Annotated in this window: 62 protein-coding genes and 1 tRNA gene (2 of these 63 cut by a window edge); 59 read left to right on the top strand and 4 right to left on the bottom strand. The window is 63.6% G+C overall.

Going from position 1 to position 55,482, the window contains the following annotated elements; genetic code table 11:
• The 46 genes from tuf (Q3A80_RS25625) to dsbD all read left to right on the top strand — a co-directional run.
• Nucleotides 1–586: the end of an elongation factor Tu gene (gene tuf, locus Q3A80_RS25625; RefSeq protein WP_006482910.1), read on the top strand. 605 nt of this gene lie to the left of the window's left edge; only the last 586 of its 1,191 coding nucleotides appear in the window; its start codon lies off the left edge, out of view; it ends in the stop codon at nt 584–586.
• Between the two features lie 59 nt (nt 587–645).
• Nucleotides 646–721 (top strand) — tRNA-Trp (locus tag Q3A80_RS25620).
• 42 nt (nt 722–763) lie between these two features.
• Complete coding sequence (secE, locus tag Q3A80_RS25615) at nt 764–1,144, top strand: preprotein translocase subunit SecE (protein WP_006482892.1); 381 nt, start codon at nt 764–766, stop codon at nt 1,142–1,144.
• Between the two features lies 1 nt (nt 1,145).
• Nucleotides 1,146–1,703, top strand: a complete 558-nt coding sequence (gene nusG / locus Q3A80_RS25610; RefSeq protein ID WP_006400672.1) for a transcription termination/antitermination protein NusG — start codon at nt 1,146–1,148, stop codon at nt 1,701–1,703.
• A gap of 140 nt (nt 1,704–1,843) precedes the next feature.
• Nucleotides 1,844–2,275, top strand: coding sequence for a 50S ribosomal protein L11 (gene rplK, locus Q3A80_RS25605; RefSeq protein ID WP_006400671.1), 432 nt, complete (start codon nt 1,844–1,846; stop codon nt 2,273–2,275).
• Nucleotides 2,276–2,974: a 50S ribosomal protein L1 gene (gene rplA / locus Q3A80_RS25600; protein ID WP_151065333.1), complete on the top strand. Its 699-nt coding sequence runs from the start codon at nt 2,276–2,278 to the stop codon at nt 2,972–2,974.
• A gap of 309 nt (nt 2,975–3,283) precedes the next feature.
• Nucleotides 3,284–3,781 (top strand): 50S ribosomal protein L10, encoded by a 498-nt coding sequence (gene rplJ, locus Q3A80_RS25595; protein ID WP_040143029.1) that lies wholly within the window; start codon nt 3,284–3,286, stop codon nt 3,779–3,781.
• A 63-nt stretch (nt 3,782–3,844) separates the two neighbouring features.
• Entirely contained in the window at nt 3,845–4,219 is a 375-nt protein-coding gene (gene rplL / locus Q3A80_RS25590) for a 50S ribosomal protein L7/L12 (protein WP_040143030.1), read from the top strand.
• 377 nt (nt 4,220–4,596) lie between these two features.
• Nucleotides 4,597–8,703 (top strand): DNA-directed RNA polymerase subunit beta, encoded by a 4,107-nt coding sequence (gene rpoB, locus Q3A80_RS25585; RefSeq protein WP_446331611.1) that lies wholly within the window; start codon nt 4,597–4,599, stop codon nt 8,701–8,703.
• Nucleotides 8,704–8,724: 21 nt separating this feature from the next.
• On the top strand, nt 8,725–12,966 hold the full coding sequence (gene rpoC / locus Q3A80_RS25580) for a DNA-directed RNA polymerase subunit beta' (protein WP_446331610.1): 4,242 nt from the start codon (nt 8,725–8,727) through the stop codon (nt 12,964–12,966).
• Nucleotides 12,967–13,213: 247 nt separating this feature from the next.
• Nucleotides 13,214–15,061 carry a DNA helicase RecQ gene (gene recQ, locus Q3A80_RS25575; protein WP_446331609.1) on the top strand — a complete coding sequence of 616 codons (1,848 nt, stop codon included), beginning with the start codon at nt 13,214–13,216 and terminating at the stop codon, nt 15,059–15,061.
• A 237-nt stretch (nt 15,062–15,298) separates the two neighbouring features.
• On the top strand, nt 15,299–15,679 hold the full coding sequence (gene rpsL / locus Q3A80_RS25570) for a 30S ribosomal protein S12 (protein WP_006400662.1): 381 nt from the start codon (nt 15,299–15,301) through the stop codon (nt 15,677–15,679).
• A 172-nt stretch (nt 15,680–15,851) separates the two neighbouring features.
• Entirely contained in the window at nt 15,852–16,322 is a 471-nt protein-coding gene (rpsG, locus tag Q3A80_RS25565) for a 30S ribosomal protein S7 (RefSeq protein WP_034209730.1), read from the top strand.
• Between the two features lie 123 nt (nt 16,323–16,445).
• On the top strand, nt 16,446–18,548 hold the full coding sequence (fusA, locus tag Q3A80_RS25560; protein ID WP_151065327.1) for an elongation factor G: 2,103 nt from the start codon (nt 16,446–16,448) through the stop codon (nt 18,546–18,548).
• A gap of 40 nt (nt 18,549–18,588) precedes the next feature.
• Nucleotides 18,589–19,779 carry an elongation factor Tu gene (gene tuf / locus Q3A80_RS25555; RefSeq protein ID WP_006482910.1) on the top strand — a complete coding sequence of 397 codons (1,191 nt, stop codon included), beginning with the start codon at nt 18,589–18,591 and terminating at the stop codon, nt 19,777–19,779.
• Between the two features lie 284 nt (nt 19,780–20,063).
• On the top strand, nt 20,064–20,375 hold the full coding sequence (gene rpsJ / locus Q3A80_RS25550) for a 30S ribosomal protein S10 (protein ID WP_004199280.1): 312 nt from the start codon (nt 20,064–20,066) through the stop codon (nt 20,373–20,375).
• A 178-nt stretch (nt 20,376–20,553) separates the two neighbouring features.
• On the top strand, nt 20,554–21,204 hold the full coding sequence (gene rplC, locus Q3A80_RS25545; protein ID WP_446331608.1) for a 50S ribosomal protein L3: 651 nt from the start codon (nt 20,554–20,556) through the stop codon (nt 21,202–21,204).
• Complete coding sequence (gene rplD / locus Q3A80_RS25540) at nt 21,204–21,824, top strand: 50S ribosomal protein L4 (protein WP_040143046.1); 621 nt, start codon at nt 21,204–21,206, stop codon at nt 21,822–21,824. Before rplC ends, rplD begins: the two co-directional genes overlap by 1 nt.
• Nucleotides 21,821–22,135, top strand: a complete 315-nt coding sequence (gene rplW / locus Q3A80_RS25535) for a 50S ribosomal protein L23 (RefSeq protein WP_004199275.1) — start codon at nt 21,821–21,823, stop codon at nt 22,133–22,135. Before rplD ends, rplW begins: the two co-directional genes overlap by 4 nt.
• Before the next feature lie 2 nt (nt 22,136–22,137).
• The gene (gene rplB / locus Q3A80_RS25530) at nt 22,138–22,965 is read left to right on the top strand and encodes a 50S ribosomal protein L2 (protein ID WP_034209733.1); all 828 of its coding nucleotides are present in this window, start codon (nt 22,138–22,140) and stop codon (nt 22,963–22,965) included.
• Nucleotides 22,966–22,975: 10 nt separating this feature from the next.
• The gene (rpsS, locus tag Q3A80_RS25525) at nt 22,976–23,251 is read left to right on the top strand and encodes a 30S ribosomal protein S19 (RefSeq protein ID WP_004199273.1); all 276 of its coding nucleotides are present in this window, start codon (nt 22,976–22,978) and stop codon (nt 23,249–23,251) included.
• Between the two features lie 12 nt (nt 23,252–23,263).
• Nucleotides 23,264–23,593, top strand: a complete 330-nt coding sequence (rplV, locus tag Q3A80_RS25520) for a 50S ribosomal protein L22 (protein WP_004199272.1) — start codon at nt 23,264–23,266, stop codon at nt 23,591–23,593.
• Nucleotides 23,594–23,604: 11 nt separating this feature from the next.
• Entirely contained in the window at nt 23,605–24,405 is an 801-nt protein-coding gene (rpsC, locus tag Q3A80_RS25515; RefSeq protein WP_006482899.1) for a 30S ribosomal protein S3, read from the top strand.
• 2 nt (nt 24,406–24,407) lie between these two features.
• A complete protein-coding gene (rplP, locus tag Q3A80_RS25510; RefSeq protein ID WP_006482873.1) occupies nt 24,408–24,824 on the top strand; it encodes a 50S ribosomal protein L16 in 417 nt (138 codons plus the stop codon).
• A gap of 9 nt (nt 24,825–24,833) precedes the next feature.
• Nucleotides 24,834–25,028 (top strand): 50S ribosomal protein L29, encoded by a 195-nt coding sequence (gene rpmC, locus Q3A80_RS25505; protein ID WP_006400652.1) that lies wholly within the window; start codon nt 24,834–24,836, stop codon nt 25,026–25,028.
• Entirely contained in the window at nt 25,025–25,297 is a 273-nt protein-coding gene (gene rpsQ, locus Q3A80_RS25500; RefSeq protein WP_006752928.1) for a 30S ribosomal protein S17, read from the top strand. Before rpmC ends, rpsQ begins: the two co-directional genes overlap by 4 nt.
• 309 nt (nt 25,298–25,606) lie before the next feature.
• Nucleotides 25,607–25,975 (top strand): 50S ribosomal protein L14, encoded by a 369-nt coding sequence (gene rplN / locus Q3A80_RS25495; protein ID WP_006752929.1) that lies wholly within the window; start codon nt 25,607–25,609, stop codon nt 25,973–25,975.
• Between the two features lie 9 nt (nt 25,976–25,984).
• The gene (gene rplX, locus Q3A80_RS25490; protein WP_006477187.1) at nt 25,985–26,293 is read left to right on the top strand and encodes a 50S ribosomal protein L24; all 309 of its coding nucleotides are present in this window, start codon (nt 25,985–25,987) and stop codon (nt 26,291–26,293) included.
• Nucleotides 26,294–26,309: 16 nt separating this feature from the next.
• Nucleotides 26,310–26,849, top strand: coding sequence for a 50S ribosomal protein L5 (gene rplE / locus Q3A80_RS25485; protein ID WP_006482882.1), 540 nt, complete (start codon nt 26,310–26,312; stop codon nt 26,847–26,849).
• Between the two features lie 7 nt (nt 26,850–26,856).
• Entirely contained in the window at nt 26,857–27,162 is a 306-nt protein-coding gene (gene rpsN, locus Q3A80_RS25480) for a 30S ribosomal protein S14 (protein WP_006482884.1), read from the top strand.
• A 14-nt stretch (nt 27,163–27,176) separates the two neighbouring features.
• A complete protein-coding gene (gene rpsH / locus Q3A80_RS25475; RefSeq protein ID WP_006477185.1) occupies nt 27,177–27,572 on the top strand; it encodes a 30S ribosomal protein S8 in 396 nt (131 codons plus the stop codon).
• Nucleotides 27,573–27,590: 18 nt separating this feature from the next.
• On the top strand, nt 27,591–28,121 hold the full coding sequence (rplF, locus tag Q3A80_RS25470; RefSeq protein WP_006758786.1) for a 50S ribosomal protein L6: 531 nt from the start codon (nt 27,591–27,593) through the stop codon (nt 28,119–28,121).
• Between the two features lie 12 nt (nt 28,122–28,133).
• Nucleotides 28,134–28,499 carry a 50S ribosomal protein L18 gene (gene rplR / locus Q3A80_RS25465; RefSeq protein ID WP_006477183.1) on the top strand — a complete coding sequence of 122 codons (366 nt, stop codon included), beginning with the start codon at nt 28,134–28,136 and terminating at the stop codon, nt 28,497–28,499.
• 14 nt (nt 28,500–28,513) lie between these two features.
• Nucleotides 28,514–29,032 (top strand): 30S ribosomal protein S5, encoded by a 519-nt coding sequence (gene rpsE, locus Q3A80_RS25460; RefSeq protein WP_006752931.1) that lies wholly within the window; start codon nt 28,514–28,516, stop codon nt 29,030–29,032.
• 15 nt (nt 29,033–29,047) lie between these two features.
• Entirely contained in the window at nt 29,048–29,230 is a 183-nt protein-coding gene (gene rpmD, locus Q3A80_RS25455; RefSeq protein WP_006400644.1) for a 50S ribosomal protein L30, read from the top strand.
• A gap of 26 nt (nt 29,231–29,256) precedes the next feature.
• A complete protein-coding gene (gene rplO / locus Q3A80_RS25450; protein ID WP_006482880.1) occupies nt 29,257–29,691 on the top strand; it encodes a 50S ribosomal protein L15 in 435 nt (144 codons plus the stop codon).
• 42 nt (nt 29,692–29,733) lie between these two features.
• Complete coding sequence (secY, locus tag Q3A80_RS25445) at nt 29,734–31,083, top strand: preprotein translocase subunit SecY (RefSeq protein WP_006400642.1); 1,350 nt, start codon at nt 29,734–29,736, stop codon at nt 31,081–31,083.
• 9 nt (nt 31,084–31,092) lie between these two features.
• Nucleotides 31,093–31,311, top strand: coding sequence for a translation initiation factor IF-1 (gene infA, locus Q3A80_RS25440; RefSeq protein WP_004521905.1), 219 nt, complete (start codon nt 31,093–31,095; stop codon nt 31,309–31,311).
• A gap of 20 nt (nt 31,312–31,331) precedes the next feature.
• Nucleotides 31,332–31,448, top strand: coding sequence for a 50S ribosomal protein L36 (gene rpmJ / locus Q3A80_RS25435; RefSeq protein WP_004199844.1), 117 nt, complete (start codon nt 31,332–31,334; stop codon nt 31,446–31,448).
• Nucleotides 31,449–31,486: 38 nt separating this feature from the next.
• On the top strand, nt 31,487–31,852 hold the full coding sequence (gene rpsM / locus Q3A80_RS25430; protein WP_039323572.1) for a 30S ribosomal protein S13: 366 nt from the start codon (nt 31,487–31,489) through the stop codon (nt 31,850–31,852).
• 28 nt (nt 31,853–31,880) lie between these two features.
• Entirely contained in the window at nt 31,881–32,282 is a 402-nt protein-coding gene (rpsK, locus tag Q3A80_RS25425; protein WP_004197937.1) for a 30S ribosomal protein S11, read from the top strand.
• A 155-nt stretch (nt 32,283–32,437) separates the two neighbouring features.
• Entirely contained in the window at nt 32,438–33,061 is a 624-nt protein-coding gene (gene rpsD, locus Q3A80_RS25420; protein WP_012362893.1) for a 30S ribosomal protein S4, read from the top strand.
• Nucleotides 33,062–33,185: 124 nt separating this feature from the next.
• The gene (locus tag Q3A80_RS25415) at nt 33,186–34,163 is read left to right on the top strand and encodes a DNA-directed RNA polymerase subunit alpha (protein WP_006477176.1); all 978 of its coding nucleotides are present in this window, start codon (nt 33,186–33,188) and stop codon (nt 34,161–34,163) included.
• 148 nt (nt 34,164–34,311) lie between these two features.
• A complete protein-coding gene (rplQ, locus tag Q3A80_RS25410) occupies nt 34,312–34,707 on the top strand; it encodes a 50S ribosomal protein L17 (protein ID WP_006477175.1) in 396 nt (131 codons plus the stop codon).
• A 205-nt stretch (nt 34,708–34,912) separates the two neighbouring features.
• Nucleotides 34,913–35,239 (top strand): divalent-cation tolerance protein CutA, encoded by a 327-nt coding sequence (cutA, locus tag Q3A80_RS25405; protein ID WP_446331614.1) that lies wholly within the window; start codon nt 34,913–34,915, stop codon nt 35,237–35,239.
• Nucleotides 35,232–37,079 (top strand): protein-disulfide reductase DsbD, encoded by a 1,848-nt coding sequence (dsbD, locus tag Q3A80_RS25400; RefSeq protein WP_446331607.1) that lies wholly within the window; start codon nt 35,232–35,234, stop codon nt 37,077–37,079. The genes cutA and dsbD overlap by 8 nt, the downstream gene beginning before the upstream one ends.
• Nucleotides 37,080–37,186: 107 nt before the next feature.
• Here dsbD and hemB read toward each other — a convergent pair whose 3' ends face one another.
• Together hemB and yihA are read right to left on the bottom strand one after the other, a co-directional pair.
• Nucleotides 37,187–38,185, bottom strand: coding sequence for a porphobilinogen synthase (gene hemB / locus Q3A80_RS25395; protein WP_121860787.1), 999 nt, complete (start codon nt 38,183–38,185; stop codon nt 37,187–37,189).
• A 253-nt stretch (nt 38,186–38,438) separates the two neighbouring features.
• Nucleotides 38,439–39,098, bottom strand: a complete 660-nt coding sequence (yihA, locus tag Q3A80_RS25390) for a ribosome biogenesis GTP-binding protein YihA/YsxC (RefSeq protein ID WP_044848923.1) — start codon at nt 39,096–39,098, stop codon at nt 38,439–38,441.
• A gap of 217 nt (nt 39,099–39,315) precedes the next feature.
• On the opposite strand from yihA, the gene Q3A80_RS25385 reads away from it, so the two are divergent.
• From Q3A80_RS25385 to msrQ, 5 genes are all read left to right on the top strand, one after another.
• Nucleotides 39,316–39,972, top strand: a complete 657-nt coding sequence (locus Q3A80_RS25385; protein ID WP_446331613.1) for a c-type cytochrome — start codon at nt 39,316–39,318, stop codon at nt 39,970–39,972.
• 121 nt (nt 39,973–40,093) lie between these two features.
• Nucleotides 40,094–42,310, top strand: a complete 2,217-nt coding sequence (locus Q3A80_RS25380; protein WP_446331606.1) for a cytochrome c biogenesis protein ResB — start codon at nt 40,094–40,096, stop codon at nt 42,308–42,310.
• Between the two features lie 4 nt (nt 42,311–42,314).
• On the top strand, nt 42,315–43,505 hold the full coding sequence (gene ccsB / locus Q3A80_RS25375; protein WP_446331605.1) for a c-type cytochrome biogenesis protein CcsB: 1,191 nt from the start codon (nt 42,315–42,317) through the stop codon (nt 43,503–43,505).
• Nucleotides 43,506–43,663: 158 nt separating this feature from the next.
• The gene (msrP, locus tag Q3A80_RS25370; protein ID WP_446331604.1) at nt 43,664–44,659 is read left to right on the top strand and encodes a protein-methionine-sulfoxide reductase catalytic subunit MsrP; all 996 of its coding nucleotides are present in this window, start codon (nt 43,664–43,666) and stop codon (nt 44,657–44,659) included.
• A gap of 20 nt (nt 44,660–44,679) precedes the next feature.
• Nucleotides 44,680–45,375: a protein-methionine-sulfoxide reductase heme-binding subunit MsrQ gene (gene msrQ / locus Q3A80_RS25365; RefSeq protein ID WP_446331603.1), complete on the top strand. Its 696-nt coding sequence runs from the start codon at nt 44,680–44,682 to the stop codon at nt 45,373–45,375.
• Between the two features lie 93 nt (nt 45,376–45,468).
• Here the strand turns inward: msrQ and lptM are convergent, their stop codons facing one another.
• Complete coding sequence (gene lptM / locus Q3A80_RS25360; protein WP_446331602.1) at nt 45,469–45,750, bottom strand: LPS translocon maturation chaperone LptM; 282 nt, start codon at nt 45,748–45,750, stop codon at nt 45,469–45,471.
• Between the two features lie 36 nt (nt 45,751–45,786).
• Here lptM and cyaY point away from each other — a divergent pair, with 36 nt between their 5' ends.
• Nucleotides 45,787–46,113 carry an iron donor protein CyaY gene (gene cyaY / locus Q3A80_RS25355; protein WP_446331601.1) on the top strand — a complete coding sequence of 109 codons (327 nt, stop codon included), beginning with the start codon at nt 45,787–45,789 and terminating at the stop codon, nt 46,111–46,113.
• 125 nt (nt 46,114–46,238) lie between these two features.
• Here cyaY and Q3A80_RS25350 read toward each other — a convergent pair whose 3' ends face one another.
• Nucleotides 46,239–48,626, bottom strand: a complete 2,388-nt coding sequence (locus Q3A80_RS25350; protein WP_446331600.1) for a penicillin-binding protein 1A — start codon at nt 48,624–48,626, stop codon at nt 46,239–46,241.
• Between the two features lie 227 nt (nt 48,627–48,853).
• Here Q3A80_RS25350 and Q3A80_RS25345 point away from each other — a divergent pair, with 227 nt between their 5' ends.
• The 7 genes in view from Q3A80_RS25345 to Q3A80_RS25315 are tightly spaced (at most 41 nt apart) and all read left to right on the top strand, a layout consistent with a single transcriptional unit that may run on beyond the window.
• Nucleotides 48,854–49,777 (top strand): competence protein ComA, encoded by a 924-nt coding sequence (locus Q3A80_RS25345; RefSeq protein WP_446331599.1) that lies wholly within the window; start codon nt 48,854–48,856, stop codon nt 49,775–49,777.
• The gene (locus Q3A80_RS25340; protein ID WP_446331598.1) at nt 49,774–50,409 is read left to right on the top strand and encodes a fimbrial protein; all 636 of its coding nucleotides are present in this window, start codon (nt 49,774–49,776) and stop codon (nt 50,407–50,409) included. Before Q3A80_RS25345 ends, Q3A80_RS25340 begins: the two co-directional genes overlap by 4 nt.
• A complete protein-coding gene (locus Q3A80_RS25335) occupies nt 50,406–51,275 on the top strand; it encodes a pilus assembly protein (protein ID WP_446331597.1) in 870 nt (289 codons plus the stop codon). Before Q3A80_RS25340 ends, Q3A80_RS25335 begins: the two co-directional genes overlap by 4 nt.
• Nucleotides 51,272–52,945 (top strand): type IV pilus secretin PilQ, encoded by a 1,674-nt coding sequence (locus Q3A80_RS25330; protein ID WP_446331596.1) that lies wholly within the window; start codon nt 51,272–51,274, stop codon nt 52,943–52,945. Before Q3A80_RS25335 ends, Q3A80_RS25330 begins: the two co-directional genes overlap by 4 nt.
• Nucleotides 52,946–52,985: 40 nt before the next feature.
• Nucleotides 52,986–53,540: a shikimate kinase gene (locus tag Q3A80_RS25325; RefSeq protein ID WP_446331612.1), complete on the top strand. Its 555-nt coding sequence runs from the start codon at nt 52,986–52,988 to the stop codon at nt 53,538–53,540.
• On the top strand, nt 53,537–54,616 hold the full coding sequence (gene aroB, locus Q3A80_RS25320) for a 3-dehydroquinate synthase (RefSeq protein WP_446331595.1): 1,080 nt from the start codon (nt 53,537–53,539) through the stop codon (nt 54,614–54,616). Before Q3A80_RS25325 ends, aroB begins: the two co-directional genes overlap by 4 nt.
• Nucleotides 54,617–54,657: 41 nt before the next feature.
• Nucleotides 54,658–55,482, top strand: partial view of a deoxyguanosinetriphosphate triphosphohydrolase gene (locus Q3A80_RS25315; RefSeq protein ID WP_446331594.1) — the 5' portion only. 384 nt of this gene lie beyond the right edge of the window; only the first 825 of its 1,209 coding nucleotides appear in the window; its start codon is at nt 54,658–54,660; its stop codon lies beyond the right edge, outside the window.

The raw sequence follows: 55,482 nt of genomic DNA, 5'->3' as shown, positions 1-55,482 counted from the left end.
CCCGACGCCGGAGCGTGCAGTTGACGGCGCGTTCCTGATGCCGGTGGAAGACGTGTTCTCGATCTCGGGCCGCGGTACGGTGGTGACGGGTCGTGTCGAGCGCGGCATCGTGAAGGTCGGCGAGGAAATCGAAATCGTCGGTATCAAGCCGACGGTGAAGACGACCTGCACGGGCGTTGAAATGTTCCGCAAGCTGCTGGACCAAGGTCAGGCAGGCGACAACGTCGGTATCCTGCTGCGCGGCACGAAGCGTGAAGACGTGGAGCGCGGCCAGGTTCTGGCGAAGCCGGGTTCGATCACGCCGCACACGCACTTCACGGCTGAAGTGTACGTGCTGAGCAAGGATGAAGGCGGCCGTCACACGCCGTTCTTCAACAACTACCGTCCGCAGTTCTACTTCCGTACGACGGACGTGACGGGCTCGATCGAGCTGCCGAAGGACAAGGAAATGGTGATGCCGGGCGACAACGTGTCGATCACGGTGAAGCTGATCGCTCCGATCGCGATGGAAGAAGGTCTGCGCTTCGCAATCCGCGAAGGCGGCCGTACCGTCGGCGCCGGCGTCGTCGCCAAGATCATCGAGTAAGCCAGTTATTCGTTGATCGACAGTTTTGGGGCTGGCAGCAGCCGGCCCCAACATGGTTTAGGGGTATAGCTCAACTGGCAGAGCGTCGGTCTCCAAAACCGAAGGTTGGGGGTTCGATTCCCTCTGCCCCTGCCAAAAATCGCCACGTGTCCCACGTGGCATTTGTTTTAAGGTGTTATGGCGAATCCATCCGTCGAAACTGTAAATACCTCCGGCGATAAGCTGATGCTGGCCCTGGGCGTATTGCTGGTCTTGGCCGGATTCGTGGGCTTCTTCTGGCTGGCCAACCAGCAGTGGTATGTCCGCGGTGCCGCGTTGGCGGTAGGTATCATCGCCGGCGTGGCCGTCGGTCTGATGTCCGCACCTGGCAAGAGCCTCATCGCGTTTGCCAAGGATTCGTACAAGGAAGTCCGCAAGGTCGTTTGGCCCACCCGCAAGGAAGCAACGCAAACCACACTCGTCGTGTTCGGTTTCGTGCTCGTGATGGCGATTTTCCTCTGGTTGAGTGACAAATCGATCGAATGGGTGATTTTCTCGGCGATTCTGGGTTGGAAATGATATGAGCGATACTCCGGCATCCCCGAGCGGAAAGCGTTGGTACGTCGTGCACGCCTACTCCGGTATGGAGAAGAGCGTGCAACGTGCGCTTCAAGAGCGCATCGAACGTGCTGGCATGCAGGACAAATTCGGTCAGATCCTGGTCCCGACCGAAGAAGTGGTCGAAGTCAAAGGCGGCCACAAGGCAGTAACCGAGCGTCGTTTCTTCCCCGGCTACGTGCTGGTTGAAATGGAAATGACGGACGAGACGTGGCACCTCGTGAAGAACACCGCGAAGGTCACGGGCTTCGTCGGCGGTGCACGCAACCGCCCGACCCCGATTTCCCCGAAGGAAGTCGAGAAGATCATGTCGCAGATGCAGGAAGGTGTGGAGAAGCCGCGCCCGAAGACCCTGTTCGAAGTTGGCGAGATGGTGCGTGTCAAGGAAGGCCCGTTCACGGACTTCAACGGCACGGTCGAAGAAGTCAACTACGAAAAATCGCGCGTGCGCGTGTCGGTCACGATCTTTGGCCGATCCACCCCGGTCGAACTCGAGTTCGGCCAGGTCGAAAAAGTTTGATCCCGATTCGGTGGGCAGCCTCGGCTGCCCACCTTCGCGCTTACGGTCCGCGTCATGGCCGTTGAGGAGCGTCAGTAGCCAGCGGCGAACGCGCGTTATCACTCACCGAACGCCGCCTGGCGTTCCAACGAGGTTTACAAATGGCAAAGAAGATTGTCGGCTTTATCAAGCTGCAGATTCCTGCAGGTAAAGCCAACCCGTCGCCGCCGGTCGGTCCGGCACTGGGCCAGCGCGGCCTGAACATCATGGAGTTCTGCAAGGCGTTCAACGCGCAGACTCAAGGCATGGAGCCGGGTCTGCCGGTGCCGGTGGTCATCACGGCATACGCTGACAAGAGCTTCACGTTCGTGATGAAGACGCCGCCGGCGACCGTCCTGATCAAGAAGGCGGCGAAGGTGGACAAGGGCTCGAGCAAGCCGCACACCGACAAGGTCGGTTCGATCACGCGCGCTCAAGCCGAAGAAATCGCGAAGACCAAGATGCCGGACCTTACGGCAGCTGATCTGGACGCAGCCGTTCGCACCATCGCTGGTAGCGCACGCTCGATGGGCATCACTGTGGAGGGCGTGTAAATGGCTAAGATCTCCAAGCGCCGTCAGGCATTTGCCGCCAAGGTCGACCGTCAGAAGCTGTACGCGATCGAAGACGCACTGGCACTCGTGAAGGAATGCGCGAGCGCGAAGTTCAACGAATCGATCGACGTCGCAGTTCAGCTCGGCATCGATGCGAAGAAGTCGGACCAGGTCGTTCGTGGTTCGGTCGTCCTGCCGGCAGGTACGGGCAAGTCGGTTCGCGTTGCCGTGTTTGCACAAGGCGACAAGGCCGAGCAGGCTCGTGCAGCAGGCGCGGAAATCGTCGGTATGGAAGACCTGGCCGAGCAGATCAAGGCTGGCCAGATGGACTTCGACATCGTGATCGCTTCGCCGGACACGATGCGTATCGTCGGTACGCTCGGTCAGATCCTCGGCCCGCGCGGCCTGATGCCGAACCCGAAGGTTGGCACGGTCACGCCGGACGTCGCGACTGCAGTCAAGAACGCGAAGGCTGGTCAGGTGCAATTCCGTGTCGACAAGGCCGGTATCATCCACGCGACCATCGGCCGTGCATCGTTCGAAGCAGCAGCACTGCGCTCGAACCTGTCGGCACTGATCGAAGCGCTGCAGAAGGCCAAGCCGGCAACGAGCAAGGGCGTCTACCTGCGCAAGATCGCACTGTCGAGCACGATGGGCGTCGGCGTGCGTGTCGACCAGGCTACGCTGGCAGCGCAGTAAGCAAGTATTCGGGCCGCTTCGTTCGCGAAGCGGCCTACATGGGCTTTGGGCGGTTGTTCGTGCAACAGTGGCGGGCAACCGGTTATCAAAGACCGTTGGTGGGGCGCAGCAGGCAGGCGATCCCTTAATTCAAGCCAACGCAGATGGCGAACCCGAAAAAGTTTTGCAGTGGTGAAGCCGCAGGTCGTGAAGCGATTCACGGCGTGAGGTGGAAATACTCCTAACGAGGTCGGACGCCGTTGTTGAACGAGGTACGTGAGGTTTCGGCCATGCCGGCCGCGCCGAGCGTATCGTTTCTGGAGGCTAACCGTGCCGCTTAATAGAGAAGACAAGCAAGCCGTCGTCGCTGAGGTTTCCGCGCAAGTCGCGAAGGCCCAGACCGTTGTGCTGGCTGAGTATCGTGGAATTGCGGTTGGCGATCTGACCAAGCTGCGCGCGAAAGCGCGTGAGCAACAGGTTTACCTGCGCGTGTTGAAGAACACGCTGGCGCGTCGCGCTGTCGAAGGTACGCCTTTTGCTCCGCTGGCAGAGCAGATGACTGGTCCCCTGATCTACGGCATCTCGGAAGATGCAATTGCTGCTGCCAAGGTCGTCAACGACTTCAGCAAGAGCAATGACAAGTTGGTCATCAAGGCTGGTTCGTTCGATGGCAAGGTGATGGACAAGGCTGGCGTGCAAGCGCTGGCAAGCATCCCGAGCCGTGAAGAACTGCTCTCGAAGCTGCTGTTCGTTATGCAAGCGCCTGTTTCGGGCTTCGCGCGTGCTCTTGCCGCGCTGGCCGAGAAGAAGCAAGCGGAAGCTGCGTAATCGAGCGTGCATCAGCGTCACTGATCGCTGGCTGTATCCGAATTCAATTTAGGAGTATTTCAAATGGCAATCGCAAAAGAAGACATCCTGGCAGCAGTCGAAGGGATGACCGTTCTGGAACTGAACGAACTGGTCAAGGCGTTCGAAGAGAAGTTTGGCGTGTCGGCAGCTGCAGTGGCAGTCGCTGGCCCGGCAGGCGGCGGCGCTGCTGCTGCTGCAGAAGAGAAGACCGAATTCACGGTCGTCCTGGCTGAAGCAGGCAGCAACAAGGTTGCAGTCATCAAGGCAGTTCGCGAACTGACGGGCCTGGGCCTGAAGGAAGCGAAGGACGTCGTTGACGGCGCACCGAAGGCTGTCAAGGAAGGCGTCGACAAGGCTGCTGCTGACGAAGCCAAGAAGAAGCTGGAAGAAGCAGGCGCGAAGGTCGAAGTCAAGTAAGTTTCGACGCGCTGTGCGAAGGCTGGCGGTATTTTCACCGCCGGCCTTTTTGTGCTTTGTGGGGACGTTATTCTGGCACTCTTTTGGGAGCCCGAATAATCGGCCCCAGAAGCCAAAGAAAACCGCCAAATCGTTGTCAATGGTCGCGATTGGCGTTTCTCTTTGTCTTCTGAAGCGACTGCAGAAGGCAAGTTTGGTCGGGTAGCGGGCAACACAGGCATCCGCTGCCGTCAGCCAGCGGTTGGTAGCGGCCAACCACCAAGCTTCTCGGCTCGTTCAAGCCATCGGGCGGCCATCGGGTCTCAGTCGGTGAACACTCGGGTTTGAAACGTCCAGGTATCCCACCTCGATAGCACCCGCCGTGATTCGGAGATCGTATGCAATATTCCTTCACCGAGAAGAAGCGCATTCGCAAGAGTTTCGCGAAGCGCCCCATCGTTCACCAAGTTCCGTTCTTGCTGGCCACCCAGCTTGAATCATTCAGCACGTTTCTGCAAGCCGATGTGCCGGTCACGCAACGCAAGCCTGAAGGTTTGCAGGCCGCATTCACATCGGTATTTCCCATTGTTTCGCACAACGGCTTCGCGCGCCTCGAGTTCGTGAGCTATGCGCTGTCCTCGCCGGCATTCAACATCAAGGAATGCCAGCAGCGGGGCCTGACGTACTGCTCCGCGCTGCGCGCGAAGGTCCGCCTCGTCATCCTCGACAAGGAATCGCCGAACAAGCCGGTCGTCAAGGAAGTGAAGGAGCAGGAAGTGTACATGGGCGAAATTCCGCTCATGACGCCGACGGGCTCGTTCGTCATCAACGGCACCGAGCGTGTCATCGTCTCGCAGCTGCACCGTTCGCCGGGCGTGTTCTTCGAACACGACAAGGGCAAGACGCACAGCTCGGGCAAGCTGCTGTTCTCGGCACGGATCATTCCGTACCGCGGCTCGTGGCTCGACTTCGAATTCGATCCGAAGGACATCCTGTACTTCCGCGTCGACCGTCGCCGCAAGATGCCGGTCACGATCCTGCTGAAGGCCATCGGCCTCACGCCGGAACAGATCCTCGCGAACTTCTTCGTGTTCGACAACTTCACGCTGATGGACGAAGGCGCGCAACTCGAGTTCGTGCCCGAGCGCCTGCGTGGTGAAGTCGCGCGTTTCGACATCACGGATCGCGAAGGCAAGGTGATCGTCCAGAAGGACAAGCGGATCAACGCGAAGCACATTCGCGACCTCGAAGCCGCGAAGACCAAGTTCATCTCGGTGCCGGAAGACTATCTGCTCGGCCGCGTGCTGGCGAAGAACGTCGTCGACGGCGACACCGGCGAAGTGATCGCGAGCGCGAACGACGAAGTCACGGAAAGCGTGCTCGAGAAGCTGCGCGAAGCAGGCATCAAGGACATCCAGACGCTCTACACGAACGATCTGGACCAGGGTCCGTACATCTCGTCCACGCTGCGTGTCGACGAAACGACCGACAAGACGGCCGCGCGCATCGCGATCTACCGCATGATGCGTCCGGGCGAGCCGCCGACCGAAGAAGCGGTCGAGGCGCTGTTCAACCGTCTGTTCTACAGCGAAGAAGCGTACGACCTGTCGAAGGTCGGCCGCATGAAGTTCAACCGCCGCGTCGGCCGTGACGAGATCGTCGGCCCGATGACGCTGCAGGACGACGACATCCTCGCGACGATCAAGATCCTCGTCGAGCTGCGCAACGGCAAGGGCGAAGTGGACGACATCGACCACCTCGGCAACCGTCGCGTGCGTTGCGTCGGCGAACTGGCGGAAAACCAGTTCCGCGCGGGTCTCGTGCGTGTCGAGCGCGCGGTCAAGGAACGCCTCGGCCAGGCCGAAAGCGAAAACCTGATGCCGCATGACCTGATCAACTCGAAGCCGATTTCGTCGGCGATCCGCGAGTTCTTCGGTTCGTCGCAGCTGTCGCAGTTCATGGACCAGACCAACCCGCTGTCGGAAATCACGCACAAGCGCCGTGTTTCCGCACTCGGCCCGGGCGGTCTGACGCGCGAGCGCGCAGGCTTCGAAGTGCGCGACGTGCACCCGACCCACTACGGCCGCGTGTGCCCGATCGAAACGCCGGAAGGTCCGAACATCGGTCTGATCAACTCGCTCGCGCTGTACGCGCACCTGAACGAGTACGGCTTCCTCGAGACGCCGTACCGCAAGGTTGTGGACGGCAAGGTGACCGACCAGATCGACTACCTGTCGGCGATCGAGGAAGGCCGCTACATGATCGCGCAGGCAAACGCCGCGGTCGACGAGAACGGCCAGCTGATCGACGAACTCGTGTCGTCGCGTGAAGCCGGCGAAACGATGATGGTCACGCCGGACCGGATCCAGTACATGGACGTCGCGCCGTCGCAGATCGTGTCGGTTGCAGCTTCGCTGATCCCGTTCCTCGAGCACGACGACGCGAACCGTGCACTGATGGGTTCGAACATGCAGCGTCAGGCCGTGCCGTGTCTGCGTCCGGAAAAGCCGGTCGTCGGTACGGGCATCGAGCGTACCTGCGCGGTCGACTCGGGCACGACGGTTCAGGCGTTCCGCGGCGGCGTCGTCGACTACGTCGATGCAGGCCGTATCGTGATTCGCGTGAACGACGACGAAGCGGTTGCGGGTGAAGTCGGTGTCGACATCTACAACCTGATCAAGTACACGCGTTCGAACCAGAACACGAACATCAACCAGCGTCCGATCGTGAAGATGGGCGACAAGGTCTCGCGCGGCGACGTGCTGGCCGACGGCGCATCGACGGACCTGGGCGAGCTCGCGCTCGGCCAGAACATGCTGATCGCGTTCATGCCGTGGAACGGCTACAACTTCGAGGACTCGATCCTGATCTCGGAGAAGGTCGTGGCCGACGATCGCTACACGTCGATCCACATCGAAGAGCTGAACGTCGTTGCACGCGACACGAAGCTCGGGCCGGAAGAAATCACGCGCGACATCTCGAACCTGGCGGAAGTCCAGCTCGGCCGTCTCGACGAATCGGGCATCGTGTACATCGGTGCCGAAGTCGAAGCGGGCGACGTGCTGGTCGGCAAGGTCACGCCGAAGGGCGAGACCCAGCTGACGCCGGAAGAGAAGCTGCTGCGCGCGATCTTCGGCGAGAAGGCTTCGGACGTGAAGGACACGTCGCTGCGCGTGCCGTCGGGCATGAGCGGCACGGTGATCGACGTCCAGGTGTTCACGCGCGAAGGCATCCAGCGCGACAAGCGTGCGCAACAGATCATCGACGACGAACTGAAGCGCTATCGTCTCGACCTGAACGACCAGCTGCGCATCGTGGAAGGCGACGCGTTCCAGCGTCTCGCCCGCATGCTGGTGGGCAAGGTCGCGAACGGCGGTCCGAAGAAGCTCGCGAAGGGCACGAAGATCGACCAGGCTTACCTGGAAGACCTCGACCACTACCACTGGTTCGACATCCGCCTCGCGGACGACGAAGCAGCGGCACAGCTCGAAGCGATCAAGAACTCGATCGAAGAGAAGCGTCACCAGTTCGACCTCGCGTTCGAAGAGAAGCGCAAGAAGCTCACGCAAGGCGACGAACTGCCGCCGGGCGTGCTGAAGATGGTCAAGGTGTACCTCGCGGTGAAGCGCCGTCTGCAGCCTGGCGACAAGATGGCAGGCCGTCACGGTAACAAGGGTGTCGTGTCGAAGATCGTCCCGATCGAAGACATGCCGTACATGGCCGACGGCCGTCCGGCAGACGTCGTGCTGAACCCGCTCGGCGTGCCGTCGCGGATGAACGTGGGTCAGGTTCTGGAAGTGCACCTCGGCTGGGCCGCGAAGGGCCTCGGCTGGCGTATCGGCGAAATGCTGCAGCGTCAGGCGAAGATCGAGGAACTGCGCGCGTTCCTGACGAAGATCTACAACGAGTCGGGCCGCCAGGAAGATCTGGAAAGCTTCACCGACGACGAGATCCTCGAGCTCGCGAAGAACCTGCGCGAAGGTGTGCCGTTTGCAACGCCGGTGTTCGACGGTGCGACCGAGGAAGAAATGGGCAAGATGCTCGACCTCGCGTTCCCGGACGACATCGCGGAACAGCTCGGCATGAACCCGTCGAAGAACCAGGTCCGCCTGTACGACGGCCGCACGGGCGAGATGTTCGAACGTCGCGTGACGCTCGGCTACATGCACTACCTGAAGCTGCACCACCTGGTCGACGACAAGATGCACGCGCGTTCGACGGGCCCGTACTCGCTCGTCACGCAGCAGCCGCTGGGCGGTAAGGCGCAGTTCGGTGGCCAGCGTTTCGGTGAAATGGAAGTGTGGGCACTCGAAGCGTACGGCGCGTCCTACGTGCTGCAGGAAATGCTGACGGTGAAGTCGGACGACGTGACCGGCCGGACGAAGGTTTACGAGAACCTCGTCAAGGGCGATCACGTGATCGATGCAGGCATGCCGGAATCCTTCAACGTGCTCGTGAAGGAAATCCGCTCGCTCGGTATCGATATCGATCTCGACCGCAATTAATCGGACTACGGAGAGAAGGCAATGAAAGCTCTGCTCGATCTATTCAAGCAAGTCCAACAGGAAGAAGTTTTCGACGCGATCAAGATCGGTCTGGCCTCGCCGGACAAGATCCGTTCGTGGTCGTTCGGCGAAGTGAAGAAGCCGGAGACCATCAACTACCGTACGTTCAAGCCGGAACGCGATGGTCTGTTCTGCGCGAAGATCTTCGGGCCGATCAAGGACTACGAGTGCCTGTGCGGCAAGTACAAGCGCCTGAAGCACCGCGGCGTGATCTGCGAGAAGTGCGGCGTCGAAGTGACGCTCGCGAAGGTGCGTCGCGAACGCATGGGCCACATCGAACTGGCCTCGCCGGTCGCGCACATCTGGTTCCTGAAGTCGCTGCCGTCGCGTCTGGGCATGGTGCTCGACATGACGCTGCGCGACATCGAACGCGTGCTGTACTTCGAAGCGTACGTGGTGATCGAACCGGGCATGACGCCGCTGAAGGCGCGGCAGATCATGACCGAAGAGGATTACTACAACAAGGTCGAGGAATACGGCGACGAATTCCGTGCCGAGATGGGCGCGGAAGGCGTGCGTGAACTGCTGCGCGCGATCAACATCGACGAGCAGGTCGAGACGCTGCGCACCGAGCTGAAGAACACCGGCTCGGAAGCGAAGATCAAGAAGTACGCGAAGCGCCTGAAGGTCCTCGAGGCATTCCAGCGCTCGGGCATCAAGCCCGAGTGGATGATCCTCGAAGTGCTGCCGGTGCTGCCGCCGGAACTGCGTCCGCTCGTGCCGCTGGACGGCGGCCGTTTCGCGACGTCGGACCTGAACGACCTGTATCGCCGCGTGATCAACCGTAACAACCGGTTGAAGCGTCTGCTCGAGCTGAAGGCGCCTGAAATCATCGTCCGCAACGAAAAGCGGATGCTGCAGGAAGCCGTCGACTCGCTGCTCGACAACGGTCGTCGCGGCAAGGCGATGACGGGCGCGAACAAGCGTCCGCTGAAGTCGCTCGCCGACATGATCAAGGGCAAGGGCGGCCGTTTCCGTCAGAACCTGCTGGGCAAGCGCGTCGACTACTCGGGCCGTTCGGTCATCGTGGTCGGCCCGACGCTGAAGCTGCACCAGTGCGGTCTGCCGAAGCTGATGGCGCTCGAACTGTTCAAGCCGTTCATCTTCAACAAGCTGGAAGTGATGGGCGTCGCGACGACCATCAAGGCTGCGAAGAAGGAAGTCGAGAACCAGACGCCGGTCGTGTGGGACATCCTCGAAGAGGTGATCCGCGAGCACCCGGTGATGCTGAACCGTGCGCCGACGCTGCACCGTCTCGGTATCCAGGCGTTCGAACCGGTGCTGATCGAAGGCAAGGCGATCCAGCTGCACCCGCTCGTCTGCGCGGCGTTCAACGCCGACTTCGACGGTGACCAGATGGCCGTTCACGTGCCGCTGTCGCTCGAAGCGCAGATGGAAGCGCGCACGCTGATGCTGGCGTCGAACAACGTGCTGTTCCCGGCCAACGGCGATCCGTCGATCGTGCCGTCGCAGGATATCGTGCTGGGTCTGTACTACGCGACCCGCGAAGCGATCAACGGCAAGGGCGAAGGCCTGTCGTTCACCGGCGTGTCGGAAGTGATCCGCGCGTACGAGAACAAGGAAGTCGAGCTGGCATCGCGCGTCAACGTGCGGATCACCGAAATGGTCCGCAACGAGGACACGTCGGAAGGCGCGCCGGAATTCGTGCCGAAGATCACGCTGTACGCGACGACCGTCGGCCGCGCGATCCTGTCGGAGATCCTGCCGCACGGCCTGCCGTTCTCGGTGCTGAACAAGCCGCTGAAGAAGAAGGAAATCTCGCGCCTGATCAACACCGCGTTCCGCAAGTGCGGTCTGCGTGCGACGGTCGTGTTCGCCGATCAGCTGATGCAGTCGGGCTTCCGTCTCGCGACGCGCGCCGGCATCTCGATCTGCGTGGACGACATGCTCGTGCCGCCGCAGAAGGAAACGATCGTCGGCGACGCCGCGAAGAAGGTGAAGGAGTACGACCGTCAGTACATGTCGGGTCTCGTCACCGCGCAGGAGCGCTACAACAACGTGGTCGACATCTGGTCGGCGACGTCGGAAGCGGTCGGCAAGGCGATGATGGAGCAGCTGTCGACCGAGCCGGTGATCGATCGCGACGGCAACGAGACGCGCCAGGAATCGTTCAACTCGATCTACATGATGGCCGACTCGGGCGCCCGGGGTTCGGCGGTGCAGATTCGTCAGCTGGCCGGTATGCGAGGCCTGATGGCGAAGCCGGACGGCTCGATTATCGAGACGCCGATTACCGCGAACTTCCGCGAAGGCCTGAACGTGCTGCAGTACTTCATCTCGACCCACGGTGCGCGTAAGGGTCTGGCTGATACGGCACTGAAGACCGCGAACTCGGGTTACCTGACGCGTCGTCTCGTCGACGTCACGCAGGATCTGGTGGTGGTCGAGGACGATTGCGGCACGTCGAACGGCGTCGCGATGAAGGCGCTGGTCGAAGGCGGTGAAGTCGTCGAAGCGCTGCGCGACCGTATCCTCGGCCGCGTCGCGGTCGCGGACGTCGTGAACCCGGAAACGCAGGAAACGCTGTACGAATCGGGCACGCTGCTCGACGAAACGGCGGTCGAGGAAATCGAACGCCTCGGCATCGACGAAGTGCGCGTGCGCACGCCGCTGACCTGCGAAACGCGTTACGGTCTGTGCGCGGCCTGCTACGGCCGCGACCTCGGCCGCGGCTCGCTCGTGAACGTCGGCGAAGCAGTCGGCGTGATCGCGGCACAGTCGATCGGTGAGCCGGGCACGCAGCTGACGATGCGTACGTTCCACATCGGTGGTGCGGCATCGCGTGCGGCAGTGGCATCGTCGGTCGAAGCGAAGAGCAACGGTATCGTGCGTTTCACGGCGACGATGCGCTACGTCACCAACGCGAAGGGCGAGCAGATCGTCATCTCGCGTTCGGGCGAGGCGCTGATCACCGACGATATCGGCCGCGAGCGCGAACGTCACAAGATCCCGTACGGCGCGACGCTGCTGCAGCTCGACGGCGCGGCGATCAAGGCCGGCACGCAGCTGGCGACGTGGGATCCGATGACGCGTCCGATCATCACCGAGTACGGTGGTACGGTGAAGTTCGAGAACGTCGAGGAAGGCGTGACCGTCGCGAAGCAGATCGACGACGTGACCGGTCTGTCGACGCTGGTCGTGATCGACGTGAAGCGTCGTGGTTCGCAAGCTTCGAAGAGCGTGCGTCCGCAGGTGAAGCTGCTCGACGCGAACGGCGAGGAAGTGAAGATCCCGGGCACGGAACACGCGGTGCAGATCGGCTTCCAGGTCGGCGCACTGATCACCGTGAAGGACGGCCAGCAGGTGCAGGTCGGTGAAGTGCTCGCACGTATCCCGACCGAAGCGCAGAAGACGCGTGACATTACCGGCGGTCTGCCGCGGGTGGCGGAACTGTTCGAAGCGCGTTCGCCGAAGGATGCCGGCATTCTCGCGGAAGTCACCGGCACGACGTCGTTCGGCAAGGACACGAAGGGCAAGCAGCGTCTCGTCATCACGGACCTCGAAGGCAATCAGCACGAGTTCCTGATCGCGAAGGAAAAGCAGGTGCTGGTCCACGATGCCCAGGTCGTCAACAAGGGCGAAATGATCGTGGACGGCCCGGCCGATCCGCACGACATCCTGCGTCTGCAGGGCATCGAGGCGCTGTCGCGCTACATCGTCGACGAAGTGCAGGACGTGTATCGTCTGCAGGGCGTGAAGATCAACGACAAGCACATCGAGGTGATCGTTCGCCAGATGCTGCGTCGTGTGCAGATCACCGACAACGGTGATACGCGCTTCATCCCGGGCGAACAGGTCGAGCGTTCGGACATGCTGGACGAGAACGATCGCATGATCGCCGAAGGCAAGCGTCCGGCTTCGTACGACAACGTGCTGCTCGGTATCACGAAGGCGTCGCTGTCGACCGACTCGTTCATCTCCGCGGCATCGTTCCAGGAAACGACCCGCGTGCTGACCGAAGCGGCGATCATGGGCAAGCGCGACGATCTGCGCGGCCTGAAGGAAAACGTGATCGTCGGCCGTCTGATCCCGGCCGGTACGGGTCTCGCGTTCCACAAGGCACGCAAGGCGAAGGAAATGTCCGACCGCGAGCGTTTCGACCAGATCGCTGCGGAAGAGGCATTCGACTTCGGCACGCCGAGCGCGCCCGCGGAAGAGCCGCAACACCCGGCAGCCGAATAAGCGCGGGGGGCGGCGCGAGCCGCCTCACGCTGCTGCATTCGCTGTCATCGAAACCGCCCGGTTCCAGCCGGGCGGTTTTTTTTATCCGTCGTTCACGTGCATGACGGGCTTGCCGCACGCGTTGCGCAGGCCCGTCATGCGCGTGCACGAACCCCGTCCGATCGGCCAACGTTGCACGATTCGCCGCGCGTCGCGCGAGCGGGTTGCTAAAATTGCGGTCATCGTTCTGCCGTGCTCGCTCTCATTCATGTCCCGCGCCCTCGAAATCCTCGACGAAGTCTTTGGTTATTCCGCATTCCGCGGCCAGCAGGGCGAGATCGTCGAACACGTCGCCGGCGGCGGCGATTGCCTCGTGCTGATGCCGACCGGCGGCGGCAAGTCGCTGTGCTACCAGATTCCGGCGCTGCTGCGCCGCGAGGCGGGGCAGGGTGCGGGCATCGTCGTGTCGCCGCTGATCGCGCTGATGCAGGACCAGGTCGCCGCACTGAGCGAAGTCGGCGTGCGCGCGGCGTACCTGAACTCGACGCTGTCGGGCGCCGAGGCCGCGGCCACCGAGCGCGCGCTGCGCGAAGGCGAGATCGACCTGCTGTATGTCGCGCCGGAGCGCCTGATGACCGCGCGCTTTCTCGAACTGCTCGAGCGCGCGAAGATCGGCCTGTTCGCGATCGACGAGGCGCACTGCGTGTCGCAGTGGGGCCATGATTTCCGTCCCGAATACATCCAGCTGTCGGTGCTGCACGAGCGCTTCCCGTCGGTGCCGCGCATCGCGCTGACGGCGACCGCCGACGCGATCACGCGCGACGAGATCATCCATCGCCTGGCGCTCGACGATGCGCGCGTGTTCGTGTCGAGCTTCGACCGCCCGAACATCCGCTACCGGATCGTCGAGAAGGACAACGCGCGCGCGCAGCTGCTCGACTTCATCCGCGCCGAGCACACGAACGCGGACGGCACGACCGACGCGGGCGTCGTCTACTGCCTGTCGCGCCGCAAGGTCGAGGAAACGGCCGAATGGCTGAAGGCGCAGGGCGTGCGCGCGCTGCCGTATCACGCGGGGATGGAGTTCGAGGTGCGGCAGAAGCACCAGGAAATGTTCCAGCGCGAGGAAGGCATCGTGATGTGCGCGACGATCGCGTTCGGCATGGGCATCGACAAGCCGGACGTGCGCTTCGTCGCCCACCTCGATCTGCCGAAGAGCGTCGAAGGCTATTACCAGGAAACCGGCCGGGCGGGCCGCGACGGATTGCCGGCGAACGCGTGGATGGCGTACGGCCTCGGCGACGTCGTCCAGCAGCGCAAGATGATCGACGAATCCGATGCGGACGACGCGCACAAGCGCGTGCAGACGTCGAAGCTCGACGCGCTGCTCGGGCTGTGCGAGACGATCTCGTGCCGCCGCGTGCGGCTGCTGAACTACTTCGGCGAAGCGAGCCAGCCGTGCGGCAACTGCGACACGTGCCTCGAGCCGCCCGATTCATGGGACGCGACGCGCGAGGCGCAGATGGCGCTGTCGTGCGTGTTCCGCGCGCAGCGCGCGAGCGGCTTCAACTTCGGCGCGAGCCATCTGATCGAGGTGCTGCGCGGCGGCCGGACCGAGAAGGTGCTGCAGCGCGGCCACGACCAGTTGAGCACGTTCGGGATCGGCGCGTCGCTGTCCGAGCCCGAGTGGCGCGCGATTTTCCGGCAGCTCGTCGCGTACGGCTATCTGGCCGTCGATCACGGCGGCTTCGGCGCGCTGGTGCTCACCGAGGCCGCGAAGCCGGTGCTGAAGAACGAGGAGAAGGTCACGCTGCGCCGCTACGTGAAGCCGCAGCGCACGCGCCAGTCGTCGAGCCGCAGCGGCACGCGCGTCGATCCGACGGCCGGCATGGGCACGCGCGAGCGCGCACGCTGGGACGCGCTGCGCGCATGGCGCGCCGAAACCGCGAAGTCCGACGGCGTGCCGGCCTACGTGATCTTCCACGACGCGACGCTCGCGGAAATCGCGCGCAACGCGCCGGAGACGATCGACGATCTGCGCCATATCCCCGGCATGGGCGTACGCAAGCTCGAACGCTTCGGCGACGAGATCATCGACGTCGTCGAATCGGCGTGACACAGGCGTTTCGGCCCTTCCGGTAAACCGGCGGCGCGGCTGGCAAATCACGCAAGCCGTTGACTTAGTTGGCATTTCCGGAATAAGATGTTGGGTTCCGGTATTCGGTGGGCCGAGTCGCGTCGAAGCGTGTTCGCAGGTTCGTGCCCGTATCGCCGGTTCGGAAGTCAACTGTGCGTCGATTCTCGCTTTGCCCGAAATCGATGCGCAGATTTTGTTCAATTTCAGGAATAAACAATGCCAACCATCAACCAACTGGTTCGCAAAGGCCGTCAGTCGGAAACGACGAAGAGCAAGAGCCCGGCCCTGCAGGACTGCCCCCAGCGTCGCGGCGTGTGCACCCGTGTGTACACGACGACGCCGAAGAAGCCGAACTCGGCACTCCGTAAGGTCGCCAAGGTTCGTCTGACGAACGGCTTCGAAGTGATTTCGTACATCGGCGGTGAAGGCCACAACCTGCAGGAACACTCGGTTGTGCTGATCCGCGGCGGCCGTGTGAAGGACTTGCCGGGTGTGCGTTACCACATGGTTCGCGGCTCGCTGGATACCCAGGGCGTCAAGGACCGTAAGCAAGCGCGCTCGAAGTACGGCGCGAAGCGTGCAAAGGCTGCCAAGTAAGCAGTTTTTGATCAGGGATCGCCGCAGGGCGGTCAAGGCGGGAGTGCCGGATTGCCGGTGCTGTCGAGTAAGTGGTCACCCGGCCAAGCTGGTTAGTCGTGAAGATGTGATCGGGTTTGTTGGTGGCCGCGGGGCTGGATACAGCTCCAACTGAACAGGTAAAGGAAGAATCATGCCGCGTCGTCGCGAAGTCCCCAAGCGGGAAGTGTTGCCGGATCCGAAGTTCGGCAACGTTGATGTAGCCAAGTTCATGAACATGCTGATGCTGTCCGGCAAGAAGTCGGTCGCAGAGCGCATCGTTTATGGCGCATTCGAACAGATCCAGACCAAGGGTGGCAAGGACCCGCTGGAAGTGTTCACCGTTGCGCTCAACAACGTGAAGCCGGTGGTCGAAGTGAAGAGCCGCCGCGTTGGTGGTGCCAACTATCAAGTTCCGGTCGAGGTGCGCCCGTCGCGTCGTATGGCATTGGCGATGCGCTGGCTGCGTGAGGCTGCGAAGAAGCGTAGCGAGAAGTCGATGGCTCTGCGTCTGGCAGGCGAACTCACCGAAGCGGCCGAAGGCCGTGGCGGCGCGATGAAGAAGCGCGATGAAGTTCACCGCATGGCAGAAGCCAACCGCGCGTTCTCGCATTTCCGTTTCTAAGCGCCTGGCTGGGCTGTTTGCGGAAATAAATTCCGGGCGGGTGCGCTTTTCAGGCGCCTCGCCCGTTTGTGTTGAGGCGTGATGCAGCAGGGCTGCATCACGTCATCCCAGTAGAGGATCAAAGTGGCTCGCAAGACTCCTATCGAGCGCTACCGCAATATCGGTATTAGCGCTCACATCGACGCCGGCAAAACGACGACGACCGAGCGCATTCTGTTTTACACCGGTGTGAACCACAAGATCGGTGAAGTCCACGACGGCGCAGCAACGATGGACTGGATGGAGCAGGAACAAGAGCGTGGCATCACGATCACGTCCGCTGCTACCACCGCCTTCTGGAAGGGCATGGGCGGCAACTATCCGGAACACCGCATCAACATCATCGACACCCCGGGCCACGTCGACTTCACGATCGAAGTGGAGCGTTCGATGCGCGTGCTCGACGGCGCGTGCATGGTGTACTGCGCAGTGGGCGGCGTGCAGCCGCAGTCGGAAACGGTGTGGCGCCAGGCGAACAAGTACAAGGTGCCCCGTCTCGCGTTCGTCAACAAGATGGACCGTACCGGCGCGAACTTCTTCAAGGTCTACGACCAGCTCCGTCTGCGCCTGAAGGCGAACCCGGTTCCGGTCGTGGTGCCGATCGGCTCGGAAGAAAACTTCAAGGGCGTGGTCGACCTGATCAAGATGAAGGCGATCATTTGGGACGAAGCGTCGCAAGGCACGAAGTTCGACTACGTCGACATCCCGGCCGAACTCGCCGACACCTGCAAGGAATGGCGCGAAAAGATGGTCGAAGTGGCTGCTGAAGCCAGCGAAGACCTGATGAACAAGTACCTGGAAGAAGGCGACCTGCCGGAAGCCGACATCGTCAAGGCGCTGCGCGACCGTACGATCGCGTGCGAAATCCAGCCGATGCTGTGCGGTACCGCGTTCAAGAACAAGGGCGTGCAGCGTATGCTCGACGCCGTGATCGACTTCCTGCCGTCGCCGGTCGACATCCCGCCGGTCAAGGGCGAGCTCGAAAACGGCGAAGAAGCCGAGCGCAAGGCGTCGGACGACGAGAAGTTCTCGTCGCTCGCGTTCAAGATCATGACCGACCCGTTCGTCGGCCAGCTGATCTTCTTCCGTGTGTACTCGGGCGTCGTCAATTCGGGCGACACGCTGCTGAACTCGACCAAGGGCAAGAAGGAGCGCCTCGGCCGTATTCTGCAGATGCACGCGAACCAGCGTGAAGAAATCAAGGAAGTCCGTGCAGGCGACATCGCTGCAGCGGTCGGCCTGAAGGAAGCCACCACGGGCGACACGCTGTGCGACCCGGCGAACCCGATCGTTCTCGAACGCATGGTGTTCCCGGAGCCGGTGATTTCGCAGGCTGTCGAGCCGAAGACCAAGGCTGACCAGGAAAAGATGGGCCTCGCGCTGAACCGTCTGGCGCAGGAAGACCCGTCGTTCCGCGTGCAGACCGACGAAGAGTCGGGCCAGACCATCATTTCGGGCATGGGCGAGCTCCACCTCGAAATTCTGGTCGACCGGATGAAGCGTGAATTCGGCGTGGAAGCGACCGTCGGCAAGCCGCAGGTTGCATACCGCGAAACGATCCGTTCGACGGCGAAGGACGTCGACGGCAAGTTCGTCAAGCAGTCGGGTGGTCGCGGCCAGTACGGTCACGCGGTCATCACGCTCGAGCCGAACGAACAGGGCAAGGGCTACGAGTTCTTCGACGAGATCAAGGGTGGTGTGATTCCGCGTGAATACATCCCGGCGGTCGACAAGGGTATCCAGGACACGCTGAAGTCGGGCGTGCTGGCTGGCTTCCCGGTCGTCGACGTGAAGGTTCACCTGACGTTCGGTTCGTACCACGACGTCGACTCGAACGAAAACGCGTTCCGCATGGCCGGTTCGATGGCGTTCAAGGAAGCGATGCGCAAGGCGAACCCGGTCGTCCTCGAGCCGATGATGGCTGTCGAAGTCGAGACGCCGGAAGACTACATGGGCAACGTGATGGGCGACCTGTCGGGCCGTCGCGGCATCGTCCAGGGCATGGAAGACATGGTTGGCGGCGGCAAGATCGTTCGCGCCGAAGTGCCGCTGTCGGAAATGTTCGGTTACTCGACGTCGCTGCGTTCGCTGACGCAAGGTCGTGCAACGTACACGATGGAGTTCAAGCACTACGCTGAAGCTCCGCGCAACGTTGCTGAAGCGATCATCAGCGCGAAGTCGAAGTAAATCTCAGCTACCAACCGATATTTTTTGAAAGAAGAGAATCATGGCAAAAGAAAAGTTTGAGCGGACCAAGCCGCACGTCAACGTTGGTACGATCGGTCACGTTGACCACGGCAAGACGACGCTGACGGCAGCGATCACGACGGTTCTGACGAAGAAGTTCGGCGGCGAAGCGAAGGCTTACGACCAGATCGACGCGGCACCGGAAGAAAAGGCGCGCGGCATCACGATCAACACGGCACACGTCGAGTACGAAACGGCTAACCGCCACTACGCACACGTCGACTGCCCGGGCCACGCTGACTATGTGAAGAACATGATCACGGGCGCAGCGCAGATGGACGGCGCGATCCTGGTGTGCTCGGCAGCAGACGGCCCGATGCCGCAAACGCGTGAGCACATCCTGCTGGCGCGTCAGGTTGGCGTTCCGTACATCATCGTGTTCCTGAACAAGTGCGACATGGTGGACGACGCTGAACTGCTCGAGCTGGTCGAGATGGAAGTTCGCGAACTGCTGTCGAAGTACGACTTCCCGGGCGACGACACGCCGATCGTGAAGGGTTCGGCCAAGCTGGCGCTGGAAGGCGACACGGGCGAGCTGGGTGAAGTGGCGATCATGAGCCTGGCAGACGCGCTGGACACGTACATCCCGACGCCGGAGCGTGCAGTTGACGGCGCGTTCCTGATGCCGGTGGAAGACGTGTTCTCGATCTCGGGCCGCGGTACGGTGGTGACGGGTCGTGTCGAGCGCGGCATCGTGAAGGTCGGCGAGGAAATCGAAATCGTCGGTATCAAGCCGACGGTGAAGACGACCTGCACGGGCGTTGAAATGTTCCGCAAGCTGCTGGACCAAGGTCAGGCAGGCGACAACGTCGGTATCCTGCTGCGCGGCACGAAGCGTGAAGACGTGGAGCGCGGCCAGGTTCTGGCGAAGCCGGGTTCGATCACGCCGCACACGCACTTCACGGCTGAAGTGTACGTGCTGAGCAAGGATGAAGGCGGCCGTCACACGCCGTTCTTCAACAACTACCGTCCGCAGTTCTACTTCCGTACGACGGACGTGACGGGCTCGATCGAGCTGCCGAAGGACAAGGAAATGGTGATGCCGGGCGACAACGTGTCGATCACGGTGAAGCTGATCGCTCCGATCGCGATGGAAGAAGGTCTGCGCTTCGCAATCCGCGAAGGCGGCCGTACCGTCGGCGCCGGCGTCGTCGCCAAGATCATCGAGTAACATCGACGATCCGCGGATCCCTCCGGGGTCCGCGCTTCCACGGTAGGCAGTCGTACCGTCGAAACCGGGTGTCCAGTTCGATCTGGCACCCGGTTTTTCTTTGTGGCGTGCAGATGCCGCATTGACAAACGCACACCACCATCGCGATTTTTCGTGTAGAATCGCGGGCTTAGCAGTGGAAGTACCGTTCGGAACCGGGCGCCTCGCTCCCCGCAGGCAACAGGTTTCGCGTTCTTTTAGTGTCCGGCGATGCAACATCGCCTCGCTCTTTTCAAGGAATCGTCATGCAGCAACAGAAAATCCGCATTCGCCTGAAGGCTTTCGACTATCGTCTGATCGATCAATCGGCTGCCGAGATCGTCGATACCGCGAAGCGGACTGGCGCAATCGTCCGTGGCCCGGTGCCGCTGCCGACGCGCATCCAGCGTTTTGACATCCTGCGTTCGCCGCACGTCAACAAGACGTCGCGCGATCAGCTCGAAATCCGTACCCACCAGCGCCTGATGGACATCGTCGATCCGACCGACAAGACGGTCGACGCGCTGATGAAGCTCGATCTGCCGGCTGGCGTCGACGTGGAAATCAAGCTGCAGTAAGGCTTGCGGCGCCAACCGGCCCGCCGGCTGGTGCTAAGTCTTTGTATTGCTTGCGGAAATCGAAAAGTCGGGCTATACTGCTTGGCTTTTCGCGTATTCGCGTAAAAAAGTTGGGCCTTGCGTGCCCGGCATTTTGTAAATCAGCCCCGACCAATCGCAGTCGGGAATGGAGAAAATGATGAGCCTTGGACTCGTAGGTCGCAAGGTTGGCATGACCCGTATCTTCACGGCTGAAGGGGATTCGATTCCCGTCACCGTGCTGGACGTGTCGGACAACCGCGTGACGCAGATCAAGACTGTTGAAACCGACGGCTACACGGCCGTGCAGGTTGCATTCGGCTCCCGCCGCGCATCGCGCGTGACGAAGCCGCTGGCAGGTCATCTCGCCAAAGCCGGTGTCGAAGCCGGTGAAATCCTCAAGGAATTCCGCATTGACGCGGCCAAGGCAGCCGAGCTGTCGACTGGCGCCGTGGTCGGTGCCGATCTTTTCGAAGTGGGCCAGAAGGTCGACGTGCAAGGCGTGTCGATCGGTAAGGGCTACGCCGGTACGATCAAGCGTTACAACTTCTCCTCCGGCCGTGCCACGCACGGTAACTCGCGCTCGCACAACGTGCCGGGCTCGATCGGTATGGCGCAGGATCCGGGTCGCGTTTTCCCGGGTAAGCGCATGACGGGTCACCTCGGTGACGTTACGGTGACGGTGCAGAATCTCGAAATCGCTCGTATCGACGCAGAGCGCAAGCTGCTGCTCGTCAAGGGTGCGATTCCGGGCGCGAAGGGCGGCAAGGTTTTCGTGACGCCGGCCGTCAAGACCAAGGGGGCGAAATAATGGAACTCAAGCTCCTGAACGAAAATGGTCAGGAAGGTGCAGTGGTCAACGCGTCGGACGTCGTGTTCGGTCGTGACTACAACGAAGCGCTGATCCACCAGGTCGTCGTCGCGTACCAGGCGAATGCTCGCCAGGGTAACCGCGCACAGAAGGACCGCGAGCAAGTCAAGCACACCACCAAGAAGCCGTGGCGTCAGAAGGGTACGGGCCGCGCTCGTGCCGGTATGTCGTCGAGCCCGCTGTGGCGTGGCGGTGGTCGCATCTTCCCGAACTCGCCGGAAGAAAACTTCTCGCACAAGGTCAACAAGAAGATGCATCGCGCAGGTCTCTGCTCGATCTTCTCGCAGCTGGCCCGCGAAGGCCGTCTGTCGGTCGTCGAGGACATCGTCCTCGAAGCGCCGAAGACCAAGCTGCTGGCTGACAAATTCAAGACCATGGGTCTCGACTCCGTTCTGATCATCACGGACACGGTCGACGAGAACCTGTACCTGGCTTCGCGCAACCTGCCGCACGTGGCGATTGTCGAGCCGCGCTACGCTGACCCGCTGTCGCTGATCTACTTCAAGAAAGTGCTGGTCACGAAGGCTGCGGTCGCCCAGATCGAGGAGTTGCTGTCATGAGCGAGATTCGCAAGAACGATCATCGTTTGATGCAGGTCCTGCTCGCACCGGTGATCTCGGAAAAGGCGACGCTGGTTGCCGACAAGAACGAGCAAGTCGTGTTCGAAGTCGCACCGGATGCCACGAAGCAGGAAGTGAAGGCGGCTGTCGAGCTGCTGTTCAAGGTTGAAGTTGATTCGGTCAACGTTCTGGTTCAGAAGGGCAAGCAAAAGCGCTTCGGCCGTTCGATGGGCCGCCGCAAGGACGTGAAGAAGGCGTACGTTTGCCTGAAGCCCGGCCAGGAAATCAACTTCGAAGCGGAGGCCAAGTAATCATGGCAATCGTGAAAGTTAAACCGACTTCGCCGGGTCGCCGCGCGATGGTCAAGGTGGTCAACAAGAACCTGCACCAGGGCAAGCCGTACGCGGCACTGCTCGACTCGCAGAGCTCGACCGCCGGCCGTAACAACAACGGCCGTATCACCACGCGTCACAAGGGTGGTGGTCACAAGCAGCACTACCGTATCGTCGATTTCCGTCGCACGAAGGATGGCATCCCGGCAAAGGTCGAACGTCTCGAGTACGACCCGAACCGCAGCGCGAACATCGCGCTGGTGCTCTACGCAGACGGCGAGCGTCGCTACATCATCGCCCCGAAGGGCCTGACCGTCGGCCAACAGCTGATGTCGGGTTCGGAAGCGCCGATCCGTGCAGGCAACACGCTGCCGATCCGCAACATTCCGGTCGGTACGACGATCCACTGCATCGAGATGCTGCCGGGCAAGGGCGCGCAAATGGCGCGTTCGGCTGGCACGTCGGCCATGCTGCTCGCACGTGAAGGCGTCTACGCGCAGGTTCGTCTGCGTTCGGGCGAAATCCGCCGCGTGCACATCGAGTGCCGTGCAACGATCGGTGAAGTCGGCAACGAAGAGCATAGCCTGCGCCAGATCGGCAAGGCTGGCGCGAACCGTTGGCGCGGTATCCGCCCGACGGTGCGTGGCGTTGCGATGAACCCGGTTGATCACCCGCACGGTGGTGGTGAGGGCAAGACGGCTGCAGGTCGCGACCCGGTGAGCCCGTGGGGTACGCCGGCTAAGGGTTACCGCACCCGCAGCAACAAGCGCACGACGACGATGATCGTCCAGCGCCGTCACAAGCGTTAAGGAGTAGGCAATGGCACGTTCTGTTAAAAAAGGTCCGTTCTGCGACGCCCATTTGCTGAAGAAAGTTGAGGCGGCTGCAGCTTCGCGCGACAAAAAGCCGATCAAGACCTGGTCGCGTCGCTCGACGATTCTGCCGGATTTCATCGGCCTGACGATCGCCGTTCACAACGGCCGTCAACACGTTCCGGTGTACATCTCGGAAAACATGGTCGGCCACAAGCTTGGCGAGTTCGCACTGACCCGTACGTTCAAGGGTCACGCGGCCGACAAGAAGGCCAAGAAATAAGGGGCAATCAAGATGGAAGTGAAAGCAATTCATCGCGGTGCCCGCATCTCGGCGCAAAAAACGCGCCTTGTGGCTGACCAGATCCGCGGTTTGCCGGTCGACAAGGCGCTGAACGTTCTGACGTTCTCGCCGAAGAAGGCGGCTGGCATCGTGAAGAAGGTTGTGCTGTCGGCAATCGCGAATGCGGAGCACAACGAAGGCGCTGATATCGACGAGCTCAAGATCAAGAGCATCTACGTCGACAAGGCTGCATCGCTCAAGCGTTTCACCGCGCGCGCCAAGGGCCGCGGTAACCGCATCGAGAAGCAATCCTGTCACATCACTGTGACGGTCGGGAATTAAGGAGCCATACGATGGGACAGAAAATTCATCCGACTGGCTTCCGCCTGGCTGTCAGCCGCAATTGGGCTTCGCGTTGGTACGCGAACAACAACAATTTCGCGGCGATGCTGCAGGAAGACATCGGTGTTCGTGAATACCTGAAGAAGAAGCTGAAGAACGCTTCGGTTGGTCGGGTCGTCATCGAGCGTCCGGCCAAGAACGCGCGCATCACGATTTACAGCTCGCGTCCGGGCGTCGTCATCGGCAAGAAGGGCGAGGATATCGAACAGCTGAAGACGGAACTGCAGCGCCGCATGGGCGTGCCGGTTCACGTCAACATCGAAGAGATCCGCAAGCCGGAAACCGATGCGCAACTGATCGCTGACTCGATCACGCAACAGCTCGAGCGCCGGATCATGTTCCGTCGCGCGATGAAGCGTGCGATGCAGAACGCGATGCGTCTGGGTGCCCAGGGCATCAAGATCATGAGCGCAGGCCGTCTGAACGGTATCGAAATCGCTCGTACGGAGTGGTATCGCGAAGGTCGCGTGCCCCTTCATACGCTGCGTGCCGACATCGACTACGCAACCTCGGAAGCGAAGACGACCTACGGGATCATCGGTGTCAAGGTGTGGGTGTACAAGGGCGACACGCTCGGCCGCAATGACGCGCCGGTGGTCGAAGAAGTAGCCGAAGACAAGCGTCCGCGTCGCAATGCGCGTCCGGGCGACCGTCGTCCGCGCCGTGACGGCGAAGGCGGCGCTCCGGGTGCTCGTCGTGGCGCACCGCGCCGTGGCGCCGGCAAGCCGGAAGACGGCAAGACTGGAGAATAACGATGCTGCAACCGAAACGCAGGAAGTATCGCAAAGAGCAGAAGGGTCGTAACACCGGCAAGGCGACGCGCGGCAACGCCGTGTCGTTCGGTGAATTCGGCCTGAAGGCGATCGGTCGTGGTCGTTTGACCGCACGTCAGATTGAAGCGGCGCGTCGTGCAATGACGCGTCACATCAAGCGTGGCGGCCGCATCTGGATCCGGATCTTCCCGGACAAGCCGATTTCGCAAAAGCCGGCAGAAGTGCGTATGGGTAACGGTAAGGGTAACCCGGAGTACTACGTCGCCGAAATCCAGCCGGGCAAGATGCTCTATGAAATGGACGGCGTAACCGAAGAACTGGCACGCGAAGCGTTCCGTCTGGCTGCAGCCAAGCTGCCGCTGAAGACGGCGTTCATCGTGCGCCAGCTCGGCGCCTAAGGAGAAAACATGAAGGCTTCCGAACTTCTCCAGAAAGACCAGGCCGCGCTCAACAAGGAGCTGGCGGACCTGCTGAAGGCGCAATTCGGCCTGCGCATGCAACTCGCGACCCAGCAGCTCACGAACACGAGCCAGCTGAAGAAGGTTCGTCGCGACATCGCACGTGTGCGGACCGTCATGACTCAGAAGGCGAACCAGAAATGAACGATAGCGTGAAAACCTCGCTGAAGCGGACGCTGGTCGGTCGGGTCGTCAGCAACAAGATGGACAAGACCGTCACCGTGCTGATCGAGCACCGCGTCAAGCACCCGATCTACGGCAAGTATGTCGTGCGCTCGAAGAAGTACCACGCGCATGATGAAGCGAACACCTGCAACGAAGGCGATCTCGTCGAAATCCAGGAAACTCGTCCTGTTTCGAAGACGAAGGCCTGGACGGTGTCGCGCCTCGTCGAAGCAGCTCGCGTCATCTAAGCGGGCAGAGCAGTAGGCAGTAACAGGCACTTCGCCACGAAGTGCTTGAAATCGCAAAGTTTTTGCTTGCGTGACCGGGATTATTTGTTATAATCCCGGTCTTCCCTCTTTATGGGAGCCCCGTCGCGGGCGAAGTTGGTGGGGGAAGCGGACTGGCGCCAGCCTGTCCGAAAGATTCACCGAATTGCGATGGCGGGTTTCGTTTGCCGTCGCTGCTGTTCCAACCCAAGCAGCCGATTGGCTGACGGGACCAAGACTGACCGAATGCATCATGGTGGTGCATCCGGATTAAGTTGGGAAAGACAAACCATGATCCAGACCGAATCTCGGCTCGAAGTAGCCGACAACACGGGTGCGCGTGAAGTCATGTGCATCAAGGTGCTCGGCGGCTCGAAGCGTCGTTATGCCGGCATTGGCGACATCATCAAGGTGACCGTCAAAGAAGCAACGCCGCGCGGGCGCGTGAAGAAAGGCGAAATCTACAACGCCGTGGTGGTCCGCACCGCCAAGGGTGTTCGCCGTCAAGACGGCTCGCTGATCAAGTTCGACGGCAACGCCGCTGTGCTTTTGAATAACAAGCTTGAGCCGATCGGCACCCGTATCTTCGGGCCGGTGACGCGTGAGCTGCGTAGCGAACGATTCATGAAGATCGTTTCGCTGGCGCCGGAAGTGCTGTAAGGAGTCGCGATGAACAAGATTCGCAAAGGTGACGAAGTCATCGTCGTCACTGGCAAGGACAAGGGCAAGCGCGGCGTCGTGCTGGCTGTCGGTGCAGAACATGTGACGGTTGAAGGTATCAACCTCGTCAAGAAGCATGTGAAGCCGAACCCGATGAAGGGTACGACGGGCGGCGTGGAAGCGAAGACGATGCCCCTGCATATTTCGAACGTCGCACTGGTCGACGCGAATGGCAAGGCGTCGCGTGTTGGCATCAAGGTCGAGGAAGGCAAGAAGGTTCGCTTCCTGAAGACGACCGGTGCCGTACTGAGCGCCTGACGCAGCGGAGTAAAAAATGGCTCGTTTTCAAGAGTTTTACAAAGAAAAGGTTGTGCCCGGCCTGATCGAGAAGTTCGGTTACAAGTCGGTCATGGAAGTGCCGCGCATCACCAAGATCACGCTGAACATGGGTCTTGGCGAAGCGATCGCTGACAAGAAGATCATCGAGAACGCCGTCGGCGACCTCACGAAGATCGCTGGTCAGAAGCCGGTCGTCACGAAGGCACGCAAGGCAATCGCAGGCTTCAAGATCCGCCAGGGTTATCCGATCGGCGCGATGGTGACGCTGCGCGGCCGTGCGATGTACGAATTCCTCGACCGTTTCGTGACCGTTGCCCTGCCCCGCGTGCGTGACTTCCGCGGTGTGTCGGGTCGTGCCTTCGATGGCCGCGGCAACTACAACATCGGTGTGAAAGAGCAGATCATTTTCCCCGAAATCGACTACGACAAGATCGACGCACTGCGTGGGCTGAACATCAGCATCACGACGACTGCGAAGACCGACGACGAAGCAAAGGCTCTGCTCGCCAGCTTCAAGTTCCCGTTCAGAAACTGAGGTTACCGTGGCTAAACTGGCACTGATCGAACGTGAAAAGAAGCGCGCCCGCCTGGTCGCGAAGTTCGCAGCAAAGCGCGAAGCGCTGAAGGCGATCGTCGAAGACCAAAGCAAGTCGGAAGAAGAGCGCTACGAAGCACGCCTTGAGCTGCAGCAACTGCCCCGCAACGCAAACCCGACCCGCCAGCGTAACCGCTGCGCGATCACGGGCCGTCCGCGTGGCACGTTCCGTAAATTCGGCCTCGCGCGTAACAAGATTCGTGAAATCGCATTCCGTGGCGAGATTCCTGGCCTGACCAAGGCGAGCTGGTAATAGGAGAAACGTAAATGAGCATGAGTGATCCTATCGCCGATATGCTGACTCGCATCCGCAACGCGCAGATGGTCGAGAAGGTATCGGTCGCGATGCCCTCGTCGAAGGTCAAGGTTGCAATCGCGCAAGTCCTGAAGGACGAAGGTTATATCGACGATTTCGCCGTCAAGGCGGAAGGTGCGAAGTCCGAACTGAATATCGCGCTGAAGTACTACGCAGGTCGCCCGGTCATCGAACGCCTCGAGCGCGTGTCGAAGCCTGGTCTGCGCGTGTACCGCGGCCGTAACGACATTCCGCAGGTCATGAACGGCCTGGGTGTGGCAATCGTGTCGACGCCGAAGGGCGTGATGACCGACCGCAAGGCGCGCGCTACCGGCGTCGGCGGCGAAGTCATCTGCTACGTCGCTTAAAGCCGAGGAGAGAGAAACATGTCTCGAGTAGGTAAGAGCCCGATCGCGCTGCAAGGCGCGGAAGTCAAGCTGGCCGACGGTGCGATCACCGTCAAGGGCCCGCTGGGCACCATCACGCAAGCGATCAATCCGCTCGTGAACGTGGCGAACAACGACGGCACGCTGAATCTGTCGCCGGTCGACGAAAGCCGCGAAGCAAACGCACTGTCGGGCACGATGCGCGCGATCATCGCGAATGCCGTGCACGGCGTGACCAAGGGTTTCGAGCGCAAGCTGACGCTGGTTGGCGTCGGTTATCGTGCGCAAGCGCAAGGCGACAAGCTGAACCTGTCGCTGGGTTTCTCGCACCCGGTGGTGCACCAGATGCCGGAAGGCGTCAAGGCTGAAACCCCGACGCAAACCGAAATCGTGATCAAGGGGATCAACAAGCAACAAGTCGGTCAAGTGGCTGCGGAAGTTCGCGGTTACCGTCCGCCGGAGCCGTACAAGGGCAAGGGCGTGCGCTATTCCGACGAGGTTGTGATCCTCAAAGAAACGAAGAAGAAGTAAGGGTGCGCAATCATGGATAAGACTCAATCTCGCCTGCGCCGCGCTCGCCAGACGCGTATCAAGATCGCTGAGCTGCAGGTCGCGCGTCTCGCCGTGCATCGCACGAACACGCACATCTACGCTCAAGTGTTCTCGCCGTGCGGCACCAAGGTGCTCGCCAGCGCGTCGACGCTCGAAGCAGAAGTGCGCGCAGAACTGGCCGACAAGTCGGGCAAGGGCGGCAACGTCAACGCCGCGACGCTGATCGGCAAGCGTATTGCCGAAAAGGCAAAGGCTGCCGGCATCGAATCCGTCGCCTTCGACCGCTCGGGCTTCCGCTACCATGGCCGCGTCAAGGCGCTGGCTGAGGCAGCTCGCGAAGCTGGGCTCAAGTTCTAAGGAAGGAATTCGTCATGGCAAAGATGCAAGCGAAAGTTCAGGCTGACGAGCGCGACGACGGCCTTCGCGAAAAGATGATTTCGGTCAACCGCGTGACCAAGGTCGTGAAGGGTGGCCGTATTCTCGGCTTCGCCGCACTGACCGTGGTCGGCGACGGCGATGGCCGCATCGGTATGGGCAAGGGCAAGGCGAAGGAAGTGCCGGTCGCTGTCCAGAAGGCAATGGAACAAGCTCGCCGCAACATGTTCAAGGTGCCGCTCAAGAACGGCACGCTGCAGCACGAAGTGCACGGCAAGCATGGCGCATCCGCTGTCCTCCTCGCTCCGGCGAAGGCAGGTACGGGCGTGATCGCCGGCGGCCCGATGCGCGCAGTGTTCGACGTGATGGGCGTTCAGAACGTCGTGGCGAAGAGCCACGGTTCGACGAACCCGTACAACCTCGTTCGCGCCACGCTGGACGGTCTGCGCAAGCAGTCGACCCCGGCAGACATCGCGGCGAAGCGCGGCAAGTCCGTCGAAGATATTTTGGGCTAAGCCCGGGTGGTCACCATGTCTGAAAAAACTGTCAAGGTTCAGCTCGTGAAGAGCCTGATCGGGACCCGCGAATCGCACCGTGCGACCGTGCGTGGCCTGGGCCTGCGCCGACTCAACTCGGTTAGCGAGCTGCAGGATACGCCGGCGGTCCGCGGCATGATCAACAAGGTCTCGTACCTCGTTAAGGTCATCGCGTAAGCGGCCCTACGGATCAAGGAGTTGATATGGAATTGAATAACCTGAAGCCGGCCGCTGGTGCAAAGCACGCCAAGCGTCGCGTCGGCCGCGGCATCGGTTCGGGCCTCGGCAAGACGGCTGGCCGTGGTCACAAGGGTCAGAAATCGCGTTCGGGCGGCTTCCACAAAGTCGGTTTCGAAGGCGGTCAGATGCCGCTGCAACGTCGTCTGCCGAAGCGCGGCTTCACGTCGCTGACGAAGGAATTCGTCGGTGAAGTGCGCCTGGGCGACCTCGAGAAGCTGCCGGTCGACGAGATCGATCTGCTCGCACTGAAGCAAGCCGGCCTGGTCGGCGAGCTGACGAAGAGCGCAAAGATCATCGCGACGGGCGAACTGAAGCGCAAGATCGTCGTGAAGGGTCTCGGCGCCACCAAGGGTGCGCGCGCTGCGATCGAAGCGGCTGGCGGTTCGTTCGCCGAGTGACACGCGTAGCGCGTCGTTACTTGCATTCATCGGAGAAGGTACTTGGCTAACAGCCCGAGTCTTGCAAAACCCGGTCGAAGCACGGCGAAATTCGGCGATCTGCGTCGGCGAGCGATGTTCCTGCTCCTGGCGCTGATCGTCTATCGCATCGGCGCGCACATCCCCGTGCCGGGCATCGATCCGGATCAACTGGCGAAGCTGTTCCAGAGCCAGGCGGGCGGCATCCTGGGCATGTTCAACATGTTCTCGGGCGGCGCGCTTTCCCGCTTCACGATCTTTGCGCTGGGGATCATGCCGTACATCTCGGCGTCGATCATCATGCAGTTGCTGGCGATCGTATCGCCGCAGCTCGAGGCGCTGAAGAAGGAAGGGCAGGCAGGGCAACGGAAGATCACGCAGTACACGCGGTATTTCACCGTGGTGCTCGCGACCTTCCAGGCGTTCGGTATCGCGGCTGCGCTGGAAAACCAGCCGGGCCTCGTGATCGACCCCGGCATGCTGTTCCGGCTGACGACGGTCGTGACGCTGGTTACCGGCACGATGTTCCTGATGTGGCTGGGTGAGCAGATCACCGAGCGTGGTCTGGGCAACGGCATCTCGATCATCATCTTCGGCGGGATCGCAGCAGGGTTCCCGAATGCCGTCGGTGGGCTGTTCGAGCTGGTGCGTACGGGTTCGATGAGCATCATTTCGGCGATCATCATCGTCGTTCTGATTGCCGCGGTGACTTACCTGGTCGTGTTCATCGAACGCGGTCAGCGCAAGATCCTCGTGAACTACGCGAAGCGCCAGGTCGGCAACAAGATCTACGGTGGACAGTCGTCGCACCTGCCGCTGAAGCTGAACATGTCGGGCGTGATTCCGCCGATCTTCGCATCGTCGATCATCCTGTTCCCGGCCACGATTCTCGGCTGGTTCAGCACGGGTCAGCCGTCGGGAAGCTGGATCTCCAACACGTTGCATAACGTCGCGGAGGCGCTGAAGCCGGGCCAGCCGGTCTATGTGCTGCTGTACACACTGGCGATCGTGTTTTTCTGCTTCTTCTACACCGCACTGGTGTTCAACAGCAGGGAAACCGCGGACAACCTGAAGAAGAGCGGCGCGTTCGTTCCGGGCATCCGTCCGGGCGATCAGACCGCACGATATATCGACCGCATCCTCACGCGTCTGACGCTGGCCGGTGCGATCTACATCGTCTTCGTGTGTCTGCTGCCGGAATTCCTGGTGCTGCGCTGGAACGTGCCGTTTTATTTTGGTGGAACGTCGCTGCTGATCATTGTCGTCGTCACGATGGACTTCATGGCGCAGGTGCAGTCGTACGTTATGTCGCAACAGTATGAGTCGCTGCTCAAGAAGGCAAACTTCAAGGGCGGCAACATCCCAATGCGTTAATTAAGGACTATGGCCAAAGACGATGTAATCCAGATGCAGGGTGAGGTGATCGAAAACCTCCCGAATGCGACCTTCCGTGTGAAGCTGGAAAACGGCCATGTCGTGTTGGGGCATATCTCCGGGAAGATGCGGATGCACTACATCCGCATCCTGCCGGGCGACAAGGTGACGGTTGAATTGACGCCTTACGATCTGTCTCGTGCGCGGATCGTGTTCCGGGCGAAGTGATTTGAAAAAAGGGTATTATCATGAAAGTGATGGCATCGGTTAAGCGCATTTGCCGCAATTGCAAGATCATCAAGCGCAAAGGCGTCGTTCGCGTGATCTGCAGCTCGGATCCGCGCCACAAGCAGCGCCAAGGCTGACCGCGCGTTTGTTTGCGCTTTTTGTTTGAGGAAAAACAATGGCTCGTATCGCAGGGGTTAACATCCCGAATCACCAGCATACCGAGATCGGCCTGACGGCAATCTTCGGTATCGGCCGCACGCGCTCGCGCAGCATCTGCACGGCAGCTGGCGTGGAATTCTCGAAGAAGGTCAAGGACCTGACCGACGCAGACCTCGAAAAGCTGCGTGAAGAAGTGGGCAAGTTCATCGTCGAAGGCGATCTGCGCCGTGAAGTGACGATGAACATCAAGCGCCTGATGGACCTCGGTTGCTACCGTGGTGTTCGTCATCGCAAGGGCCTGCCGATGCGCGGTCAGCGTACGCGTACGAACGCACGTACCCGCAAGGGTCCGCGTCGTGCAGCGCAAGCGCTGAAGAAGTAAGCGGAACTGACAGTTACAGGAAAACGTAATGGCTAAGGCTTCGAACACCGCGGCGCAACGCGTTCGCAAGAAGGTTAAGAAGAACGTCGCTGAAGGCGTGGTTCACGTTCACGCGTCGTTCAACAACACGATCATCACGATCACCGATCGCCAGGGCAATGCACTGGCATGGGCGACGTCGGGCGGCCAGGGCTTCAAGGGCTCGCGCAAGTCGACGCCGTTCGCTGCTCAGGTTGCTGCTGAGTCGGCCGGTCGCGTCGCGATGGAATACGGCGTGAAGAATCTGGAAGTGCGGATCAAGGGCCCGGGCCCGGGTCGTGAGTCGGCAGTGCGTGCACTGCATGGCCTCGGCATCAAGATCACCGCGATTTCGGACGTCACCCCGATTCCGCACAACGGCTGCCGTCCGCCGAAGCGCCGTCGTATCTAAGGATGTTGCTGGCACGTTCGTGCTGGCGCATTGCCTGTCGCCGCGCAGCGTCGACGGGCGTTGCTTTTTTGATTGACTAAGCCCACCGTTCGCCCCAAAGGGCGCGAACTAGCGCGGATTCCGATCCGCGTGACTGATTGATAAAGGAATGCAAAGTGGCACGTTATATCGGCCCCAAGGCCAAGCTGTCCCGCCGTGAAGGCACCGACCTGTTCCTGAAGAGCGCGCGCCGCTCGCTCGCCGACAAGTGCAAGCTCGACAGCAAGCCGGGCCAGCACGGCCGTACCTCGGGCGCACGTACGTCCGACTATGGTACGCAGCTGCGCGAAAAGCAAAAGGTCAAGCGTATCTACGGCGTGCTGGAGCGTCAGTTCCGCCGCTACTTCGCTGAAGCCGACCGCCGCAAGGGCAACACGGGTGAAAACCTGCTGCAACTGCTCGAGTCGCGCCTCGACAACGTCGTGTATCGCATGGGTTTCGGCTCGACCCGCGCTGAAGCGCGTCAGCTCGTGAGCCACAAGTCGATCACCGTGAACGGCGTCGTCGCGAACGTCCCGTCGCAGCAAGTGAAGGCTGGCGACGTCGTCGCGATCCGCGAAAAGGCGAAGAAGCAGGCGCGTATCGTCGAAGCGCTGTCGCTGGCCGAGCAAGGCGGCATGCCGAGCTGGGTTGCAGTCGATGCGAAGAAGTTCGAAGGCACGTTCAAGCAAATGCCGGAACGCGCTGACATCGCAGGCGACATCAACGAAAGCCTGATCGTCGAATTGTATTCGCGTTAATCCGATTGACGGCCGAGGTACCCCGATTGCGTCATGCAAGGAGGGGCCTCGGCTGTTTATTTTCTGGTTGTTACCGGTCAGCCTTATCGGTGTAACGAGCCGAGGGTATTGAAAAGGAAAGCCCATGCAAACCAGTTTGCTGAAACCCAAGATCATCGCCGTGGAATCGCTGGGCGAGAACCACGCGAGGGTGGTCATGGAACCGTTCGAACGCGGTTACGGCCACACCTTGGGCAACGCGCTTCGCCGCGTGCTGCTGTCGTCGATGGTTGGCTATGCGCCGACCGAAGTGACGATCGCGGGCGTGGTGCACGAGTACTCGACGCTTGACGGCGTGCAAGAGGACGTCGTCAACCTGCTGCTGAACCTGAAGGGTGTGGTGTTCAAGCTGCACAACCGTGACGAAGTGACGGTGACCCTGCGCAAGGAAGGCGAAGGCGTCGTCACGGCCGGCGATATCGAGCTGGCGCACGATTGCGAAGTCATCAACCCGAATCACGTGATCGCACACCTGTCGAAGGGCGGCAAGCTCGACGTTCAGATCAAGATCGAGAAGGGCCGCGGCTACGTGCCGGGCAACGTCCGTCGCTACGGCGAAGACACGGCCAAGATCATCGGCCGCATCGTCCTCGACGCATCGTTCTCGCCGGTTCGCCGCGTGAGCTATGCGGTTGAAAGCGCACGTGTCGAGCAGCGCACCGACCTCGACAAGCTCGTGATGAACATCGAGACGAGCGGCGTGATCACCCCGGAAGAGGCGATCCGTCAATCGGCCCGCATCCTGGTCGACCAGCTGTCCGTGTTCGCGGCGCTGGAAGGCACGGAAACGGCTGCCGAGGCACCGTCGCGTGCGCCGCAGATCGATCCGATCCTGCTGCGTCCGGTGGACGATCTCGAACTGACGGTTCGTTCGGCGAACTGCCTGAAGGCCGAGAACATCTACTACATCGGCGACCTGATCCAGCGTACGGAAAACGAGCTGCTGAAGACGCCGAACCTCGGTCGCAAGTCGCTCAACGAGATCAAGGAAGTGCTCGCTTCGCGCGGTCTCACGCTGGGCATGAAGCTCGAGAACTGGCCGCCGGCTGGCCTCGACAAGTAAGCCCGCCTGTAGCGTTGCTATAGCGGTAGTTGGCAAAGATGCGGATTTTCCTTTAAAATCCGCATCTTGCTTTTTTTCGTTACCGGCCCGTGCGCCCCAAGGGTGCGATAGAAGAGCTGGATCAAAACTTTGAATCAAGGAAACTGAAATGCGCCATCGTCATGGTCTGCGGAAACTGAACCGCACGAGCAGCCACCGTCTGGCTATGCTCCGTAACATGTCCAACTCGCTGATCGAGCACGAAGTCATCAAGACGACGCTGCCGAAGGCGAAGGAACTCCGTAAAGTCGTCGAGCCGCTGATCACGCTCGGCAAGAAGCCGTCGCTGGCAAACCGTCGCCTGGCGTTCAACCGCCTGCGCGATCGTGACTCGGTCGCGAAGCTGTTCGACGTGCTCGGTCCGCGTTTCGCGAACCGTCCGGGCGGCTACCTGCGCGTGCTGAAGTTCGGCTTCCGCGTCGGCGACAACGCACCGATGGCACTGGTCGAGCTGCTCGATCGTCCGGAAGTCGACGAAACGGAAAACGTGCAAGAAGCCGAGTAAGCTTCCGGTACGCAGCAGTATCCGAAAGGGGCCGAGCAATCGCTTGGCCCTTTTTGTTTTTGGCGGCGACCCGGCTGCGATCGATTGTCGCAGGCCGGTGGCGGCAGCGTCGCGCGCGCTGCGCTACGATACGGGACTGTCGGTGTGTGCCGTTGACGGGGCGTCCGTGGCGGCGCAAGCCGGTCAATCAGCCAGGAGGGCGCGTATGGTGGTGGTGTTGATGCTGACGACGGTGCCGGATGCGGCGACGGCCGAAGCGCTCGCCAGCGGCGCCCTCGACGCGCGGCTTGCCGCGTGCGTGTCGGAGCTCGGCGCGATCAAGTCGCGCTATCACTGGCAGGGGAAGGTCGAAACGGCCGACGAGATCCAGTTGCTGTTCAAGACGAGCCCCGTGCGCTCGCTCGAACTGGAGCGATTTATCCTCGCGCATCATCCGTACGAGACGCCGGAAATCGTCTCGTGGCAGGCGGCGGCCTCGGCCGCGTACGGCCAGTGGGTGAGCGGCGAAACTCAACGTCTATTTCATGTTTAACGGTATGGCGCTTTCGGTGCGCATGCGTGCGCTGCGGTTCCTCGCAGTCCTGTTGTCGTTCATGGCCGTGCTCGGCGGTCTGTCGGTCGCGCGCGCGGCGGACGATTTCCTCGATCCGTCGGTGGCGTTCAAGTTCAGCGCGAGCGAAACGCCGGGGCAGGTGGACGTCCGCTTCAAGGTCGCGAACGGCTATTACCTGTACCGCGAGCGCTTCGCGTTCGCGGTGAAGAGCGGCCAGGCGACGCTCGGCGACCCGCAATTCCCGGCCGGTCACGTGAAGTTCGACCAGACGTTTCAGAAGGAGGTCGAGACCTATCGCGACGAGGTCGTGATCCACGTGCCAGTCAAGCAGGCAGCGGGGCCGTTCGAGCTCGCGGTCACGTCGCAGGGGTGCGCCGACGAAGGGATCTGCTATCCGCCTGCCGAGCACGTGGTAAAGGTCGACGGGGCGGCATTGGGCGCCGCCGCGCCGGCCGATCGCGCCGCGGCGTCGGGCAACTGGCTCGACAAGGTGACGAGCGCCGATTTCGCGCAGTCGCTGCTGGAGGGCCACGGCTTCTTCACGATCGTCGCCTTGTATTTCGTCGCCGGCGTCGTGCTGAGTCTCTTGCCGTGCTCGTATCCGATGATTCCGATCGTATCGGCGATCATCATCGGCCAGGGCACGCGCGCAACGCATGCGCGCGGCTTTGCGCTGTCGCTCACGTACGTGGTCGGCATGGCGCTCGTTTATACGGTGCTCGGCATCGCGGCCGCGCTGGTCGGCCAGAGCCTCGGCGCGTGGCTGCAGAACCCGTGGGTGCTCGGCGCGTTCGGCGTGCTGCTCACCGCGTTCGCGGTATCGCTGATCTCCGGCAAGGACATCGCGCTCCCTGCGCGCTGGCAGAGCGGCGCGGCCGACGCATCGAGCGCGCGCCAGGGCGGCCACTTCGCCGCAGTCGCCGCGATGGGCGCGTTGTCGGCGCTCGTCGTCGGCGCATGCATGACGGCGCCGCTGTTTGCGGTGCTCGCGTTCATCGCGCACACCGGCAATGCGCTGCTCGGCGGTGCCGCGTTGTTCGCGATGGGCCTCGGGCTCGGCGTGCCGCTGCTCGTCGTCGGCGTGGGCGCGGGCACCGTGCTGCCGCGCGCCGGCGCATGGATGGACGGCGTCAAGGTGTTCTTCGGCATCGTGCTGCTTGCCGCCGCGTTGTGGATCGTGTGGCCGGTGCTCGCGGGCGCCCTGAAGATGGTGCTCGCTGCGTTGTGGCTGCTCGTCGCGGCTGCGGCGCTCGGCCTGTTCACGCCGCATGCCGGCGTCGCGTCGATCTGGCGCCGCCTCGGCCGCGGCCTCGGCGCCGCGCTCGCGATCTGGGCGGCAACGCTGCTCGTCGGTCTTGCCGCGGGTTCCAACGACCCCGTGAAGCCGCTGGCGATCCTCGCCGCGCGCACGGTTGCATCGGGCGATGCATCGGCCGCCGGGGCAGCGTCAGCGCAGGCGGGCCCCGCGTTCGCGCCGGTGCGCTCCAGCGGCGAACTCGACGCGTTGCTGAAGACGTCGGGCCGGCCCGTGATGCTCGATTTCTATGCCGACTGGTGCGTGAGCTGCAAGGAAATGGAGCATCTGACGTTTACCGACTCGCGCGTGCAGGCGCGGCTCGCGCAGCTTCATCTCGTGCGTGCGGACGTGACCGCGAACAATCCGGACGACCAGGCGCTGCTCAAGCGCTTCAACCTGTTCGGGCCGCCGGGGATCATCTTCTTCGATCGCAACGGCAACGAGATCGGCCGCGTGGTCGGCTATCAGGCGGCCGAGACGTTCCTGCGCAGCCTCGATCGTGCGGCGGTACCGACGGTGTAGCGCGCATTCGTGCGCGCGCATCGGCAGCGTCGGCGTCGACACACGTAAAAAAACGGCGGGACACCGAAGTGTCCCGCCGTTTTGCTTGGTGCCGGCCGTCGTGCGGCTCAGCGCTGCGCCTTCAGCAGACGCGCGGCATCGAGCGCGAAGTACGTGAGTACACCGTCGGCCCCTGCGCGCTTGAATGCGAGCAGCGATTCGAGCACGACCTTGTCGTGGTCGAGCCAGCCGTTCATCGCGGCGGCCTTCAGCATCGCGTATTCGCCGCTCACCTGGTACACATAGGTCGGGAAGCGGAACTCGTCCTTCACGCGACGCACGATGTCGAGGTACGGCATGCCGGGCTTGACCATCACCATGTCGGCGCCTTCGTCAATGTCGAGGCGCACTTCGCGCAGCGCTTCGTCGCTGTTCGCCGGATCCATCTGGTAGGTCATCTTGTTGCCCTTGCCCAGATTGGACGCGGAACCGACCGCATCGCGGAACGGGCCGTAGAACGCCGATGCGAACTTGGCCGAATAGGCCATGATCCGCGTATGGATGTGGCCGTCGCTTTCCAGCATTTCGCGGACGGCGCCGATCCGGCCGTCCATCATGTCCGACGGCGCGACGATGTCGACGCCGGCTTCCGCCTGCGCGCGCGCCTGGTCGACCAGGATCTCGATCGTGTCGTCGTTGATCACGTAGCCGTTCTCGTCGAGCACGCCGTCCTGGCCGTGGCTCGTGTACGGATCGAGCGCGACGTCGGTCAGCACGCCGAGTTCGGGGAAGCGCTTTTTCAGCTCGCGCACCGCGCGCGGGATCAGGCCTTCCGGATTGGCGGCTTCGCGGCCGTCGGGCGTCTTCAGCGACGGCTCGATGGCCGGGAACAGCGACAGCACGGGCACGCCGAGTTCGACGCACTGCTCGGCGACGTGCATCAGCAGATCGACCGACACGCGCTCGACACCGGGCATCGACGGGACGCTCTGGCGTTCGTTGGTGCCGTCGACGACGAATACCGGGTAGATCAGGTCGTCCGTGGTGAGGCGGTTTTCGCGCATCAGGCGCCGGGAGAAGTCGTCGCGGCGCATCCGGCGCGGACGATGAAGCGGATGGAAGCTCATGGCGATTTGGCAGAAATCAGGGCAAGAAGGACCTTACGGAACCCTTAGGTCATTTTCGAGATCGTTGGTATATGATAGCGATCGAGCGGCACGCGTCGCGTGCAGCTCCCCGCTTCTCCTCCCTGAGCGGGTGCCTGTCGTTTTTCGATTAGGCTGTTTGACCCGCCGTTCAACGGCGGGTTTTTTTATGAGCCGGCCGAATCCGCAGGTGCCGTCAGGTGCGCACGGCCGATCCGGGCCGCGCGTTGCCCGCTCATTGTGCTACAGGCTCGCTTTTTTCGTCGGCGACGGACGGCCGCACCCAGCTCTCGATCAGCTCGTGCGCCTCGTCGAGCCCCGTGCGCTTCAGCGCCGAGAACAGCTGGACGGTGAGCTTGCCCTTCACGCCCTGGTCGCGATACGCGTCGAGCCCCTTTTGCGTGTTCCGCAGCGCGTTGATGCTTTCCTGCCGCGTCAATTTGTCGCACTTCGTCAGCAGCGTGTGGATCGGCTTGCCGGTCGGCGCGAACCACTCGATCATCCGGCGATCGAGATCGGTCAGCGGGCGGCGCGAATCCATCATCAGGATCAGGCCGCACAGCTGCGAACGGGTCGCGAGGTAGGACGACAGCAGCATTTCCCAGTGGGCCTTCGCGGCGCCCGGCACTTCCGCATAGCCGTAGCCGGGCAGGTCGACGAGGTTCGCGACGGGCTCGGCGGCCGGGCCGACGGAGAAGTAGTTGATGTGCTGCGTGCGGCCGGGGGTCTTCGACGCGAACGCGAGCCGCTTCTGGTTGCACAGCACGTTGATCGCCGTCGATTTGCCGGCATTCGAGCGGCCCGCGAACGCGATTTCCGGCTGGACCGTCGGCGGCAGGTCGCGCAGATGGTTGACGGTCGTGTAGAAGCGGGCTTGATGGAGCAAAAAGGCCATGGGGAAACCGGTGGGACGGGGCGGCGCGAGCCGCTGGGTGGAGGCGGGGTAGCCCCGATAGGCGCGGGAGCTTTCAGCGCGATATTGTACAATACGGCGGTTTTGCCGACGGGCTGCAGGCGCCTGCCTCACGCTTTTATGCAGCTTCTGCGGTAGACTGGTCGACGTCGTTTTTTGCAGAACCTCAAATTCCCACAAGACGAAACAGGGTGTGCGAATGAATCGACTGTGCAAGTCTCTGATGGTGCTTCAGGTTGCAGCAGGGTTCGTAGGTTTCGTAGCGGAGGCAAACGCGGCGGATGCGGCGAAGAAGCCGGATCTGGACCGCGGCAAGGCGATTGCCGCTCAGGTGTGCGCGTCGTGTCACGGCGCCGACGGCAACAGCGCGTCGGGCAGTTTCCCGAAGCTCGCCGGTCAGCATCCCGAATATCTGGTCAAGCAGTTGAACGACTTCAAGCCCCAGCCGGGCGCGAAGGGGCCGGCGCGGACCAATCCGGTGATGGTCGGGTTCGCGAGCGCGTTGAGCGCGGACGACATGCGCAACGTCGCCGCGTATTACGGGTCGCAGACGACGAAGCTCGGCACCGCACGCGATGCGGCGACCGTGCCGATCGGCCAGAAGATCTATCGCGGCGGCATCGCGGAAAAGGGCGTACCGGCCTGCGCGAGCTGCCACGGGCCGACGGGGCAGGGGATGCCGGTCCAGTATCCGCGTCTGTCGGGCCAATGGGCCGACTACACGGTTGCGCAGTTGAGCGCGTTCCAGCAGGGTGCCGGCGCGCGCAACAACAACGAGGCGATGCACCAGATCGCTTCGCGTCTGTCGGACAACGAGATCAAGGCCGTCGCGGATTACATCGCCGGCCTGCGTTGAACGGACAGTCGCGAATGGAATGACCGGGCGCCGACAGGCGGCCGGAGTCAGAACAAGAAAAGGGTGGGGCGCCGCATGATTGCGGCCGCCTTGCCCTTTTTTGTTGTCAGTTGGAGTTTGAATGAGCGTTACCACGTCGGGGTTGCAGTCGAAGTCGGGCCAGAGTGTGTCCAAGCGCGCGGTCGAGCTGGTGAGCTCCATGCGTTTCGCGATCGCGCTGCTGGTGGTGCTGTCGATCGCGAGCATCGTCGGGACGGTCCTGACGCAGGACGACCCGTATCCGAACTACGTGAACCAGTTCGGCCCGTTCTGGGCGGACATCTTCCGGTCGCTGGGCTTGTACAACGTGTACAGCGCGTGGTGGTTCATGCTGATCCTGATCTTCCTCGTCGTGTCGATCTCGCTGTGCGTGATCCGCAATGCGCCGAAGATGCTCGCCGACGCGAAGAGCTGGAAGGACAAGGTCCGCGAAGGCAGCCTGCGCGCGTTCCACCACAAGGCCGAATACACGGCGCCGGGCACGCGCGCGACCGTCGCGGCCACGCTTGCGACGTTCGTCGGCAAGGCCGGCTACAAGCACGTCGTGCGTGAAACCGACGGCGCCACGCTGATCTCCGCGAAGTGCGGCGCACTGACGAAATGGGGCTACATCTCCGCTCACCTTGCGATCGTCGTGATCTGCATCGGCGGCCTGCTCGACAGCAATCTGCCGATCAAATTCCAGATGTGGATGTTCGGCAAGAGCCCGGTCAACACGAGCGCGACGATCAGCGAGATCTCGCCCGACCACCGGCTGTCCGCGTCGAACCCGACGTTCCGCGGCTATGCGTGGGTGCCGGAAGGCCAGTTCGTATCGACCGCGATCCTGAACCAGCCGAGCGGTTCGCTGATCCAGGACCTGCCGTTCTCGATCCAGCTGAACAAGTTCATCGTCGACTACTACACGACCGGGATGCCGAAGCTGTTCGCGAGCGACATCGTCGTGATCGATCGCGAGACGGGGCAGAAGATTCCGGCGCGCGTCGAGGTCAACAAGCCGTTTACGTACAAGGGCGTGTCGATCTACCAGTCGAGCTTCCAGGACGGCGGCTCGCAGATGCAGATGACGGCCTACCCGATGACCGGCGACAACGCGAAGACCTTCGCGGTGAAGGGCACGATCGGCAGCACCGCGCCGTTGCAGATGCCGGGCGCCGACGGCGACACGATCGAATTCTCGGACTTCCGCGCGATCAACGTCGAGAACATGGCCGACGCGAACGGCAAGCCCGACGTGCGCGGCGTCGCGAAGACGGAGTCGCTGAAGGAAGCGTTCGACGAGCGGCTGGGTTCCGGCGCGAAGACGTCGAAGCCGATGCAGCTCCACAACATCGGCCCGTCCGTGCAGTACAAGATTCGCGGCAAGGACGGCCAGGCGCGCGAATTCAACAACTACATGCTGCCCGTCGACATGGGCGGCACGCGCGTGTTCCTCGCCGGCGTGCGCGCGAGCCCGAACGATCCGTTTCGCTACATGCGGATTCCGGCCGACAGCCAGGATTCGATCGGCGAATGGATGCGTCTGCGCGCGGCGCTCGAGGATCCGGCCGTGCGCGCCGATGCGGCGGCGCGCTTCGCGCAGCGTTCGCTGCCGACGACCGAAGCCGCGCTGCGCAGCCGATTGCAGGACAGCGCGTTCAAGGTGCTGACCCTGTTTGCGGCGAGCGACGACAGCGTCGGTCGCGGCGCCGACGGCCAGCCGGTCGGCGGCTTTCAGGCGGTTGCGACGTTCATCGATCGTTCGGTGCCGAAGGCCGAGCAGGAGAAGGCGGCCAGCCTGCTGCTGCGGATGCTCGAAGGCTCGATGTGGGAGGTCTGGCAGATCGCGCGCGAGCGCGCCGGCGAGCCGGCCGCCGAGCAGGGCACCGACACGATCCGCTTCGTGCAGAACGCGATCAATGCGCTATCCGACAGCTTCCTGTATGGATCGCCGGTCTATTTGCAGCTTGACTCCTTCAAGCAGGTGCAAGCTTCGGTATTTCAGTTGACGCGCGCACCTGGCAAGAATCTGGTGTATCTTGGCAGCCTGCTGTTGGTCGCCGGCATCTTCTCGATGTTCTACGTGCGCGAGCGCCGCCTGTGGTTCTGGCTCAAGGATGCCGGCTCGAACGTCGAGGTGGTGATGGCGATGTCCACGGCCCGCAAGACCTTCGATTTCGAGAAAGAATTCGTGCAGACGCGCGACGCGGCCGGCGCCGCCTTGCGCGCCGCACCGCGCGACGCCGCGCCCGCCGGCGCGGCCGCGACTGCCCGCCCGCCTGCAGGCGGCGGCTCCGATTCCGAGAACGCCACCCGGTAACATCATGGATCTCACGCAAGTTTCCTCTTCCCGTCCGGGGCCGGCCAAGGCCCCGAATCCGGCGCCGTTGTTCGACGACCGTCCGTTCCTCGCCCGCCTGTCCGTCATCGACTGGCTGTTCGCGCTGGCACTCGTGGTCGGCGCGGGCTATGCGTTCGTGCACTACAACGAGCACATGAATTACTACGACAAGGCGGTGATGATCGGCACGGTGCCGGCGCTTGTCGTGCTCGGCTGGCGCTGGAAGCCCGCGCGGCTGATGATGGCGGCGATCGCGGTGCTGTCGCTGCTGTCGATCCAGATCTACCAGGGCGATCTGGCGCGCGCCGATTCGGCGTTCTTCCTCAAGTACTTCCTGTCGAGCCAGTCGGCGATCCTGTGGATGAGCGCGCTGTTCGTGCTCGCGACGATCTTCTACTGGATCGGCTTGCTCGCGCGCTCGGAGTCGGGTTCCGCGATCGGCCAGAAGCTCACGTGGGTCGCCGTGCTGATGGGCTTCACCGGGCTGATGGTGCGCTGGTACGAGTCCTACCTGATCGGCGCCGACGTCGGGCATATCCCGGTGTCGAACCTGTATGAAGTGTTCGTGCTGTTCAGCCTGATCACCGCGCTGCTCTATCTGTATTACGAAGGCCACTACGGCACGCGTGCGCTCGGCGCGTTCGTGCTGCTCGTCATCAGCGCGGCCGTCGGCTTCCTGATGTGGTACTCGGTCGCGCGCGACGCGCAGCAGATCCAGCCGCTCGTGCCGGCGCTGCAGAGCTGGTGGATGAAGATCCACGTGCCCGCGAACTTCATCGGCTACGGCAGCTTCGCGCTGTCGGCGATGGTGTCGGTCGCGTACCTGATGAAGGAGCGCGGCGTGCTCGCCGATCGCCTGCCGGCACTCGAGGTGCTCGACGACGTGATGTACAAGTCGATCGCGGTCGGTTTCGCATTCTTCACGATCGCGACGATCCTCGGCGCGCTGTGGGCCGCGGAAGCATGGGGCGGCTACTGGAGCTGGGACCCGAAGGAAACCTGGGCGCTGATCGTGTGGCTCAACTACGCGGCATGGCTGCACATGCGCCTGATGAAGGGGCTGCGCGGCGCGGTCGCTGCATGGTGGGCGCTGACGGGCCTGCTCGTGACGACGTTCGCGTTCCTCGGCGTCAACATGTTCCTGTCCGGGCTGCACAGCTACGGCAAGCTGTAAGAATTCCGACGCGGGTCCGACAAAAGACCGCCGGCGCACTGCGTGCCCGGCGGTTTTCTTTTGTAACGGGCGGGCGAGCCGGGCGTCGAACGGCGCAGGACGGGCCGGGTCGAACGCTCATGAAGCGTGCGCGCCGCGCATGCAGGAGGAACTGCACGATGTGGATCAAACATCCTTTGCGCACCGCGCTGACCGGCGGTGATATCGCGCAGAGCGAGATTACGCCGCGCGCGGTGTTCGAGAACCGGCGGCGCGTATTGCAGGCCGCAGGTCTGGCGGCGGCGGGCGGCTTGCTCGGCGGCAGCGGCGCGGCGTTTGCCGCGTATGCGTCGCCGGACGCGCGGGCCGCGAAGCTCGCGGCCAAAACCAACCCGAAGTTCGTCGCGGCCGACACGGTGACGCCGTTCAAGGACATCACGTCCTACAACAACTTCTACGAATTCGGCACCGACAAGGGCGACCCGGCGCAGAACGCCGGCACGCTGCGCGCGCGACCGTGGCGCGTGAGCGTCGAGGGCGAGGTGCTGCACCCGAAGGTGTTCGATCTCGACGAACTGCTGAAGCTCGCGCCGCTCGAGGAGCGCGTGTACCGGCTGCGCTGTGTCGAGGGCTGGTCGATGGTGATTCCGTGGATCGGCGTGCCGTTCTCCGAACTGATCAAGCGCGTGCAGCCGACCGGCAATGCGAAATACGTGCAGTTCATCACGCTCGCCGATCCGTCGCAGATGCCGGGGTTGTCGACGCCGGTGCTCGACTGGCCGTATTCGGAAGGACTGCGGATGGACGAGGCGATGAATCCGCTGACGCTGCTGACGATGGGGGTGTACGGCCAGGTGCTGCCGAACCAGAACGGCGCGCCGGTGCGGATCGTCGTGCCGTGGAAGTACGGTTTCAAGAGCGCGAAGTCGCTCGTGAAGATCCGCTTCGTCGACAAGCAGCCGAAGACGAGCTGGAACACGTACGCATCGAACGAATACGGCTTCTATTCCAATGTGAACCCGAACGTCGATCATCCGCGCTGGAGCCAGGCGACCGAGCGCCGGATCGGCGAGGACGGCTTTTTCACGCCGAAGCGCAAGACGCTGATGTTCAACGGCTACGGCGACCTCGTCGCGTCGATGTATCAGGGCATGGACCTGAAGAAGAACTTCTGAGGGCGGCGGTGAGAAACGACATGCCTCCTTCGACGCTGACCGCGGAGCGTGCACGCGGCACGCGCACGGCCGCCGCCAGCGCGTCTTCCCGAACCGGCGGCGCGCTGCGGCCTGCCGCGCCGCGCTGGCTCGCGCCCGCCAAGGTGCTCGTGTTCGCGGCCGGCCTTTATCCGCTCGCGCGCCTCGTCCTGTTCGCGCTGACCGACCGGCTCGGCGCGAACCCGATCGAATTCATCACCCGTTCGACGGGCCTCTGGACGCTGGTGATGCTGTGCGCGACGCTCGCCGTCACGCCGCTTCGGCGCGTGACGGGCATCGCGGCGGTGCTGCGCTTTCGGCGGATGATCGGCCTGTTCGCGTTCTTTTACGCGACGCTGCACTTCACGACGTATTTATGGTTCGACAAGTGGTTCGACGTGCTCGCGATCCTGAAGGACGTCGGCAAGCGTCCGTTCATCACGGTCGGTTTCGCCGCATTCGTGCTGCTGATTCCGCTGGCGGCGACGTCGCCGCGCGCGATGGTGCGCCGGCTCGGCCGTCACTGGGCGACGCTGCATCGCGCGATCTATGCGATCGCGCTGTTCGGCGTGCTGCATTTCTGGTGGATGCGGGCCGGCAAGCACGATCTCGCGCAGCCGAAGCTCTACGCCACGATCGTCGCGGTGCTGCTTGGCTGGCGGCTGCTGGGATGGGGCTGGCGGCGTGTCCGCGCGTGACGGCGCGTGCTCGAAAAACGAAAGGCGATGACGGGAAGTCATCGCCTTTTGCATGATCTGCACGATGGACGCCGCGTGGGCGGCGGCGCGCGATTACTGCGCGACAGCGGGGCCGGATGCCGGCGTTGCGGCCTTCGACGTCTCGCTCGACAGTTCGGGCGACAGCGTGAGCGGCGTGCCGGAGGAATCGGGAATGCTGTCGGACGACGCGTTTTCGTCGGTCGGCATCACGTCGGACGGCGGCGTGTCCTGCTGCTGGATGGGCTTCGCCGGCAACGGGGGCACGGTAGGCAGATAGAGCGGACCGCGTTGACCGCACCCGGCAAGAATCGCCAAAGCCGCTACAATCGCGCTCATCCGGAAAACGACTCGCATGATCGTCCCTGAACAATTTAACCGATAGAGTTTAGCATGTCCGATACCGAATACCTGGCCCGTGCCGAGGCCGTGCTGGCAGCCGTCGAGCGTACCGTGGATGCCGCGAACGACGGCGATCACGACATCGATCTGGAGCGCAACGGCAGCGTGCTGACGCTCACGTTCGAGAACGGCTCGAAGATCATCATCAACCTGCAGCCGCCGATGAAAGAGCTGTGGATCGCCGCGAAGGCAGGCGGATTCCACTATCGTTTCATAGACGGCGAGTGGCGCGATACGCGTACCGGCACCGAGTTCTTCGCGGCGCTCACCGATTACGCGACGCAGCAGGCCGGCCTGCCGATCACGTTCGCTGCGTAACCACGCGCAGGCTCGGCTCGCCGGCGCGGATACGGCGGCTACGTCTGATATGCCGGCCATGTCGAATCAATACGCAAAGAAAAAGCGCCCCACGGGGCGCTTTTTTCATTCCCGGGCCGCTCGTGTCAGTGGCCGCGGAACAGGTTCATGATGTCCTGCTTCTCCTGCTCGTCGACGTGCGGCACCGCTTCGTCGACGTTCTGCGCGGCCGGCGCCTGCGGCACGCCGACCGTCGACACGAAACCGTGCCCCGGCGTGAACTCGGTGAAGTAAAGCTCGCCGCCGAGCGACTGGACGTCGTCCGGCATCGTCGGCTTGAATTCCGGCACGCCCTTCAGCGCCGCACCCATGTAGTCGATCCAGACCGGCAGCGACAGGCCGCCGCCGGTTTCGCGATCGCCGAGGCTGCGCGGGTTGTCGTAGCCGATCCACGCGATCGCCGCGAGCGTGTGCTGGTAGCCGGCGAACCATGCATCGTGCGAGTCGTTCGTCGTACCGGTCTTGCCCGCGAGGTCGGTGCGCTTCAGCACGTTGGTGCGCGCGCCCGTGCCGCGCTGCGCGACGCTCTGCAGCAGGCTGTTCATCACGTACGCGTTGCGCGGATCGATGGCGCGCGGCGCGTTCTGCTCGGCGACGAGCGGCTGCGCGCGCGCGACGATCGCGCCGTTCGGGTCAGTCACTTCGGCGATCAGGTACGGATTCACGCGGAACCCGCCGTTCGCGAACACGGAATACGCGCCGGCCATCTGCAGCGGCGTGACCTGGCCCGCGCCGAGCGCCATCGGCAGGTAGGCCGGATGACGGTCGGCGTCGAAGCCGAAGCGTGTGATGTACTGCTGCGCGTACTTCGTGCCGATATGGTTCAGGATCCGGATCGACACGAGGTTGCGCGAGCGCTGCAGCGCGGTGCGCATCGACATCGGACCTTCGAAGCCGCCGCCGTAGTTCTTCGGTTCCCACGGCTGCCCGCCGGTTTCCGCGGCGCTGAAATACAGCGGGCCGTCGTTGATCACCGTGGCCGGCCCGAGGCCCTTGTCGAGCGACGCCGAGTAGATGAACGGCTTGAACGACGAACCCGGCTGCCGCCATGCCTGCGTGACGTGGTTGAACTTGTTCTTGTTGTAGTCGAAGCCGCCGACGAGCGAACGGATCGCGCCGTCCTGCGGGACGATCGAGATGAACGCACCTTCGACCTGCGGCAACTGCGTGATCGACCACTTGCCCGCGTCGTTCTTCACGACACGGACGATCGCGCCGGGGCGGATGCGGCGGTTCGGCTGCGCGTTGGCCGACAGCGCGCTCGACGCGAAGCGCAGGTTGTCGCCCTCGATCGTCGCGCTGCTGCCGTCGATGAACGCGACCGTGATCTGGCGCGGCGCGGCCGCGGTGACGACTGCCGCGATCAGCTCGCCGTTGTCGGGGTGTTCGAGCAGTGCGTCGTCGATCGCCTGCTCGCGATCATCGGCACCGGCCGGCAGCTCGATGAACCCTTCCGGCCCGCGATAGCCGTGGCGGCGCTCGTAATCCATGATGCCCTTGCGCAGCGCGGTGTACGCAACCTGCTGGTCCGCGGAGTCGATCGTCGTGACGACGTTGAAGCCGCGCGTGTAGGTTTCCTCGCGGTACTGCGCGTACATCATTTGTCGGACCATTTCCGCGACGTACTCGGCGTGCACGCTGAATTCGCGCCCGGCGCCCTTGACGACGAGCGGCTGCGCGGCGGCTTGGTCGTATTGCTCGCGCGTGATGAAGTTCAGCTCGAGCATCCGCTGCAGGATGTACTCCTGGCGCACCTTCGCGCGCTTCGGATTGACGACCGGGTTGTACGCGGACGGCGCCTTCGGCAGCCCCGCGAGCATCGCCGCTTCGGCGAGCGTGATGTCCTTCAGGTCCTTGCCGAAGTAGACCCGCGCGGCGCTCGCGAAGCCGTACGCGCGCTGGCCGAGATAGATCTGATTCATGTAGACCTCGAGAATCTGATCCTTCGTCAGCGCGCGCTCGATCCGGTACGCGAGCAGCATCTCGTAGATCTTGCGCGTGTAGGTCTTTTCGCTCGACAGGAAGAAGTTGCGCGCGACCTGCATCGTGATCGTGCTCGCGCCCTGCGACGCATGGCCGTTCGTCAGCGCGACGAAGCCGGCACGGGCGATGCCGGTGAGGTCGACGCCGCCGTGGTCGTAGAAGCGCGCATCCTCGATCGCGAGGATCGCCTTCTTCAGCGAGTCCGGCACGTCCTTGAAATGAACGATGTCGCGGCGCTCCTCGCCGAATTCGCCGATCAGCACGTGATCGGACGTATAGATGCGCAGCGGTACCTTCGGACGATAGTCGGTCAGCGCGTCGAGCGACGGCATGTTCGGCCATGCGACGACGAGCGCGTAGCCGAGCACGAGCCCGCCGGCCACGACGAGGGCGACGCACATCGCGGCGAGGCCGACCAGGACCTTCAGCCACCAGGGCCGCTTCTGCGGCTCGGGCGCGGGAGGCGGGGACGTAGGAGACGTGGATTGCATAGGCATACCGGAAAACAGTCCCGCGATTATAGCTGCCCGGTAAGACCGGTCCTGACGCGGGGGGACGCCCGCCGGAATGCAGCGGATCGCGGTGTCGCCGGCATAGTGTCCGCGCGGGCGGCCTGCGCGACAACCGGCCGTTCGGCCGACTGTCGCGCACACGCGCCGCTTTGCACAATCAGGCCTCGGAAACGCGGCGTGGGCCGCGACGATCGCGGGAGGGTGGGATGGCTGGACGATGGGCGGCGCGGTTCGCGCCGGGCAGGCGCCGTTCGACGGGGATCGACGTCGCGGCGCACGAGGTGAGGGTGGCCGTGCTGAGCCGCCGCGGCCGGGACGCGGACGTGCGTGTCGAAGGGCTCGAGCGGGAGCCGGTGGGGCTGGCCGATGGGCCGGACGATGCGCGCTGGGCCGCGGTTGCGCGTGCGCTGGCGGCGGCGGTATCGCGACTGTCGGCGGCGGGCGTGCGCTGCGACGCGCGCGGCGTGATGGCGCTGCGCGACGACGAGATGCGGACCGCGACGCTCGATCTGGCGGGGCGCGAGGACGTCGCGGACGCCGCCCGGCAGGCGGCCGAGCGGATCTCGGGGCTGGCGCCCGACAGTCTCGCGTACGACTGGCGCCAGGACGACGCTGCGTGCGCGGACGAAATTGCGGTCGCCGTGGCGCCGCAGGCATTGATCGAGCGGCGGATCGACGTGGCCGCGCAGGCCGGCATCGACCTGACGGCCGTCGACGGCGAGTCGGCCGCCGCGCTGCGCGCACTGCGCTACGCCGCGCGGTTCGAGCACGACGCGCATGGCCCGTACGCCGCATTCTGGTTCCGCGATGCGGGCGTGCACGGCTGGCGGGTCGACGGGCCGGTCGCCGCACCGGTGCTCGCTGTGTCGGGCGACGTACAGGCGGCGTTTCCGGATGCATTGCGGCAGTGCGTGTTCGGGACGGTGCGCTGTGCGCTCGTGGCTGGCGACGAGCGCTGCATCGCGCGCTTCGGCACGTCGGTCGCCGACATCGGCGACGCGCTCGGCGCGGCCGCGGTGCCGTTCGACTGCACCGGGTGGGACGGGTTGCCGCGTGGCTCTGCAGGTGCCGCTGGCGGGCCGGCGTTTGCGCTCGCGATCGGGCTGGCGCTTCGCGGAGTATGGGAATGACGGCCGATATGGGATTCAGGCCGACCGCCACCGTCCAGCCCGCACTCGGCGGTTTCAATCTGCTGCCTTACCGGGAGCGGCTCGCGCACGCGCTGCGACGTCGCCGCGCCGCGCAGTGCGGGGCGGCGATCGTATTGGGCGTGCTCGGCGTCGGCCTTTGGACGGGCGCGGAAACCGTATGGCGATGGCGTGTCGATGCGGACCGGACGCGAGTGGACGCGCAACTGCGGCAATGGCAGCCGCAGCTCGATGCGGCACGGCGCGCCGCCGGCGCGTCAGCCGACGTCGCGCAACGCGATGCGCAGGCAGCGGTGCTGGCCGTGCCTTACCGGCGCATCGCCGGGCTGCTGGGCACGCTGGCGCAAGCGCGCGACGACACCGTTCGGCTCGACGCATTGCGTGCGACATCGTCCGGCGCCGTGCTCGACGCGCGCGCCGCGAGTTATCGGGCGGCTACGCGCTGGCTTGCCCGGATCGCGTCCGAGCAGCGCGGGTGGCGCTTCGATATCGGCGAGCTCGCACCGGCTTCGGCCACGCCGGCCGGCGGTTCGATCGTGCCGTTCAGGTTCTCCGTGCAGGTGCGCTGGGATGAAGGGCCGTCTCGGAAGAAGACAACAGGAGGCGGAGCATGACGACGATCGTTCATCGGTCGATAGCTGGCGGTGCCGGGTGGCCGGGCAGCGTGAAGCGCGTGTCGCCGGCTACCGTGCACGCCGTGGGCTGCGCACTGGCGTTCACGGCGGTGATTGCGGGCGGCATTCATCTGACGGATGCCGCCGACTGGAGCGGACTGGCGCGCAGTCGCGCGCTGTTGGCAACCTCGCAGGCGCGCGCCGCCGCGGCGCAGCGGATGCTCGCGGACGCCGCGCAGCCGCGCGATACCGGCCCGGGCGCCGTGCGCGCCGCCGATTCGCCACCCGCGCCGACGTGGCCGGCGGTGGTACTGGAGCTGGCCGACCTGGCTGGTGCGAGCGGGTTGCGTATTGCATCAATCGAACCGCGGCGCACGGACGACGCGGCGGCCGATGGCCGGCGCACGATGCGAATCGTCGCGGACGGCGATTTTCCGGCCGTGCTGCGGCTGATGGACGGGTTCGCGAGACTGCGCGTGCTCGCGGTGCCGGCGGCACTGCATATCGAGCGGAAAGCTCAGGAGGCCCGGATGGACATGACGCTCGACGTGTTTGCGGCGCTGCCGGCGCTTTCGGCTCCGCGCGGCGCCGTACCGGAGGTCGCCGGTCCGCCGGACGGCGATCCGTTCGGCGGCGCGGGTTTGCCCGCGGCGTCCGACGGTCCGGCGCCGCGTCTGGCCGGCACGATCCGCGACGCGCGTGCCGGGCTCGCGTTGTTCGATTCCGGCGACGGAACGTTCGCGGCGGTCGTGCCCGGCGAAGCGCTCGGTGCGGCACGCGTGACGCGTGTCGATGCCGGTGTCGTGACGCTCGCGACGGCCGATGGCTCGCGCCGGTTCGTCGTGGACGATGGAGGGCGCCCATGATCCGGTACGGATGGTGGGCGATCACGTTCTGGGCCGGCTTGCGCGTGGCAGCATCCCAGGCCGCACTGCCGCCGCTGCCCCCTTTGCCGCCGGCCGGGTGGGCGAGCGCGTCGATGCCGGTACGCACGGCGGACGTTCCATTGCCGCAAGGCGCGCTCGACGGTGCGCCCGATGCCGCACCGCAGCCGGCTCAGGCGCACGCCGATCCGTCGCCGTTCGGCGACGCGCCGCGCGCCGCGCTGCAGGCCGGCACGGCGGCAGCGGCACCCGCAGCGACACCGGCGCCGTTGCTGGAAGGCCCGCCAGTTCCGTTACCGTCGCCGACCCGCATGAGCGACGCCGCGGCGCGGCACTCCGGCGATCCCGACGACGCGCGGCGGATTTCGCTGAACCTGCAGGCTGCCGGCCTCGCGGCCGCGTTCGACGCGCTGGCGCGCTTCACCGGGCTCAACATCATCGTGGGCGAGCAGGTGCGCGGCACCGTGACGTTGCGTCTGAACAATGTCCGCTGGCGCGACGCGTTCGACACGCTGCTCGACACGCACGGGCTCGCGATGTCCCGGCGCGGCAACGTGATCTGGGTCACGCCGGCGGCCGAACTCGCCGCCCGGGAGCGCGAGCGCTTCGAAACCCACGCGCGAGCGGCCGAGCTCGAGCCGCTCGCGAGCCGCACGTTCGCGCTACATTACCCGCGCGCGCAGGAGGTGCAGCGGCTGCTGGCCGGGGCGACCGGCCAGCGCTTGCTGTCGAAACGCGGCGCCGCGGCGGCCGACGCGCGCATGAATCTGTTGTTCGTCACCGATCTGGCGCCGCGCATCGCACAGATCGCGGACCTGATCGACGCGATCGACCGGCCGTCGCGACAGGTGCGGATCGAGGCGCGCATCGTCGAAGGCGAACAGGGCTTCTCGCGCAACCTCGGCGCCCGCGTCGCGCTGCGCGCGCAGGGACGGTCGCCGTCGGCCGACGGCACGGCGTCGGCGGCGGACACGCGCAATGCGCTCGACTTCGCTGCGCGCCCGCTCGGCGGGTTCGACGCGGCAACGGCCGGCTTCACGCTGTTCGCCGCGCCGCTCAGCCGCGTGCTCGACGTCGAGCTGAGCGCGCTGGAGGCGCAAGGCCGGGGCCAGATCGTCTCCAGCCCGCGCGTGGTAACGGCCGACCGTGTGAAGGCGATTGTCGAACAGGGCTCGGAGCTGCCGTACCAGGCCAAGGTCGGCAATGGCGTCAGCGGTGTGCAGTTCCGCCGGGCGACGCTGAAGCTCGAGGTCGAGCCGCAGATCACGCCCGACGGGCGTGTCGTGCTCGACCTGGACGTGACGAAGGACAGCATCGGCGAGCCGACCGCGGCCGGCCCGGCGATCCATACCAAGCACGTGCAGACGCGGGTGGAGGTCGAGGACGGCGGGACGGTCGCGATCGGCGGGATTTACGAGCAGTTGAACCGGGATGATGTGACGCGCGTGCCGCTCTTGGGCAAAATACCTGTACTCGGCGCGCTTTTCCGGCACCGCGCGCGGCGCGACCAGCGCAGCGAACTGGTCGTCTTCATTACGCCGACGGTCGTCGGCGCGCGTTGCGACACGGCCGGCGCAGGCGGCGCGGATGCCGAGAAAACGGGGCCTGAAGCCGGTGGCGCAGGCTCGACAAGGCAGCCGCTTTGCCAGTAAGCTGCGCCACACACCAGCAAGATTCAAGCAGAGGAAGCCGTTGCAAGCGCGGGACCCACATGCAAACGTATTTTTCGTCGGCCTTATGGGAGCGGGTAAGACCACCGTGGGCCGTGCGGTCGCGCGCCGGCTCGACAGGACGTTCTTCGACTCCGACCACGAAATCGAGGCCCGCACGGGTGCGCGCATTCCGGTGATCTTCGAAATGGAGGGCGAGGCCGGGTTTCGCGACCGCGAATCGCACGTGATCGCCGAGCTCACGCAGCGCGAGAGCATCGTGCTCGCGACGGGCGGCGGCGCGGTGCTGCGTGCCGAAAATCGCGACTGCCTGAAATCCAACGGGATCGTCATCTATCTGCGCGCCAATCCGCACGATCTGTGGCTGCGTACCCGCAAGGACAAGAACCGCCCGCTGTTGCAGACGGACGATCCGAAGGCGCGTCTCGAAGCGCTCTACGAAGTGCGCGACCCGCTGTACCGCGAATGCGCGGACTTCATCATCGAGACCGGCCGCCCGTCGGTCAACGGCCTCGTCAACATGGTGCTGATGCAACTCGAACTCGCAGGCGTCATCGCCAAGCCGCTACAAGCATGATTACCGTCAACGTCGATCTGGGCGACCGCGCCTACCCGATTCACATTGGTGCCGGCCTGATCGGCCGCACCGAACTGTTCGCCCCTCACATCGCCGGTTCGTCGGTCACGATCGTCACGAACACGACCGTGGAGCCGCTCTACGGCGACGCGCTGCGCGCGGCGCTCGCGCCGCTCGGCAAGCGCGTGTCGACGGTCGTGCTGCCGGACGGCGAGGCCTACAAGAACTGGGAAACGCTGAACCTGATCTTCGACGGGCTCCTGACCGAGCGCGCCGACCGCAAGACCACGCTCGTCGCACTCGGCGGCGGCGTGATCGGCGACATGACCGGCTTCGCCGCGGCGTGCTACATGCGCGGCGTGCCGTTCATCCAGGTGCCGACGACGCTGCTGTCGCAGGTCGATTCGTCGGTCGGCGGCAAGACGGGCATCAATCACCCGCTCGGCAAGAACATGATCGGCGCGTTCTACCAGCCGCAGGCGGTGATCGCCGATATCGGCGCGCTGACCACGCTGCCGGATCGCGAGCTGGCGGCCGGGGTCGCCGAGGTGATCAAGACCGGCGCGATCGCCGATGCGGAATTCTTCGACTGGATCGAGGCGAACGTCGACGCGCTGAATCGCCGCGAGCCGGACGCGCTCGCGCATGCGGTGAAGCGCTCGTGCGAAATCAAGGCAAGCGTGGTCGCGGCCGACGAGCGTGAAGGCGGCCTGCGCGCGATCCTGAACTTCGGGCATACGTTCGGTCATGCGATCGAAGCCGGGCTCGGCTACGGCGAATGGCTGCACGGCGAAGCGGTCGGCTGCGGGATGGTGATGGCCGGCGACCTGTCGGTGCGGCTCGGCCTGCTCGACGAAGCGTCGCGGCAGCGGCTGGATGCGGTGATTGCCGCCGCGCACCTGCCGGTTCGCGGCCCCGCGCTCGGCGATGCGCGCTACATGGATCTGATGCGCGTCGACAAGAAGGCCGAGGCCGGTGCGATCAAGTTCATCCTGCTGAAGCGATTCGGCGATACGCTGATCACGCAGGCACCCGACGAAGCCGTGTTCGCCACCCTGGCGCAAACGACCCGGTAACGGCGCTCCGGATGCCCCGGCGCCCCTGACATGGAGGAGACGTGAGCGAGACATCCAGCAGCAAACTGCCCGAGGCCGGCCGCGCATCCGTCGTGGCGCCGGCCGAGCCGCCGACGCTGGCGGCGCTGGAAGCCCATCTCGCTCCATATGCCGCGCACGCGTCGCAGTCGCGCGGCCGTCGCCATCCGGAAACGCCGCCGGCCGCGCGCACCGAATTCCAGCGCGATCGCGACCGCATCGTGCACTCCACTGCATTCCGCCGGCTCGAATACAAGACGCAGGTCTTCGTCAATCACGAAGGCGACCTGTTCCGCACCCGCCTCACGCACAGCCTCGAAGTCGCGCAGATCGCGCGGTCGGTCGCACGCAACCTGCGCCTGAACGAGGATCTGGTCGAAGCGATCTCGCTCGCGCACGATCTCGGCCATACGCCGTTCGGCCATGCCGGGCAGGACGCGTTGAACGCGTGCATGCGCGAGCACGGCGGCTTCGAGCACAACCTGCAGAGTCTCGCCGTCGTCGACGAGCTCGAGGAGCACTACGGCGCATTCAATGGCCTGAACCTGTGCTTCGAGACGCGCGAAGGCATCCTCAAGCACTGCTCGCGCGAGAACGCGCGCAAGCTCGGCGCGCTCGGCGAGCGTTTCCTGCAAGGGCGGCAGCCGTCGCTGGAGGCGCAGCTCGCGAACATCGCCGACGAAATCGCGTACAACAACCATGACGTCGACGACGGCCTGCGCTCCGGCCTGATCACGATCGAGCAGCTCGCCGAAGTCGAGCTGTGGCAGCGCCACTACGACGCCGCGCTCGCCGAATTCCCGCATCTCGAAGGCCGCCGCCTCGTGCACGAGACGGTGCGCCGCATC

The sequence above is a fragment of the Burkholderia sp. SR8 genome, from assembly GCF_052851275.1.
The sequence above is the reverse complement of the archived record's forward strand: the minus strand, read 5'-3'. Positions and strand labels throughout refer to the sequence as shown.

Excerpts from the sequence above, each read along its gene's own strand:
- secE (WP_006482892.1), top strand. The coding sequence starts at position 764 with ATGGCGAATCCATCCGTCGAAACTGTAAATACCTCCGGCGATAAGCTG.
- nusG (WP_006400672.1), top strand. The coding sequence starts at position 1,146 with ATGAGCGATACTCCGGCATCCCCGAGCGGAAAGCGTTGGTACGTCGTG.
- rplK (WP_006400671.1), top strand. The coding sequence starts at position 1,844 with ATGGCAAAGAAGATTGTCGGCTTTATCAAGCTGCAGATTCCTGCAGGT.
- rplA (WP_151065333.1), top strand. The coding sequence starts at position 2,276 with ATGGCTAAGATCTCCAAGCGCCGTCAGGCATTTGCCGCCAAGGTCGAC.
- rplL (WP_040143030.1), top strand. The coding sequence starts at position 3,845 with ATGGCAATCGCAAAAGAAGACATCCTGGCAGCAGTCGAAGGGATGACC.
- rpoB (WP_446331611.1), top strand. The coding sequence starts at position 4,597 with ATGCAATATTCCTTCACCGAGAAGAAGCGCATTCGCAAGAGTTTCGCG.
- rpoC (WP_446331610.1), top strand. The coding sequence starts at position 8,725 with ATGAAAGCTCTGCTCGATCTATTCAAGCAAGTCCAACAGGAAGAAGTT.
- recQ (WP_446331609.1), top strand. The coding sequence starts at position 13,214 with ATGTCCCGCGCCCTCGAAATCCTCGACGAAGTCTTTGGTTATTCCGCA.
- rpsL (WP_006400662.1), top strand. The coding sequence starts at position 15,299 with ATGCCAACCATCAACCAACTGGTTCGCAAAGGCCGTCAGTCGGAAACG.
- rpsG (WP_034209730.1), top strand. The coding sequence starts at position 15,852 with ATGCCGCGTCGTCGCGAAGTCCCCAAGCGGGAAGTGTTGCCGGATCCG.
- tuf (WP_006482910.1), top strand. The coding sequence starts at position 18,589 with ATGGCAAAAGAAAAGTTTGAGCGGACCAAGCCGCACGTCAACGTTGGT.
- rpsJ (WP_004199280.1), top strand. The coding sequence starts at position 20,064 with ATGCAGCAACAGAAAATCCGCATTCGCCTGAAGGCTTTCGACTATCGT.
- rplC (WP_446331608.1), top strand. The coding sequence starts at position 20,554 with ATGAGCCTTGGACTCGTAGGTCGCAAGGTTGGCATGACCCGTATCTTC.
- rplD (WP_040143046.1), top strand. The coding sequence starts at position 21,204 with ATGGAACTCAAGCTCCTGAACGAAAATGGTCAGGAAGGTGCAGTGGTC.
- rplW (WP_004199275.1), top strand. The coding sequence starts at position 21,821 with ATGAGCGAGATTCGCAAGAACGATCATCGTTTGATGCAGGTCCTGCTC.
- rplB (WP_034209733.1), top strand. The coding sequence starts at position 22,138 with ATGGCAATCGTGAAAGTTAAACCGACTTCGCCGGGTCGCCGCGCGATG.
- rpsS (WP_004199273.1), top strand. The coding sequence starts at position 22,976 with ATGGCACGTTCTGTTAAAAAAGGTCCGTTCTGCGACGCCCATTTGCTG.
- rplV (WP_004199272.1), top strand. The coding sequence starts at position 23,264 with ATGGAAGTGAAAGCAATTCATCGCGGTGCCCGCATCTCGGCGCAAAAA.
- rpsC (WP_006482899.1), top strand. The coding sequence starts at position 23,605 with ATGGGACAGAAAATTCATCCGACTGGCTTCCGCCTGGCTGTCAGCCGC.
- rplP (WP_006482873.1), top strand. The coding sequence starts at position 24,408 with ATGCTGCAACCGAAACGCAGGAAGTATCGCAAAGAGCAGAAGGGTCGT.
- rpmC (WP_006400652.1), top strand. The coding sequence starts at position 24,834 with ATGAAGGCTTCCGAACTTCTCCAGAAAGACCAGGCCGCGCTCAACAAG.
- rpsQ (WP_006752928.1), top strand. The coding sequence starts at position 25,025 with ATGAACGATAGCGTGAAAACCTCGCTGAAGCGGACGCTGGTCGGTCGG.
- rplN (WP_006752929.1), top strand. The coding sequence starts at position 25,607 with ATGATCCAGACCGAATCTCGGCTCGAAGTAGCCGACAACACGGGTGCG.
- rplX (WP_006477187.1), top strand. The coding sequence starts at position 25,985 with ATGAACAAGATTCGCAAAGGTGACGAAGTCATCGTCGTCACTGGCAAG.
- rplE (WP_006482882.1), top strand. The coding sequence starts at position 26,310 with ATGGCTCGTTTTCAAGAGTTTTACAAAGAAAAGGTTGTGCCCGGCCTG.
- rpsH (WP_006477185.1), top strand. The coding sequence starts at position 27,177 with ATGAGCATGAGTGATCCTATCGCCGATATGCTGACTCGCATCCGCAAC.
- rplF (WP_006758786.1), top strand. The coding sequence starts at position 27,591 with ATGTCTCGAGTAGGTAAGAGCCCGATCGCGCTGCAAGGCGCGGAAGTC.
- rplR (WP_006477183.1), top strand. The coding sequence starts at position 28,134 with ATGGATAAGACTCAATCTCGCCTGCGCCGCGCTCGCCAGACGCGTATC.
- rpsE (WP_006752931.1), top strand. The coding sequence starts at position 28,514 with ATGGCAAAGATGCAAGCGAAAGTTCAGGCTGACGAGCGCGACGACGGC.
- rpmD (WP_006400644.1), top strand. The coding sequence starts at position 29,048 with ATGTCTGAAAAAACTGTCAAGGTTCAGCTCGTGAAGAGCCTGATCGGG.
- rplO (WP_006482880.1), top strand. The coding sequence starts at position 29,257 with ATGGAATTGAATAACCTGAAGCCGGCCGCTGGTGCAAAGCACGCCAAG.
- infA (WP_004521905.1), top strand. The coding sequence starts at position 31,093 with ATGGCCAAAGACGATGTAATCCAGATGCAGGGTGAGGTGATCGAAAAC.
- rpmJ (WP_004199844.1), top strand. The coding sequence starts at position 31,332 with ATGAAAGTGATGGCATCGGTTAAGCGCATTTGCCGCAATTGCAAGATC.
- rpsM (WP_039323572.1), top strand. The coding sequence starts at position 31,487 with ATGGCTCGTATCGCAGGGGTTAACATCCCGAATCACCAGCATACCGAG.
- rpsK (WP_004197937.1), top strand. The coding sequence starts at position 31,881 with ATGGCTAAGGCTTCGAACACCGCGGCGCAACGCGTTCGCAAGAAGGTT.
- Q3A80_RS25415 (WP_006477176.1), top strand. The coding sequence starts at position 33,186 with ATGCAAACCAGTTTGCTGAAACCCAAGATCATCGCCGTGGAATCGCTG.
- rplQ (WP_006477175.1), top strand. The coding sequence starts at position 34,312 with ATGCGCCATCGTCATGGTCTGCGGAAACTGAACCGCACGAGCAGCCAC.
- cutA (WP_446331614.1), top strand. The coding sequence starts at position 34,913 with ATGGTGGTGGTGTTGATGCTGACGACGGTGCCGGATGCGGCGACGGCC.
- dsbD (WP_446331607.1), top strand. The coding sequence starts at position 35,232 with ATGTTTAACGGTATGGCGCTTTCGGTGCGCATGCGTGCGCTGCGGTTC.
- hemB (WP_121860787.1), bottom strand. The coding sequence starts at position 38,185 with ATGAGCTTCCATCCGCTTCATCGTCCGCGCCGGATGCGCCGCGACGAC.
- yihA (WP_044848923.1), bottom strand. The coding sequence starts at position 39,098 with ATGGCCTTTTTGCTCCATCAAGCCCGCTTCTACACGACCGTCAACCAT.
- Q3A80_RS25385 (WP_446331613.1), top strand. The coding sequence starts at position 39,316 with ATGAATCGACTGTGCAAGTCTCTGATGGTGCTTCAGGTTGCAGCAGGG.
- Q3A80_RS25380 (WP_446331606.1), top strand. The coding sequence starts at position 40,094 with ATGAGCGTTACCACGTCGGGGTTGCAGTCGAAGTCGGGCCAGAGTGTG.
- ccsB (WP_446331605.1), top strand. The coding sequence starts at position 42,315 with ATGGATCTCACGCAAGTTTCCTCTTCCCGTCCGGGGCCGGCCAAGGCC.
- msrP (WP_446331604.1), top strand. The coding sequence starts at position 43,664 with ATGTGGATCAAACATCCTTTGCGCACCGCGCTGACCGGCGGTGATATC.
- msrQ (WP_446331603.1), top strand. The coding sequence starts at position 44,680 with ATGCCTCCTTCGACGCTGACCGCGGAGCGTGCACGCGGCACGCGCACG.
- lptM (WP_446331602.1), bottom strand. The coding sequence starts at position 45,750 with ATGCGAGTCGTTTTCCGGATGAGCGCGATTGTAGCGGCTTTGGCGATT.
- cyaY (WP_446331601.1), top strand. The coding sequence starts at position 45,787 with ATGTCCGATACCGAATACCTGGCCCGTGCCGAGGCCGTGCTGGCAGCC.
- Q3A80_RS25350 (WP_446331600.1), bottom strand. The coding sequence starts at position 48,626 with ATGCAATCCACGTCTCCTACGTCCCCGCCTCCCGCGCCCGAGCCGCAG.
- Q3A80_RS25345 (WP_446331599.1), top strand. The coding sequence starts at position 48,854 with ATGGCTGGACGATGGGCGGCGCGGTTCGCGCCGGGCAGGCGCCGTTCG.
- Q3A80_RS25340 (WP_446331598.1), top strand. The coding sequence starts at position 49,774 with ATGACGGCCGATATGGGATTCAGGCCGACCGCCACCGTCCAGCCCGCA.
- Q3A80_RS25335 (WP_446331597.1), top strand. The coding sequence starts at position 50,406 with ATGACGACGATCGTTCATCGGTCGATAGCTGGCGGTGCCGGGTGGCCG.
- Q3A80_RS25330 (WP_446331596.1), top strand. The coding sequence starts at position 51,272 with ATGATCCGGTACGGATGGTGGGCGATCACGTTCTGGGCCGGCTTGCGC.
- aroB (WP_446331595.1), top strand. The coding sequence starts at position 53,537 with ATGATTACCGTCAACGTCGATCTGGGCGACCGCGCCTACCCGATTCAC.